The 57,671-nt window shown below is 54.3% G+C and carries 50 protein-coding genes (1 of these 50 running past the window's edge); 9 read left to right on the top strand and 41 right to left on the bottom strand.

The window, feature by feature from the left end; genetic code table 11:
- From EZM41_RS01575 to rimP, 7 genes are all read right to left on the bottom strand, one after another.
- A protein-coding gene (locus EZM41_RS01575; RefSeq protein ID WP_198468715.1) for a DHH family phosphoesterase crosses the window boundary here: on the bottom strand, positions 1 to 956 show its 5' portion. Its footprint begins 46 nt before the window's first position; 956 of the gene's 1,002 nt are visible here — the first part of the coding sequence; its start codon is at positions 954 to 956; its stop codon lies beyond the left edge, outside the window.
- 3 nt (positions 957 to 959) lie between these two features.
- A complete protein-coding gene (rbfA, locus tag EZM41_RS01570) occupies positions 960 to 1,316 on the bottom strand; it encodes a 30S ribosome-binding factor RbfA (protein ID WP_198468713.1) in 357 nt (118 codons plus the stop codon).
- Positions 1,297 to 1,617, bottom strand: a complete 321-nt coding sequence (locus EZM41_RS01565; RefSeq protein WP_198468711.1) for a DUF503 domain-containing protein — start codon at positions 1,615 to 1,617, stop codon at positions 1,297 to 1,299. Before EZM41_RS01565 ends, rbfA begins: the two co-directional genes overlap by 20 nt.
- A gap of 5 nt (positions 1,618 to 1,622) precedes the next feature.
- Entirely contained in the window at positions 1,623 to 3,602 is a 1,980-nt protein-coding gene (infB, locus tag EZM41_RS01560) for a translation initiation factor IF-2 (protein ID WP_198468767.1), read from the bottom strand.
- A 36-nt stretch (positions 3,603 to 3,638) separates the two neighbouring features.
- The gene (gene rnpM, locus EZM41_RS01555) at positions 3,639 to 3,947 is read right to left on the bottom strand and encodes an RNase P modulator RnpM (RefSeq protein ID WP_198468709.1); all 309 of its coding nucleotides are present in this window, start codon (positions 3,945 to 3,947) and stop codon (positions 3,639 to 3,641) included.
- Positions 3,948 to 3,950: 3 nt separating this feature from the next.
- The gene (nusA, locus tag EZM41_RS01550) at positions 3,951 to 5,051 is read right to left on the bottom strand and encodes a transcription termination factor NusA (protein ID WP_198468707.1); all 1,101 of its coding nucleotides are present in this window, start codon (positions 5,049 to 5,051) and stop codon (positions 3,951 to 3,953) included.
- 81 nt (positions 5,052 to 5,132) lie between these two features.
- Positions 5,133 to 5,636 (bottom strand): ribosome maturation factor RimP, encoded by a 504-nt coding sequence (rimP, locus tag EZM41_RS01545; protein ID WP_198468705.1) that lies wholly within the window; start codon positions 5,634 to 5,636, stop codon positions 5,133 to 5,135.
- Positions 5,637 to 5,941: 305 nt separating this feature from the next.
- Between rimP and arsN2 the strand changes: the two genes are divergently transcribed.
- From arsN2 to galE, 4 genes are all read left to right on the top strand, one after another.
- Positions 5,942 to 7,078 (top strand): arsenic resistance N-acetyltransferase ArsN2, encoded by a 1,137-nt coding sequence (arsN2, locus tag EZM41_RS01540; protein ID WP_198468703.1) that lies wholly within the window; start codon positions 5,942 to 5,944, stop codon positions 7,076 to 7,078.
- A 229-nt stretch (positions 7,079 to 7,307) separates the two neighbouring features.
- A complete protein-coding gene (locus tag EZM41_RS01535; protein ID WP_198468701.1) occupies positions 7,308 to 9,011 on the top strand; it encodes an amidohydrolase in 1,704 nt (567 codons plus the stop codon).
- Between the two features lie 80 nt (positions 9,012 to 9,091).
- Positions 9,092 to 9,946 (top strand): diaminopimelate epimerase, encoded by an 855-nt coding sequence (gene dapF / locus EZM41_RS01530; protein ID WP_232618925.1) that lies wholly within the window; start codon positions 9,092 to 9,094, stop codon positions 9,944 to 9,946.
- An 82-nt stretch (positions 9,947 to 10,028) separates the two neighbouring features.
- Positions 10,029 to 11,006: a UDP-glucose 4-epimerase GalE gene (galE, locus tag EZM41_RS01525; protein WP_198468699.1), complete on the top strand. Its 978-nt coding sequence runs from the start codon at positions 10,029 to 10,031 to the stop codon at positions 11,004 to 11,006.
- Here the strand turns inward: galE and EZM41_RS01520 are convergent.
- From EZM41_RS01520 to EZM41_RS01370, 30 genes are all read right to left on the bottom strand, one after another.
- A complete protein-coding gene (locus EZM41_RS01520) occupies positions 10,996 to 12,099 on the bottom strand; it encodes a M24 family metallopeptidase (protein ID WP_198468697.1) in 1,104 nt (367 codons plus the stop codon). The two genes, galE and EZM41_RS01520, sit on opposite strands and share 11 nt — an antisense overlap.
- Positions 12,096 to 13,085 (bottom strand): AIR synthase family protein, encoded by a 990-nt coding sequence (locus EZM41_RS01515; protein WP_198468695.1) that lies wholly within the window; start codon positions 13,083 to 13,085, stop codon positions 12,096 to 12,098. The genes EZM41_RS01520 and EZM41_RS01515 overlap by 4 nt, the downstream gene beginning before the upstream one ends.
- A 3-nt stretch (positions 13,086 to 13,088) precedes the next feature.
- The gene (locus tag EZM41_RS01510; protein WP_198468693.1) at positions 13,089 to 13,640 is read right to left on the bottom strand and encodes an epoxyqueuosine reductase QueH; all 552 of its coding nucleotides are present in this window, start codon (positions 13,638 to 13,640) and stop codon (positions 13,089 to 13,091) included.
- Positions 13,637 to 14,425: a tRNA (adenine-N1)-methyltransferase gene (locus tag EZM41_RS01505; protein WP_342449199.1), complete on the bottom strand. Its 789-nt coding sequence runs from the start codon at positions 14,423 to 14,425 to the stop codon at positions 13,637 to 13,639. The genes EZM41_RS01510 and EZM41_RS01505 overlap by 4 nt, the downstream gene beginning before the upstream one ends.
- 26 nt (positions 14,426 to 14,451) lie before the next feature.
- Positions 14,452 to 16,620, bottom strand: coding sequence for an HD domain-containing phosphohydrolase (locus tag EZM41_RS01500; protein ID WP_198468689.1), 2,169 nt, complete (start codon positions 16,618 to 16,620; stop codon positions 14,452 to 14,454).
- Complete coding sequence (locus EZM41_RS01495) at positions 16,617 to 17,708, bottom strand: ABC transporter substrate-binding protein (protein ID WP_198468688.1); 1,092 nt, start codon at positions 17,706 to 17,708, stop codon at positions 16,617 to 16,619. Before EZM41_RS01495 ends, EZM41_RS01500 begins: the two co-directional genes overlap by 4 nt.
- A gap of 42 nt (positions 17,709 to 17,750) precedes the next feature.
- Complete coding sequence (locus EZM41_RS01490; RefSeq protein ID WP_198468686.1) at positions 17,751 to 19,697, bottom strand: transketolase; 1,947 nt, start codon at positions 19,695 to 19,697, stop codon at positions 17,751 to 17,753.
- A 67-nt stretch (positions 19,698 to 19,764) separates the two neighbouring features.
- A complete protein-coding gene (locus EZM41_RS01485; RefSeq protein ID WP_198468684.1) occupies positions 19,765 to 21,150 on the bottom strand; it encodes a DUF5940 domain-containing protein in 1,386 nt (461 codons plus the stop codon).
- Entirely contained in the window at positions 21,147 to 21,617 is a 471-nt protein-coding gene (gene grdA / locus EZM41_RS01480; RefSeq protein WP_342449198.1) for a glycine/sarcosine/betaine reductase complex selenoprotein A, read from the bottom strand. Before grdA ends, EZM41_RS01485 begins: the two co-directional genes overlap by 4 nt.
- 17 nt (positions 21,618 to 21,634) lie before the next feature.
- On the bottom strand, positions 21,635 to 22,339 hold the full coding sequence (locus EZM41_RS01470) for an ABC transporter ATP-binding protein (protein WP_198468764.1): 705 nt from the start codon (positions 22,337 to 22,339) through the stop codon (positions 21,635 to 21,637).
- Positions 22,339 to 24,222, bottom strand: coding sequence for an ABC transporter permease subunit (locus tag EZM41_RS14265; protein WP_198468679.1), 1,884 nt, complete (start codon positions 24,220 to 24,222; stop codon positions 22,339 to 22,341). The genes EZM41_RS01470 and EZM41_RS14265 overlap by 1 nt, the downstream gene beginning before the upstream one ends.
- 19 nt (positions 24,223 to 24,241) lie before the next feature.
- A complete protein-coding gene (locus EZM41_RS01460; protein ID WP_198468677.1) occupies positions 24,242 to 25,135 on the bottom strand; it encodes an ABC transporter permease subunit in 894 nt (297 codons plus the stop codon).
- Between the two features lie 103 nt (positions 25,136 to 25,238).
- A complete protein-coding gene (locus EZM41_RS01455; RefSeq protein WP_198468675.1) occupies positions 25,239 to 26,372 on the bottom strand; it encodes an ABC transporter substrate-binding protein in 1,134 nt (377 codons plus the stop codon).
- 182 nt (positions 26,373 to 26,554) lie between these two features.
- Positions 26,555 to 27,922 (bottom strand): sodium-dependent transporter, encoded by a 1,368-nt coding sequence (locus EZM41_RS01450; protein WP_198468674.1) that lies wholly within the window; start codon positions 27,920 to 27,922, stop codon positions 26,555 to 26,557.
- A gap of 554 nt (positions 27,923 to 28,476) precedes the next feature.
- On the bottom strand, positions 28,477 to 29,547 hold the full coding sequence (locus EZM41_RS01445) for an AI-2E family transporter (protein WP_232618923.1): 1,071 nt from the start codon (positions 29,545 to 29,547) through the stop codon (positions 28,477 to 28,479).
- Positions 29,548 to 29,784: 237 nt separating this feature from the next.
- Positions 29,785 to 30,774 carry a hydrogenase expression/formation protein HypE gene (gene hypE / locus EZM41_RS01440; RefSeq protein WP_198468672.1) on the bottom strand — a complete coding sequence of 330 codons (990 nt, stop codon included), beginning with the start codon at positions 30,772 to 30,774 and terminating at the stop codon, positions 29,785 to 29,787.
- The gene (gene hypD, locus EZM41_RS01435) at positions 30,762 to 31,862 is read right to left on the bottom strand and encodes a hydrogenase formation protein HypD (RefSeq protein WP_232618921.1); all 1,101 of its coding nucleotides are present in this window, start codon (positions 31,860 to 31,862) and stop codon (positions 30,762 to 30,764) included. The genes hypE and hypD overlap by 13 nt, the downstream gene beginning before the upstream one ends.
- The gene (locus tag EZM41_RS01430) at positions 31,846 to 32,070 is read right to left on the bottom strand and encodes a HypC/HybG/HupF family hydrogenase formation chaperone (RefSeq protein ID WP_269778837.1); all 225 of its coding nucleotides are present in this window, start codon (positions 32,068 to 32,070) and stop codon (positions 31,846 to 31,848) included. Before EZM41_RS01430 ends, hypD begins: the two co-directional genes overlap by 17 nt.
- A 146-nt stretch (positions 32,071 to 32,216) precedes the next feature.
- Positions 32,217 to 32,999 carry a TIGR00282 family metallophosphoesterase gene (locus EZM41_RS01425; RefSeq protein WP_198468668.1) on the bottom strand — a complete coding sequence of 261 codons (783 nt, stop codon included), beginning with the start codon at positions 32,997 to 32,999 and terminating at the stop codon, positions 32,217 to 32,219.
- A gap of 2 nt (positions 33,000 to 33,001) precedes the next feature.
- Positions 33,002 to 34,531 carry a ribonuclease Y gene (rny, locus tag EZM41_RS01420; RefSeq protein ID WP_198468666.1) on the bottom strand — a complete coding sequence of 510 codons (1,530 nt, stop codon included), beginning with the start codon at positions 34,529 to 34,531 and terminating at the stop codon, positions 33,002 to 33,004.
- A 155-nt stretch (positions 34,532 to 34,686) separates the two neighbouring features.
- Complete coding sequence (recG, locus tag EZM41_RS01415) at positions 34,687 to 36,759, bottom strand: ATP-dependent DNA helicase RecG (RefSeq protein ID WP_198468665.1); 2,073 nt, start codon at positions 36,757 to 36,759, stop codon at positions 34,687 to 34,689.
- Positions 36,756 to 37,214: a DivIVA domain-containing protein gene (locus EZM41_RS01410; protein ID WP_198468663.1), complete on the bottom strand. Its 459-nt coding sequence runs from the start codon at positions 37,212 to 37,214 to the stop codon at positions 36,756 to 36,758. Before EZM41_RS01410 ends, recG begins: the two co-directional genes overlap by 4 nt.
- Positions 37,207 to 37,605 (bottom strand): cell division protein SepF, encoded by a 399-nt coding sequence (gene sepF / locus EZM41_RS01405; protein ID WP_198468661.1) that lies wholly within the window; start codon positions 37,603 to 37,605, stop codon positions 37,207 to 37,209. Before sepF ends, EZM41_RS01410 begins: the two co-directional genes overlap by 8 nt.
- A gap of 8 nt (positions 37,606 to 37,613) precedes the next feature.
- Positions 37,614 to 38,327, bottom strand: coding sequence for a YggS family pyridoxal phosphate-dependent enzyme (locus EZM41_RS01400; RefSeq protein ID WP_232618917.1), 714 nt, complete (start codon positions 38,325 to 38,327; stop codon positions 37,614 to 37,616).
- Positions 38,321 to 39,256, bottom strand: coding sequence for a hypothetical protein (locus EZM41_RS01395; protein ID WP_198468659.1), 936 nt, complete (start codon positions 39,254 to 39,256; stop codon positions 38,321 to 38,323). The genes EZM41_RS01400 and EZM41_RS01395 overlap by 7 nt, the downstream gene beginning before the upstream one ends.
- 23 nt (positions 39,257 to 39,279) lie before the next feature.
- Positions 39,280 to 42,597: a ribonucleotide reductase N-terminal alpha domain-containing protein gene (locus EZM41_RS01390; RefSeq protein ID WP_342449197.1), complete on the bottom strand. Its 3,318-nt coding sequence runs from the start codon at positions 42,595 to 42,597 to the stop codon at positions 39,280 to 39,282.
- A 7-nt stretch (positions 42,598 to 42,604) separates the two neighbouring features.
- Entirely contained in the window at positions 42,605 to 43,276 is a 672-nt protein-coding gene (locus tag EZM41_RS01385; RefSeq protein WP_198468655.1) for an HAD family hydrolase, read from the bottom strand.
- Positions 43,277 to 44,278 (bottom strand): 2-hydroxyacid dehydrogenase, encoded by a 1,002-nt coding sequence (locus EZM41_RS01380; protein WP_198468654.1) that lies wholly within the window; start codon positions 44,276 to 44,278, stop codon positions 43,277 to 43,279.
- A gap of 9 nt (positions 44,279 to 44,287) precedes the next feature.
- Positions 44,288 to 45,106 (bottom strand): glutamate racemase, encoded by an 819-nt coding sequence (gene murI, locus EZM41_RS01375; protein ID WP_198468652.1) that lies wholly within the window; start codon positions 45,104 to 45,106, stop codon positions 44,288 to 44,290.
- Positions 45,107 to 45,234: 128 nt separating this feature from the next.
- Positions 45,235 to 46,194, bottom strand: coding sequence for a TAXI family TRAP transporter solute-binding subunit (locus EZM41_RS01370; RefSeq protein ID WP_198468650.1), 960 nt, complete (start codon positions 46,192 to 46,194; stop codon positions 45,235 to 45,237).
- 364 nt (positions 46,195 to 46,558) lie between these two features.
- Here EZM41_RS01370 and EZM41_RS01365 point away from each other — a divergent pair, with 364 nt between their 5' ends.
- The 4 genes from EZM41_RS01365 (at position 46,559) to EZM41_RS01350 (ending at position 52,852) form a co-directional block, all read left to right on the top strand.
- Complete coding sequence (locus tag EZM41_RS01365; protein WP_342449196.1) at positions 46,559 to 48,772, top strand: SLBB domain-containing protein; 2,214 nt, start codon at positions 46,559 to 46,561, stop codon at positions 48,770 to 48,772.
- A 54-nt stretch (positions 48,773 to 48,826) separates the two neighbouring features.
- Positions 48,827 to 50,155 (top strand): GumC family protein, encoded by a 1,329-nt coding sequence (locus tag EZM41_RS01360; RefSeq protein ID WP_198468648.1) that lies wholly within the window; start codon positions 48,827 to 48,829, stop codon positions 50,153 to 50,155.
- 17 nt (positions 50,156 to 50,172) lie between these two features.
- Positions 50,173 to 51,330, top strand: a complete 1,158-nt coding sequence (locus EZM41_RS01355) for an NAD(P)/FAD-dependent oxidoreductase (RefSeq protein ID WP_198468646.1) — start codon at positions 50,173 to 50,175, stop codon at positions 51,328 to 51,330.
- 103 nt (positions 51,331 to 51,433) lie between these two features.
- The gene (locus EZM41_RS01350; protein ID WP_198468644.1) at positions 51,434 to 52,852 is read left to right on the top strand and encodes an HD-GYP domain-containing protein; all 1,419 of its coding nucleotides are present in this window, start codon (positions 51,434 to 51,436) and stop codon (positions 52,850 to 52,852) included.
- Between the two features lie 57 nt (positions 52,853 to 52,909).
- On the opposite strand, the gene EZM41_RS01345 is transcribed toward EZM41_RS01350, so the two are convergent.
- The 4 genes from EZM41_RS01345 to EZM41_RS01330 form a co-directional block, all read right to left on the bottom strand.
- Entirely contained in the window at positions 52,910 to 54,184 is a 1,275-nt protein-coding gene (locus EZM41_RS01345; protein WP_198468642.1) for a TRAP transporter large permease, read from the bottom strand.
- Positions 54,181 to 54,687, bottom strand: a complete 507-nt coding sequence (locus EZM41_RS01340) for a TRAP transporter small permease (RefSeq protein ID WP_198468640.1) — start codon at positions 54,685 to 54,687, stop codon at positions 54,181 to 54,183. The genes EZM41_RS01345 and EZM41_RS01340 overlap by 4 nt, the downstream gene beginning before the upstream one ends.
- A 3-nt stretch (positions 54,688 to 54,690) precedes the next feature.
- Positions 54,691 to 55,728 (bottom strand): TRAP transporter substrate-binding protein, encoded by a 1,038-nt coding sequence (locus tag EZM41_RS01335; RefSeq protein WP_342449195.1) that lies wholly within the window; start codon positions 55,726 to 55,728, stop codon positions 54,691 to 54,693.
- Between the two features lie 196 nt (positions 55,729 to 55,924).
- The gene (locus EZM41_RS01330) at positions 55,925 to 56,431 is read right to left on the bottom strand and encodes a ferritin family protein (RefSeq protein ID WP_198468638.1); all 507 of its coding nucleotides are present in this window, start codon (positions 56,429 to 56,431) and stop codon (positions 55,925 to 55,927) included.
- A gap of 180 nt (positions 56,432 to 56,611) precedes the next feature.
- On the opposite strand from EZM41_RS01330, the gene EZM41_RS01325 reads away from it, so the two are divergent.
- A complete protein-coding gene (locus EZM41_RS01325) occupies positions 56,612 to 57,463 on the top strand; it encodes a VIT1/CCC1 transporter family protein (protein WP_342449194.1) in 852 nt (283 codons plus the stop codon).
- The last annotated feature ends 208 nt before the right edge of the window (positions 57,464 to 57,671 follow it).

The raw sequence follows: 57,671 nt of genomic DNA, 5'->3' as shown, positions 1-57,671 counted from the left end.
TTTATCAAATCGATGGCATCGGAGAGGGAGAGGTGGAGCCTGCAAGCAGCGGCTTGGGGATGCCCCCCGCCTCCGAGGCGCTGCGCCAATTCTCGGACGGAGGTCTTGCCCTTGGCACGAAAACTCACCCTGACGTCGTCGCCCTCCTCCGTCAGAAGCATCCCCACATCGACCCCGTTAACCTTGACGAGCTCATTCGCCAACCCTTCTGTGGAGTAACGGGAGACTCCGAGCTCCTGAAAGTCGTCGTCGCTGAGCCACGTAAAGGCCACACGGCCTCCGGCCATCAGGGCAACCCTGCTGTAGGCTTTGCCCCACAGATGCAGCTCTTCAACGCTGCTCTTGGAATTTATGCGCTCGTCCAGCTCCTGCGGTTTCACTCCGAGCTCGAGCAGCCTTGCGGCCACGCGGTGGGCATTGGGCGTCGTATTGGCATAAGTAAAATGACCGCAATCGGTGACAATGCCGGTGTAGATACCTATGCACGCCTCTATGCACGGCCGCCACTCCCCTGCTTCGGCCAAGTCCCACAATATCTCCGATGTGGCGGAGGCTTCATCGTTTACGTAGACCACATCGCCGAATCTCGTGTTGTCGCCGTGATGGTCTATATTTATAAGGGTAGCCGGCGAAACACCATTTTCTATTCCCTTGACGGAACGAGACGGCGCGCTCGTATCGATTACGATAATTGCGGTATCATCCCTGAGCCACTCCATCGGAAGCTCTTTATAAGCCCTGTATTCGCAAGACATGGAGAGGAACGCATCATAGGGAGGAGAGATCGGGTCGGGCCCTCCCCACGACACGTCCTTGCCCAAGGCCTTGCCCCAACAGACGAGCGCACTTCCCCCGCCCAAGGCATCCCCGTCCGGCCTTTCGTGAACCAGTATGCGCCAGCAGGGAAAAAGCGCTAAGGTACGAGCCAGACGCGCTAAGCCGGACGCCTTTGACATCACTTACCCACCGTTCTCGTCCTTACCCGAGATCCTATCTAACAGAGCTTCCATTCGCCTCGCTCTGTCTTCGCTTTCGTCAAATATAAAACAGAACGCCGGCATGCTCCTCACGTGCATCTCTTTGCTCAAAACACTTCTCATGAGGCCCGACGACTTTTCAAGCGCCAAGGTCACCTTTTCTCTATCGTCGCGATCGAGCGTCGTAAAATAAACCTTCGCGCGACTCATGTCTTTGGAGCACTCAACGCCGAGGATGACCGCCTTCTTGACGTTTTCATCTTTGATGCGACGTTGAATAAAAAGAGAGATCTCCTTGGCAAGCTCTTTGTTTATCCTCTCAATATGAAAACTCGTCATGCGGTTTGATCACCCTCTCCCGCCGCACGATCTCAAAGTCCGCATTGTCCTCAGCCTTTTCCAGAAACCTCTCTACCGACATAAGAAGCGAATCGATATGTTTCAAAGACGAATTGACGACCGAAAAGGCTAATACGGCCCTTTTCCACGAACCATCCGGCCCCAGATCGGCGACCGATACGTTCCAACGCCGATGCGCCTGATCGAGCAAGGAGCGAATAACCTGGCGCCGGTCTTTCAGGCTGTCGGCAGCGGATAAGCATAATTCCACTACGAGGACCCCTATGAAAAAAGAGCTCATTTGGCTCATCTCTTCGCATCTTCAAGCCTGCGTTTTTCTTCAACTACTTCGAAGGCTTCTATTATATCACCTTCTCTGAAATCATGATAATCTGCGAAACCTATGCCGCATTCATATCCGGCGGACACTTCGCGCACGTCGTCTTTGAATCGCTTAAGGCTCGATATGGCACCTTCCCATACAGCAGCGCCACTCCTCAAGACGCGAACCTTGGCGTTCCTTCTAATAACCCCATCCAACACATAACAGCCGGCTACGCTGCCGAGATTGGGAACGCTGAATACGGCCCGTATCTCCGCGTGTCCTGTCACGTTCTCCTTGAGCCTCGGGGCCAACATCCCTTCCAAAGCAGCCTTCACGTCGTCGATAAGGTCGTAGATCACGCGGTATAAGCGCACCTGCACTCCTTCTCTTTCGGCTATCTTCTTGACGTCGCTGCTGAGCTTGACGTCGAAACCCAGTATTACGGCATTCGATGCAGAGGCCAGCATGATATCCGACTCCGAAATGTTGCCCACGCCCTCATGTACAATGCTTATTCCAACTTCTTCGGTAGCCAGATTCAATAGTGAAGCCTTAAGGGCTTCAAGGGAACCCCTCACATCGCACTTCAAGACGATGTTGAGCTGCTGTTTTTCTCCCATTTCGATGCGCTCATAAAACTCTTCGAGGGTCAATCGTCTGGGATGCTCGACTTCGATCTCTCTTTCGATCTTCTTGCGCTCTATTGCGTCCCGAGCTTCTCTTTCGCTGTCTACCTTACGAAATAGCTCCCCGGCCTGGGGCACATCGTTCAAGCCCGTTATCTCCACGGGCATGCTGGGGGTAGCCTCTTTGACGCTCCTTCCCTTATCATCCTGCATGGCCCTTATCCGTCCCCAGGTGCTATCAAAAAGCACGACATCCCCTTGGCGAAGGGTACCTTGTTGCACGATAACCGTAGCCACCGGCCCCTTCCCCTTGTCAAGCCTGGCTTCGACGACTGCTCCCTCGGCGTCGACGGTGGGGTCGGCTTTCAGCTCGGCGAGTTCTGCCACCAAGAGGATCATTTCCAATAGGTGGTCGACGCCTTGGCCTGTCTTGGCCGAGATATCGACCATCACGGTATCTCCGCCCCACTCTTCTGGAATCAAGCCCAGATCCGCCAACTGCCGCCTGATCACCTCGGGCCTTGCGTTCGGTTTGTCAACCTTGTTTACAGCCACGATGATGGGAACCCCCGCCGCATTGGCATGGTTTATAGCCTCGAGGGTCTGAGGCATCACGCCGTCATCGGCAGCTACAACCAGAACCACTATGTCGGTCACCTGCGCCCCGCGTGCCCGCATGGCGGTAAAAGCTTCGTGTCCGGGAGTATCGAGGAATACTATCTTCTGCCCTTGATGTTCCACCACTGAGGCACCGATATGTTGCGTGATGCCCCCGGCTTCGCGAGCAGTGACGTTTGTGTGGCGAATGTAATCCAAGAGCGTCGTCTTGCCGTGATCCACATGCCCCATAACTGTTACAACTGGCGGTCTGGGTTTCAAATTCTCCCCTTTGGGCTTCGGTTTAAACTTAAGCGCAACGGCTGAGACCTTCTCTTCATGTCCTCCGCGCGACAACGAAAACTCTTTCCCGTAAGCCTCGGACAAGGCCTTGAGCACCTTTTCGTCGACGGGAGAATCAGCCGGCACCATGAGCCCCTTTTGCACTAACGTCTTAACCACATCGGCAACCGGCATATTCAAACGTTCCGCCAATTCCCCTACGGTGGCATTTTCCGGTACGATCACTTCCTCAACCTTTGCGGCTCCCTCTTCTGCTATTTTTGCAGAAGGAGCCCGCTCGCTGCGGAACGCCTCCTCCACGAGCTGAGCTGTCTCTGTGTCGATGGAACTCATGTGCGTTTTAACATCGACACCCAGCTCCCTCAAAAAATTTACCAGCTCTTTGTTTGACAAGCCCAACATCTTGGCCAACTCATAAACTCTAATTTTGCTCAGACGACATCCCTCCTCGGCAAACCGCGTAAAAGCTGATTACTCAATGCTTAAATCATCACCATCGCCAGGGTTCTCCCCGCAGAGCGAAAGGAGTTCCTCATAAATTTCCTCAGGAACGCGAGCCTTCAGAGCGCGCGAAAGGGCATCCCTCTTCTTGGCGACCGTCACGCACTCCCTCTTCGCGCATACATACGCACCGCGGCCAGGCATCCTGCCCGTAGGATCAATCACTACCTCACCCTTAGGGCTCCTTACCACCCGCAACAGGCCCTTCTTGGAAAACTCCTCTCTGCAACCCACGCACGTACGCGGTCTTTTCCTCCTCGAACCTGTCGCTTCTTTCATGGATCAATCGTTGCCCTTTTTAATTATATCCGCGAACAGGTCATGCAGCGTAGGCATGCGTTCCGGTTCCAAGACTTTGACGTCTATTTTCCAACCGGTCAACTTCGCTGCAAGCCTTACGTTTTGCCCTCCCTTACCAATAGCAAGGGAATGATGATCCGGCCTCACATAGGCATGAACGGCCTTATCCTGCTCCAGATTCGGTTCCACTTTCACCACTTTGGCTGGCGATAGGGCGTTCTTTATAAACTGCAGAGGATTGTTGCTCCATACGACTATGTCTAACCGCTCTCCAGCCAGTTCTTCGCTTATGGACTTGATCCTTTGCCCCTTGTTCCCCACACAAGCCCCTACAGGATCCACGTTTGGGTCGAGGCTTGCCACGGCCACTTTGGAGCGGGCTCCTGCCTCTCGCACGATGCCCTTTATCTCTACCACGCCTTCCCTTATTTCCGGGATCTCCAACTCCATGAGCCGTTTTACGAGGCCAGGATGGGTCCTGGAAAGGACTATGCGAGGCCCTCGCGTCGTCTGCCTGACGTTCAACAGATAGAACTTCATGCGTGCCCCGGGATGATACTTCTCGCCCGGCATGCGCTCCTCGGGAGGCAACATAGCGTCTGTGCGGTCGTTTATGCGCACCAACACCTGCGAGTCTTCGGACTTAAAAACGATTCCCGTAACGAGATCGCCCACGCGGTCTGCGAACTCGTCGTAGACTATCTGCCTTTCGGCATCCCTGAGGCGCTGAATGATGACCTGACGGGCAGTCTGCGCAGCGATGCGGCCGAACTCCTCCGGCGCGATCTCCACCCAGATCTCGTCGCCGATCTTCGCGTCGTCGTGTCCGAGGCGCCTGGCGGCTTCCAAAGAAATCTCAGGAGCGTTTTCGCTCGGCTGCTCCACAACCTTTCGCAGCTCATACACGAAAACCCCTTCCCCGGCAGGGTCTATCTCTACCTTCATGTCTCTGCTTGAGCCCTTATACTTCTTATATGCCGAGACCAGGGCAGCTTCCAAGCTGGATATGATCAGATCCATGGGAAGCCCTTTCTCTTGTTCTATCTGGCGCACTGCCCTCATGAAATCTCGCCCCAAAAGCATGAACTTTTCCTCCTTAAGCGAACCTTCTTTTTTAAGCGGCCATCGGACACAGCTGACCGATGGCCAAAAGCGCTTTTCCTCTCACTTCTTTCTCTTTGGAACTCCTTCCTCGTAAATCAGGTGAGCTTTGTCGATAAGGTCAAAGGGGATAACGGTTACCCGATCGCCCTCATCCGCAGACAAAAGGATCTCGTCGCAATCCGTAACGCCCGCGAGCAAGCCCGTGAAACTGCGCCTTCCTTCCACGGGTCGGCGAGTTTTGAGCCTTACCTTCTTATTCACAAAACGGCGATAGTCGTCCACGGAAAAGAGCGGCCTTTCGATCCCAGGGGAGCTGACCTCGAGAAAATAGCGCCCAGCGAACGGGCCGCCGTCGTCCTCCTCGTCGAGGATGGCGCTGATCCTCCTGGATACCAGCTCGCAATCCTTTACGTTGATGCCGCCCAAGCTGTCTATGTAGATGCGCAACGTGGGCCTCCCCTGCTCTACCACGATCTCCATGCCCACAAACTCGTATCCCAATTCTTCGGTGCCCCTTTTGGCCAACGAGGCCAAAAGTCCTCTTGTCGCCTCATCCAGCTGCATCAGGCATCACCCTCGCACCGGCTATATACGGCCTTCAAATATCATAGCGCTCCGCTCCCCTAACCGCACAGGTATCCCGAGCGCACCTAACAAAGAAGAGTGGGCGACGCCCACTCTTCTTAACTCTCCACTCATACATTTCCTGCATAGAATTATACCACCCAGTCAATCTCATTGCAACTGGCGCGACCACCGCCGAGCCGTCGGACGCTACGCTACCAAGGACATATGAGCAACCCCATGAACTATGCTAAAATGCGAGCAGAAGCGGATATGACACTCACCTCGAGGGGGTTCATTGCATTATGAAGGAAAAAGCGATAAGTCAGGAGATAAAGCGTCGTTACGACGCCATAGCCTCAAAATCGGATGGCAAGGACAAGTCCTGCTGTGAAGGCTTCTCGTGCGGCCAAGGACTAAACGAGAGCGGTTTAGGATGCGCAAATTTAGCCGGGATAGTGCAACTCTTTCCCGGGGAGGTCCTTTTAGACCTGGGCAGCGGACCAGGTTTAGAGACGATAGCGCTGGCGAGGCGCATAGAACCAGCAATTGCTTTTGGGTTAGACCAATCCCCCGCCATGGTAAAAAAGGCCGAAGAGAACGCGAAGAGGGCAGGAGTGTCGAACGTCCGATTTCTCACAGGCTCTATGGAAGAGATCCCTCTGGAGGATGAGTCGGTGGACGTGGTCGTCTCGAACTGCGCAGTCAACCTGGCCTCGAAAAAGGAATCGGTCGTCGAAGGGGTAGCGAGGGTGCTCCGCCCCGGAGGCAGGCTGGTCATAGCCGACGTCGTGTGGCTTCAAACCCCGCCGGCGGAAGTGAGAAAAGACCCGGAAGCCTGGGCTATGTGCTTCGGCGGTGCATTAGAGGTGCGAGATTACGAACAGCTCCTGAAACGGGCGGGATTCGAGGCGATAGACATAAAGATCCTCTCTCCCTTCAATGCCGGCAGCGTCTCGATAAAACCCTCCAGCGCCTTGATCACGGCCAGAAAACCCAAAAAACCTGACGAGGCCGCAGAAATCCGACAGGCAAAGCCAGAGGATCTCGCCGTTGTATTGCGGATCCTCGAGGCGGCGGACCTCCCCACCGACGGCGTCGCCGATTGGATAGACAATTTCATCGTAGCACAAACGCATACGGGAATAGCTGGCATCGCTGGCATGGAAAGATACGGCGTTTACGCGCTTCTGCGATCGGTGGTCGTGCTCCCCAGGTGGCGCGGATGCGGTTTGGGACGCCGACTGGTCGACACCCTTATGTCAAAGCTTCCTGAGATAAAGCGAGTGTATCTATTGACGACTACGGCCAACGACTTCTTTAGCCGCCTGGGCTTTAAGGAGATCTCGTGGGGCGAGTTGCCCGAGGAATTGCGAGCATCTAAAGAGCTCCAAGGGGCATGCCCAAGATCTGCCACCGCCATGCGTTTGTCCTTGCCTTAGGATATTGCCGCCACAGATAGCACTCAACACATTCAACATACCGTTGACACCTATATGCGAGTGGGTAAAATTGGTTTACCGTAAAAAAACCAATCATGTTTTAGCTGCTCTTCAAGTTCTTCCAAAGAGGCGGTGATGCGCGAGGGGAAAAATACAAACAAGACAAACCGAAAACCCTAACAAGTCGCAATAAGGAAAAGACAAATCGTACGTTTGCAAAAGGAGGAAGATGATGCGTAGCTTAAGGGTGACAGTCGTTTCGTTTTTGGTTTTCTTAAACCTTTTATTCGTCAAGCTGCCTGTCTCCGCTGCCGAAGTGGCCGACAGTGTTTACCGCAATGGGAATTTCTATACCGTAAGCGAACAGATACCCAAGGCAGAAGCCGTAGCCATCAAAGAAGGGAAGTTTATCTTCGTCGGCAGCAATGAGGAAGTAAAGGCTTACATCGGAAGCGACACTAAAGTCGTAGACCTCGAGGGGAAAACCGTCCTTCCCGGGCTCATCGAATCTCACATGCACTACGCTTCCTATGGCGCGCTACAGATGCAAATTCAAGCGCACTGGCGCCCGAAGGAGGAAATTCTCGAAGCCGTCAAAAAGGCCTACCCTTCGGCCAAGGAGAAGGGCGAGTGGATTTTGGGAAGGGGCTGGAACCAGGAGGTTTGGAACCCGCCGCAATTTCCAACCCGAGCAGAGCTCGATGCAATAGCCCCAGACGTGCCGGTCTATTTAGTGCGCACCTGTGGGCACGCCGCCTGGGTCAACAGCAAAGCCCTTGAAGTGGCCGGGATCACCGCCGATACTCCGGATCCAGAGGGCGGTGAAATTTATCGCGACGAAAAAGGCCAACCTACCGGGATCCTCACCGATACGGCAATGAAGTTAGTGAGCCAAAAAATCCCGCCCCTCACAAAAGACCAGCAGAGGAGAGCGCTGCTTGCGGCCCAAGAAAACCTGCTTTCCTACGGCATTACGACCGCCAACGATATGGGAACGAGCCTTGAGACGTTTAATCTGATGAAAGAGCTATACGAAGAAGGCAAGCTCAAGATCCGCATCTATGCCTATGGTGCGTCTGGCAGTTACGGTAAAGCCGATGCCGCGTCGTATGCTCCGTTTTTAGAGATGGGCCCGCAAAAGGAGCTTTACGACGACCGCCTCACGTTGGGCGGGTTAAAGTTCTACGCCGACGGATCCTTAGGCGCTCGCAGCGCATGGCTAAAGGAAGAATATTCAGACCGTCCGGGGCATCTCGGTAACCCCCGCGAAACCGATGAATCGCTTTACGCCATGGTGCTTGCCGCCCGCAAGGCGGGCTTCCAGGCCGCAACCCATGCTATAGGCGACGCCGCCAATCACCAAGTTTTAAATGTTTACGAGAGGGTTCTCAACGAGATTCCCGAGCCGAGGGACCATCGTTTTAGGATCGAACACGCGCAGGTCATTTCGCTTGAAGATATACCGCGCTTTGCTGCGCTCGGCGTCCTGCCGAGCATGCAGACGTGTCACGCCACGTCCGATAAAAACATGGCAGAATCCCGTGTGGGCCCAGAAAGGATCAAGGGCGCTTACGCCTGGCGCAAATTGATAAACGCCGGTTCGATCATTCCGAACGGCACAGACGCGCCGGTTGAACTCGTTAACCCCTATCAAAACCTCTTCGCTGCCGTAACGCGAATGGACACAGAAGGACAACCCCAAGGCGGTTGGTATCCCGAGGAAAAGATGACCCGCGAAGAGGCTCTGAAATCTTATACTATATGGGGGGCCTACGCCGACTTCAAAGAAGCCGCTTTGGGCTCCATAGAAAAGGGCAAACGGGCCGACTTCGTCGTCATAGATAAGGATTACATGAGCTGCCCGGAAATGGAGATAAAAGACATTAACGCGCTCCTTACCGTCGTAGCCGGCGAAGTGCTCTATTCTCGCTAAGGCTTCGCTCTCATTAGCCCTCGGTGTTTTCGCAATCGCCGAGGGCTAATGAATGAAGCCTTTCATGAAGATGAACAAAAATGTTAACTTCTGATATTGTGGTCAAGTGCGCCAAGTTGAACGGCAACGGAAACGACTTTATAGTAATCGACAACCGAAGCTCCCGTTGGACCGCATCGGAGCTTTCGAGGATCAGCCGATCCCTCTGCAGGCGCCGCGAGGCCTTAGGAGCCGACGGAATCCTGGTTATGGAATCTTCCTCGAGGCTTCATTTCGGGATGCGCCTCTTCAACTCCGATGGCTCCGAGGGAGAAATGTGCGGCAACGGCGCCAGGTGCATCGCCAGATATGCCTTCGAAATGGGGATAGCCCCGCGCGAAATAGCCTTTGAAACGCTCGCCGGAGACGTGAAGGCCTGTGTCGACCCTCCGATGGTAGCGCTCATAATGCCCGAGGTGGACTTAAGCCAAGTCATCCTCGACGAAGCGCTCGAAGTGGTGGGCCTAAAGCTGCGCTATTCTTTCGTAGCGGTCGGAGTCCCCCACGTCGTGGTCTTCTTGGACGATCTCTCAAAGAGGACGATGGAGGAATTGACCCGGTTAGGAAGGGAGATACGCTATAGGATGGATCTCTTCCCTCAAGGGACCAACGTAGACTTTGTGGCCCTCGAGGGAGAAGGGCTTTGCTGCATAACCTACGAAAGAGGCGTCGAAGCTATCACTTCCTCATGCGGCACCGGCTCTGTGGCCAGTGCCATAATATCCCACCTTCTCGGCAAAAGCGGCGAAAAAACGGATGTCCGCAATCCAGGAGGTATAAATACAGTTTCTCTCTCCTTTTTAGAGAAAGGCCGCGTGCTCCCGGCGCTCGCCGGCAAGACCACTTTCGTAGCTCAGCTTGAGGTCTTCGAAGAGGCTTTAGCGGACACTCCTTAAGTCGTTGACTTCAACTATCGAATGGGGTGGATTTTTGCGCCGGCCATTGATCATCAATTAAAATGAAAGACGAGGTAGGAAAATGATACTGGTAACCGGAGGCGCGGGTTATATAGGAAGCCACGTAGTGCTGTCTCTGCGCGAAATGGGCCACGAAGTAGTCGTATTGGACGACCTGAGCCGTGGACATGAGGACTTGATCTTTTCGCCCAACTTCGTGCAGTGCGATATCCGCGACCGCGAAGCGGTAGGCAGCGCTTTCGCTCGCTTTCCCATCGAAGCGGTTCTCCATTTCGCCGCCAGAAGCCTTGTGGGCGAATCAATGCGAGAGCCTGAAGTCTATTACGACGTTAACGTAAACGGGACGCTTTCGCTCCTGTCTGTCATGCGGGATCGCGGCGTGAATGCCCTGGTCTTTTCCTCCTCAGCCGCAGTCTATGGAGAGCCGGAGCGAACGCCCATATCGGAAGAAGACGAACTGCGCCCTACCAACGTCTATGGCGAGACCAAACTGTTCATAGAGTCGATGCTGCGCCGTTACCACGAAGCATACGGGCTCAACAGCGTTTCGCTCAGGTACTTCAACGCGGCGGGGGCCGATCCCGAAGGCCGAAGCGGCGAGGATCACGATCCAGAGACTCACCTCATCCCCTTGGTATTGGACGTGGCGTTGGGACGCAGGAAGGAGATCGCGATCTTCGGCACGGACTACCCAACGCCTGACGGCAGCTGCATTCGCGACTACATCCACGTCACGGACCTCGCCTCCGCGCACGTCCTCGCCCTAAAAAGCCTTATCCAGGGCAAGGCTCGTTGTTCCGCCTACAACTTGGGCAACGGCATGGGGTATTCCGTCAAGGATGTTATAGACGTGGCGAGGCGCGTTACGAGTAAACCTATACCGGCGAGCGCTGGCCCCAGGCGGCCCGGCGATCCGGCGGTGTTGGTAGCCTCGTCAGATAGGGCGCAAAAAGATCTCGGCTGGCGAAGGGCTCACCCGGAGCTCGAAGAAATCGTCGCTACTGCCTGGGAATGGCACCGTCGCAGGTTCAGCCGATGAGAAAGAACTCCTTTGGGACTCCTTCCGTTAGACAAATGGAGCCATCGGCCGTTATCAAATAATCGTCTTCCAGGCGCAACCCCCCTCGCCCCTTAACGTAGACCCCCGGCTCGACGGTCACCACGTCGCCTTCTTTGAGGACGTCGTCGGAACTAGGCGAAAGCCGAGGAGCTTCGTGCAACTCGAGCCCTATGCCGTGACCGAGGCCGTGGGTAAAATACGCACCAAAACCGGCCCTCTGTATAACGGCTCGCGCAGCAGCGTCGACATCCCTGGCGGCTACATTCGGCTTCATCACTTCGAGTGCCGCCTTTTGCGCCTCGGAGAGCAAATTATGAACGTCATAGGCCCAGGCATAGCGCCTTTTGGCCGCCACGTTGCGCGTTATGTCGCACACGTAACCCTCATATCTGGCGCCGTAGTCCAATGTGAGCCATTCGCCCGGCATCAGGCGCCTGTCGGTGGGAGCGCCGTGGGGGAGGGCGCTCCGCTCTCCCGAAGCGACGATGAATTCGTGACTTTTCCATCCCCCTTCGGCCCCACTCATGCGGAGGCGAAACTCCAAAAGCGCAGAAAGCTTCACTTCCGCATCGCCCGGCACGAAGGAGTCGAGGGCTTCCTCCAGCGCAGATGCGGCAAAAGCGGCGGCCTTTCTGATATAAGATACCTCAAGTGGGTCCTTGCACCGTCGAAGCGACGGGATAATGAACGAGGAATCGATCCACTTTACATCCATATCCTCGAGCTTCTTGAACAGAGCGTAGCTTATGCGCTCCCCCTCGAAGCCTATGCGGCGCAATCGCCTTGCATCAATGAGATCCTTCAATACTTCCAGGGTTTGCCTTTGACCCTGATCCACCACCTTAAAACGCGACTGCTCCTCGGCTTGAACCGTGTATCGCCCATCGGTGATCAAAATCTCCTCGTCGTGGGTGATGAGGAGGGTAGCACTTGAACCACGAAACCCCGATACGTAGTAGGCCCCCTCCCAATTGGACCCCTCCGTCACGAATAGCACAAAGCCATCCAGGACTTGATCGCGAAGCTGCGCCCGCAAACCTTCGAGGCGCTCGGCCGCATGCCGGTATGTCACGCTCTTTCACCGCCAGGAAGCTCGAGCAGCCGCCACAGCTCCTCCTGTGCCGGCTCTTCCTCCACATATGCCTCATCTGTAACGCAGCCGACGGCGGACACCTCTATCCCCTGCGCCCGCAGGCTCGCTATCGCCTCGTCAGCGCACTCCGGCGGCAAGACCGCAAGGAGCGCCCCGGAAGATATAAGGCGCAACGGATCGAAGCCGAGGAGGGATGCGACCTTAGCCGTTATAGGATGAACCGGCACAGCATCGCTGTCTATTTCGGCGGCGAGGCGAGCGGTGCGCAGCACCTCCTGAAGGGCGCCCTGAAAGCCCCCCTCTGTAGGATCGTGCATGAAGCGCGCCACGTCCCTCAAGAGACGTGATTCAGGAAGGACTGAAAGCCCTTCCTTCCAGCGCAACGCCTCTGCCATCTCTTCGTCGCTCAAGATCTCCTTTAAAAGATCGGGCCTGTCGCTCGCCAATATCGTCATACCCTCGAGGCCAACGTGCTTGGTGACGATGATGACGTCGCGAGGCCTTATCGACTCCGCCCTGAGGACTCTTCTGCCTTGGCCCAACATGGTACCCACGATCACCGGTTTTTCGTACCCCATGCCGAACTCTGTATGTCCACCGACTATGGCCACGCCGATCTCGCGGCACGCTTCATCCATCTCTTTCATGAGAAGCGCGATATCGCCCTCGTCGCCATAGGATGGGAATATCAACGTGGCCAGAAAATATGCCGGCTCTCCCCCTTTGGCAGCGATGTCGTTGGCGTTCACGTGCACTAAAAGCCTGCCGGCCCCGGCCTTAGCCCCTACGATCGGATCGGATGCCGCCAGCAAAAACCTCCCAGCCGGCCAGCCTATGACGGCCGCGTCCTCGCCTACAGAGGGACCGATCATCACCTCTCGCCTCTCAAAACCCCGCAACCCCAACACCAATCTCTCCAAGACCGGAGGCGGCAGCTTGCCGACACGGCCCCTTTTTGCGTTCATGGCCTATCCCTCTTTCTTTGGAATGCTATAGATGCAGCCGCAATACTTTTGCCTGTAAAGTCCAAGGCGACGGCTCTCTTCGACGGAGAGGGCGAAACCTCCCCCTTTCCGCCAGATTCGATCCACCCACTCGATCCCCGCCGCCCGACATAGCGCACGCCCAAGGGCGTTTATCATATCGGGATCTTTGTGGGGGCTTACCGTAAGGCTTGTCGCCATCGCGTCACATCGCCTTATGAGGGCTTCTGCAAGGGCGGATTCGAGCTGCAAGGCAAAACATAGGGCGCACCTCTTCCCACCCTCGGGCTCGCCAGCCAGATGTCGCACCTTGGCCATCCATGTCTCAGGTTCGTAAGGCGCAAAAACAACAGAGCCGCCCATCTCGCGGGCCAACCTCTCTACGGCTTCGCGCCTTTTGCTGTACTCATCCGCCGGGTGGATGTTGGAACCGTAGAAATATCCAACGACGTCCAACCCTTCATCGACGAGAACTCTCCAGGGGACGATGGCATCGGGTGCGCAGCATGCGTGCAGAAGCGCCTTCTCAGGGGTCACTGCGCCTCTTGAGCCTCGACGCGAGCTGCAAAGATCAGATATCCGGTGTGCCCCACCATCATGTCCTCGGGGCGCAACCTCTCAGGGTCTGTTTTCCAATATCTGTGCATTACCTCGATAACCTGGATGTCTGCAAAGCGCTGCTCTTTCAGTGCGGCCAACGCTCGCTGCACCTGATTCGTTGTGGGCAGGATCATGCCGAGTCTGCGGCCAGGCGCCAAAGCTAAAATCGCATGATGGAGATAATTCCACGGGTCTGGCAGGTCGAGAAAGACAGCATCCGCCTCCCGTTCGTCGAAGCCCTCAGCTATATCGCGCACCTTGAATGTCACCCTGTGGGCAACCTTCCAAAGCTTACAATTTTCTTCGGCGAGCTTCGAGAACTCGCCTCTCCTGTCATAGGATATGACCCTTCCCCCGTCTCCCACGAAATGAGCGAGTGTTGCCGTCAGACTACCGGAACCGGTGCCGCACTCCACGACAGTAGCCCCAGGGAAAATGTCCAAATAGAGGAGGATGAAGCCCGTTTCTTTGGGGAATACTATCTGAGTCTTGCGCTTGAGCTTTCTGGTATATTCCCCGAGCATCGGCTTAAGTATATAAAACGAATGGCCGGTATGGGTCATGACGGCCTTGCCGTAATCGGAAGCCAATATGTCATCATGACCGATGACCCCTACGTGAGAACCCAACCTCCTGCCGGGGACCAAAGAGAGCAAGAATCCGTCTTCGAGCTTTGAGGACCAAAGGTATACTATATCGCCGGCTTTAAGCAAAATAACCACCCCACGAGATTGCAACTCTTAAGGCATTATAGCGCATCGTCTTCGGCGTGGAGGTCGTAGATCTCGGCCATCTCTTTATGTAGCGCCCTAAAGATGTCAAGCATTTTGGGGCCGAAGGCGCCGGATCGCAGGCGCTCGTCCCCATCGAGGATTATCCGGCAGGCTCTCTCGTGGTCAAAGGGAGGTTTATAGGCCCTCTTCGACCGCAAGGCGTCGTAGACGTCAGCTATGGCCACAACTTGCGCTTCCCAGGGAATATCTTCGCCCAAAAGACCATAGGGATAGCCGCTTCCATCATAGCGCTCATGGTGATAGAGACAAATCTTTCTGGCAACGGCAAGCCAATCAGAAGGGCCTATGATCTCAGCGCCCCAGATAGTATGCAATTTAATTATTTCAAACTCATCGTCAGAAAGCGGCCCTGGCTTGGATAATATGTCGAGTGGAATCTTAATCTTCCCTATATCGTGGAGTTTGGAAAAATGGCCTATCGTTTCGACCTCTTCAGATGAGCGCCCTAAAGCTCTTGCCAAGAGGCTCGAATACGCGCCCATTCTCTCCAAGTGCTCTGCCGTCTCGTCGTGATAATATGCAGTAGCAACTTGGAGCCTCGACGCCGTATAGTAATACGACTCGCGCAACTCTTCCTGAGCCTCGAAAGAAGCTAAGAGCCCCGATACGGCCAAAGCGATGGGAGAAATCATCTCAACGAGCTCGCTATCCGCGGTGCGGCATTCTTCGAAGCAGACCGTAAGCCCTCCTACGCCTTTTCCGCCATGCATCAACGGTAGGTTCAACTCGCTTCTTACGGCCGGATGAGCCGACGTATAGCGTCCCGCCGCCGCAGCGTCCTCAATCCAAATGGGCCGTGCTTCCTCCAATGCCTGAGCCACCGACGATTCTTTGGCCGGTATTTTATCGATCGTCAATCCATCCGCACCGAAACCGCTCCATGTGAAGACGCGCACCTCTTCGCCTTCGACGCGACTTATGATCACGCCGAAGGCGTCGCAGGCAGAGCGAACCACCCCAGCGATGCTCCGCAGATTCTCCTTGATGTCGACTCCGCCGGTCGCCAAATGCGTCGCTTCGAGCGCCCTTCGCCATGCCTCTTCCCTTCGCCTCAAGAGCTCGTTAGCCTCGGTCAGGGAGGCGTTTACCGCCTTTACTTCCTCACTATATGCGGCGAGCTCCTCCTGTTGGGCCGTCATAACCTCGAGGGCTTCGGCCAAACCCTCGATGAAGTTTTGCAACTCCTCTACTACGGCGCCGGAATGCCTCTCGCTTATACGCACAGATAGCTCCTCCGTCTTTCCGGCAATATCGAGGGGGTCGCTGTTCCTCAAGGCTTGTCCAAAGGCTTTGGCCAGGGCTGCGACTTCGAAGAGCGGAAAGAAGAGACTCCGCCTCAAAAAGCGCCCCAAGAAAAACAAGAGTAGGGCTAAGCCTGAAGCAGCGATGACGAAGGGGAAAGCGAGCCTGGCGAGCCATACGAAGAGCCCGCTAAAAGGGACCACAGAGATCAAGACCAAGCCGTTCCCCACGGTTTTTGCCTTCAACAATAGGCCTTCCCCTCCCGCAGGGCGAAATTGTCTCCAGCTACCGCCTTCCAATATACCCACAGGAACTGCGCCCCTTAGGGCGAGCGCCTCGGTGGCTTTGGCTCGGTGGACCCATAAGACGCGGCCTCTCTGGTCAACGACGGCCAAATGAAATCTGAAGGGGAGATCAAAGCGCTGGAGGTCTCCGAGAAGCTCGGCGGGGTCAACCCCTACGATGAACTCATCGAGCGGCGTCTGGAGCGAACGGACCAAAAGTACGCGCCCATCGAAAGAAACCAGGTCTGTGGCCTGCCACTCATCCGCGAATAGTGACTGGGGCAGATGCAAGACCGCAGGCAGATACCCCCTGTAAACGCGATCAATGAGCCGCCCGTTGGTCGATAGGAGCAGCCGCACCTCAGGGAGCATATGCGAAGGCAACTCCTCATCCTCGTTAAGAAAGGAGACAATGCCTTCCACTCTCGACAGCAGGGCTTCGGAGTTGGAAAGGACGAGCATACCCGTGGCTTCCATCGCCTCCTCCGCCGCGACGCCGAACCGCCTGATAGTGTTATAGAGCGAAAAGGCGAAGGCCAAAGACAGGACGATCAAAGACACACAAAGGGTGATGCGTATCAGGCGCCGCAAGCTCATGGCGATAAGACCTCCAAAAGGCGCCAGCGCCTTTTTGAAACCTCTTGGAGATAGAGGGGAGGATGACCATCGCCGTTTTCGTCCACCACAAAGGGGCCATTTATGCCAACTACGCTGCGAATCTCGCCGAGCTCTTTCGCTATGCTGACTTTGTCGATTTCTCCTCTGCTTATAGCCTCGTCGAGCATGGCTACGGCGTCATAAGCCAACGTAAGAGGGAACGGGTCCAATTCGTCTCCATAAAGCCTCCTGACGTATTGTACGAAAGGATGCGAAGCTTCCAAGGCATCCGGCCTCCAGGAGGCGATCGTGCATACGCCCTCGCCCATCGACCCGGCGATTTCGGCGAAGCGCGCCGTAGCACCCCAGCTTGCTATCCAAATGGGCATGTCGAGGTAAAGATAACGTAACTGTCTCACGACCACGGCCGACGAAAAGTCCGGCAGCACCAAAACAACCGCATCGCTTTCCATTATCTCAGCTAAGGCAGAAAAGAGCATCTCTCTGCTCGCCCCGCCGTCAGCACTCAAGTAGACATACGGCCGCACGCCACCCATGCCGGCTGTTAGTGCATCGAGGAACGACACCACGTATATGGGATTTTGCGCCGAGGCGAAAACGGCGTAGCGCGAAACGGATTTGCACAATATTTCGCCCATTACAAAGGCCTCGTCCGTTCCGCTGTGAGGGCGAAAGAGGTTATCCTTTTCGGCCAGCGCCTGCGAAAGCGCGCCCACCGATATGACGGAAAGTCCGGCTTCGTCCGCGGCTTTCTGAAGGCGCGAGGCATAAGTGGATGTGGAGGCGCCCACAATGACGACGGCACCGGAATTGATGGCTTCTTTTATACCCTCCTCTACGTCGTCAGTCTTTATGACGACGGGGCGGTATTCGGGGACAAAAGACCGTTCGTTAAAGTAATCGAAGGCCCAAAGAAGGGATTGTGTCAGTGAAAGACCTAAAGGGGCGCCGACGCCAGAAGCCGGAAAAAGGACAGCCACAGTCACACTTTTCCACGGCCGAACGACGAAAACAACCCCTGCCGATATCAGCGCTGTCAGAAGCAATACAACCAAGACCTTGCGCATATTTCACTCCTCTTGCTTATGGGTAATTTGCGCTCTTTAACGTCACCCTTGAATCGTGAGCCCCCTAATGGCCTCGACCAGGTGTTCTACGGAAAGCCCCATCGCGGAGAGGACTTCAGGGGCAGCGCCCGAATCGCCGTAGCGATGAACACCCAAGGCTTTAAAGAGCGGAGGGGTTATGCCCATCTCGGCCAAACGAAACGCCACGAGCGACCCCATACCGCTTCTTACATGGTGATCCTCATAGGTGACAATCAGGCCCGTCTTTGCGGCATCTTTTAAGGCCGAATCGTCGAGCTCAAGCGGGCATGATACGCTATACACCTTGACGCTGCAACCGGAGGCGCGCAAGCTCTCCCATGCCTCGATGGCCTTGTGGACCATAGCCCCCATAGCGAGGATCGCCCCATCGGAGCCGTCGCGTAACAGCTCCATGGCGCCGTAGCGGAAGGCATAGTCGCCTGCGAAAAACGGCGACCCGTCCTCTCGCACGACGACGGGAACTTTGCTGCGCCCCATGGCGACGCAGACATTGCCGCCGGCCGAAAGGGCCCAGCGCACGGCCCGATCCGTCTGGTTTGGATCGGCCGGAACGACGAGCCTCCAGCCGAAGGTATTGCGCAGCAGGCCGACGTAGTCTATACATTGGTGCGTAGCGCCGTCTTCGCCCACATCCAGCCCTACATGGGTCAAAAAGAGTTTCAAGTTCGCCCCATTTATGTCGTTCAGCCGCTGTTGGTTGTAAGCCTCGCCCAAGCCGAAGACACCGAAATCGGCAAAGCAGCTCACAACGCCGGCGCATGACGCAGCACCAGATGCCGTTGCAGTGGCGTGCTCTTGGATGCCGGCCTCGATGAACCAGTCGGGGCACCTCTTTGCGAACTCCTCCGTCTTCACCGAGCCGGCGAGATCGCAGTCGAAGACCAAGATGGGCGCATGGCCTTCCTTGTCATAATTTAAGGAGCCGACATCGACCAAGGCGTTGCCGAAGGCAGATCTATTGTCCAGTTTCTCCCCGGCGGCATAGGCGCGTACCTCTCCTGTATCGATCGCAACCGCCGGGGAAGGTATGCGCTTCTTTTTGGGCAAGGGCCCGCGGCGCGCTGCGAGCGCCCTCTCCAACAGCTCGGGAGAGCCACCCAGCTCCTCCATGGCTTTTATATATAAATCTTTGGTGGCGGCCTTCCCATGAAACTCAGGACTGCCCTCCATGAAGGAAACGCCCTTGCCCATGAGCGTATGGCACAGGATGACAGAAGGTCTCCCATCGAAGACAGCGCCGCGAAGCGCCCTGTAGATGGCATCGACATCGTGGCCATCGCACTCATAGACGAGCCAGCCGTCGGCTTTCCACAAAGTTGCTATATCGGCCGGCATGATCTCTTCCACTCGTCCGGATATCTGGATGTGGTTATAATCTATAAGGGCAGTGATCGAGCCCAACTTTTCCTTGTTAGCGATGCGCCTTGCTTCAGCTACCTGTCCCTTCACTTGTTCGCCATCGCCCATGAGGACATAGACGTGGTTTTTGGCCCCCCTGGCCCTCATGGCGAGGGCAAAACCGACGCCGGCGGCCAAGCCCTGGCCTAAGTTGCCAGTCCCCCAATCTACGCCAGGGCACCCCCTCTCCACGTGCCCCTCAAAAGGGCTGCCGGCGCGCCTGAAATTCCCCAACAGCTCTTCGGGGGATAAGAAGCCATAGTATGCCAACGCCGCATATGCCCCGGGTGATGTGTGGCCATGGCTTATTACGATGAAGTCGCGATCCAGCGAGTCGGCATTGTGAGGGCGCAAGCTGGAGACAGCGTAGGTAACCAAATACATCTCCATACTTGAGAGCGACCCTGCTGGGTGCCCGCTGTTGGCTGCTGTGGTCATGGTTAAAACCCACTGCCTCGCCAAGCGCGCAGCTTCGCCGAACTCGGCGATATCACCTTCCGAAAGCCTCTCTTTGGGGAAGCCCTCCAACAACAATAGCTTATTAACCACGATGACGAATCCCTCTTTTCTTATATTATTCAACTTTGACAGTAAGATAAAGGCTCATCTGACCTACTCACGCAGGAAATTCCACGATGAAGGAAACGCCCTCAACCTGATTTGTCAGACGAGATGGGAAAAGGCTTCCCTTGCCAACTACCATTGCGATGCGCGCCTTCCCCTTGCTTGCAGCTTCAGCAAAGTGCCCCAGATAGGAGACGCCGGAGGCGAGCGGTCCGCCACAGGAGATGAAACCATGGGTGCCGTGTCGCTTTACAAAACCCTCCACCTCTCCTCTCTCGATTTCCCCCCTCATCGAAGCCGAAGCCGCGATCATTTTAACACTATCTTCCGCCGGATCGCCAAGCCCGAGCGGGGCGCATATTTCAGGATTGCTCAAACATACGGCGTATTTGTCCACCGACGACGCAGAAAGACCAGCCCTATCGAGCGGGTCAAAGACCAGGTGCGAGACGAGCACCCTCGGCGAAGATCCCACGCCTATAGGAAGCCTGCCGACGGCGTCGAGGCGCAAAATAGGAGACCTCCCGCCCGCCGGCGTTAAGAGGATGGCGACGCCTCCGATGCAATCACACGCCATCGGCAACCCCTTTTTGCGCAGCTCAAAGCTGCTACGGTGTAGTTCGGAGAAGGAGCTACCGGCTATGATAGCCACATTGCGCCGCAGCCCACAGGCAACCTGAGCGGCGCCGGCTATCACACCGGCAGCTGGACCAGCTTCGGAAGCCCTGATATCGCAGCCGCCGGCGTTGCTGCAGCCCAGCACCTCAGCACAAGCCCTGGCAAAGCCGCCGCATCCTCTGGCGACCCCGTCTCCGGCGGCACACATGGAAGATTCGATCGCGTAATCCAAATCATCGGGCGAAAGGCCTGCGGCGGACAGCAGGTGCAGGAGGGCCAATGCGCCGATAGCCTTGCAAGAGAGATTTTCGAGCAAAAGGAGCGGGGAAAGAAAAGGATCGCCGCCATCGCGTACACATCCTACCACCTCGCCACGAGAGCGGATCGGAAGAGCTCCCTTTCGAACCCTTTCTTCTATTTCTGCCGCCTGACACCCATCCCTGAGCTTAGCCAACAGGTTTCCACTCATTAGCGGATGAGCGGCGAGCTTCTCGAAAGAGCGCTGCGCAAACACCTCTTCCAGAGAGACGAAACCGAAGGAATCACATATCTGTAAGAGGGCCAGAAACTCCTCCTGAGGCATAATCTCTCCGAACTTGCCCCACCTACCCGCGTTACAGATGGGGTTTTCGCGCCAGGGACGCGGATGTAGCGCCAATGCCTCGAGATCTATGCCGCCTATGCACGCTTGATTGGGGACATAGGCGCAAACCTGATCGTAATCCCATACCGCGTCTCCTATGGGGCAATTGTCTCCTTTGACGAGGTCCGGCACATGGGCGAGGCAGAAGGCAAACCCCGCCACCTCTACGTCGCTCATGGATCGCGGCGGCCAGATCGCTCTCTGACCCTCCTTACGGCATCTGCCGCGCTCCTTGCGCTTTCGCTCCCCTTTAGTGCCTCGAGCCTCTCTCTCAGGGAAGGTTCAATTCTCTCCATAACCTCCGGTTCCAGGATGTGACAGACGGTGAGTCCCAACGGGACCCCGGCCAAGGGACCGACAAAGGTGGGATCGCCTGCAGTCACGGTCTCCGCATAAGTTTTAGCCGCCTCGGGATCGCGGACGCCCAAAACCACCACGACGTTTTCGGCGCCGCAGGCGGATGCGATCTCTTTTACCTTCGACTGCACCTGCCAGTCCATGGCCAAAAGGCCGCGTCAGAGGAAGCACTCCGTCGCAGAAAAGGCGACCTCTCCTTCACCGGCAAAGCACTCTTCCATAAGAGAGGAAGCAACGCCGTCGCTATCTCCCAAGAGTATGAGCTTCTTGCCGCGCAGGTCTTTCACGGCCTATCCCCCCTTCACTAACCGCCTAAGTAAGCCTTGCGGACATCTTCGTTCTCCAAGAGATTGCTCGCCTTTCCCTGCATCTTTATGACGCCGGTCTCGAGGACATAGGCATAGTCGGCTAACTTTAGAGCTGCCCTCGCATTCTGCTCTATCAGCAAGATGGTGCGCCCCTCATCATGAACGTTCTCCAGGGCCTTAAAGACTTCACGCACGAGGAGCGGCGCAAGGCCGAGCGATGGTTCATCGAGGCATAAAAGCGACGGTCCAGACATGAGGGCTCTGCCAATGGCAAGCATCTGCTGCTCTCCACCTGAAAGGGTCCCGCCCTTTTGGGACAAACGCTCTTCGAGCCTCGGAAAGAGGCTGATGACGTATTCAAAGTCCCTTTGCACGGCAGACGCATCGCTGCGATGGTAAGCGCCCATCATCAGGTTCTCTCTGACGGTGAGGTTCCGAAAGATTTTCCTCCCCTCCGGCACCATAGCCACGCCGGACTGAACAATCTGATGTGTGGGGAGCCTGTTTATGTCCCTTCCTTTCAGCTTTACCGAACCCTGCCGAGGCCTAATCAGACCCGTTATAGCCCGAAGCGTCGTACTCTTCCCGGCCCCATTGGCCCCTATGAGGGTAACGATGGAGCCCTCCGGCACCTCCATGGAAATCCCTTTAAGGGCATGAATGCCCCCGTAGTAGACATGAAGGTTTTCTATCGCGAGCATCATCCCTCTTCCTCCCCCAAGTAAGCCGCGATGACCCGCGGATTGGTCTGTATTTCTTTAGGTGTGCCCTCCGCGATCGATACGCCATAATCCAGGACTCTTATCCGCTCGCATATGCCCATCACCACTTCCATATGATGTTCGATCAGGAAGATAGTCAAGGAAAATCGATCGCGCAACTCTCGTATGAAGGCCATGAGCCTCTTGGTTTCCTCCGGGTTCATGCCTGCAGCAGGCTCGTCCAAGAGCAGCAGCTTCGGATGGGTAGCCAAGGCCCTGGCGATCTCCAGCTGCCTCTGCTGACCGTAAGGCAGCGCCCCTGCCTGTACATCGTAAAGATCCGCCAAGCCGACCAGCCTCAAAAGCGCCATGGCCCGCGATCTCGCTTCCTTTTCCTCAGAGAGATACTTGGGAAGCCCGAGGGCGGCAGTCAATAGGGAGGATTTGATCCCTAAGTGCTCTGAGACCAGGACGTTGTCCAACACGGACAGTTCTCCAAAGAGGCGAATGTTCTGGAAGGTGCGCGCTATCCCCACTTTGGCGATGAGATTCGGACGCCATCCGGTTATATCACTGCCATCAAAGAATATGCGCCCAGAATCCGGAGTATACTGGCCAGTTATCATGTTGAATATGGTCGTCTTGCCAGCCCCGTTCGGGCCTATTAGCCCCACTATCTCGCCTTTTTTGATATCCAAGGAAAAATCGCTCACGGCCACCAAGCCGCCGAAGCGTATTGTGAGATTTTGAAGGCTCATTAACACTCCATCCTCGTGGATCTCCGCTCCAACGGAAGTGACAGTTGACCCCGACGAACCACTCTGTTCGACTGGCGAAATAGCCTCTGCAGCCTTTGACGTTATGCCAATCTTAGAGAGCAGCCAATTCCACGAAAAATCCCATTGGCCAAAAAGACCCCGCCTCCAGAAGATCATGAGCACTATGAGGAGAATGGAAAAGATGACCATCCGCATACCGGCTATGCCAGGCAGGTGGATCGGGCCGATGTTTATCGGGGCCTCCATAACTCGCAGCAGTTCCATCGCCACGGCAAAACCGAAAGCGGTTATCACCGAACCGGTTATACTGCCCAATCCTCCAAGGACTATGATTATTAGGAGGTTAAAAGTCATCATAAAAGTGAAGAGGCTGGGAGAAACCGTAGTGACCAGAGCCCCGAGGAGGCCGCCGGCCACAGCGGCGAAGAAACCGCTCACGAGGAAAGCTTGCATCTTCGTGCGAAAGATGTCCACGCCCATAGCTTCAGCGGCTATTTCATCCTCTCTTATGCCTTTCATTGCCCTTCCATAGCTTGAATTGACCAAGTTCTTTACAAAGAGGGTAGCCACCACGGCGGAACCGAAGCACCAATATATATTGGCATACTCCGGTATCCCCTTTATCCCCAGGGGACCGTTGGTAAAGGGGATGAGGTTGTTGGCCAAGACAAATATGATCTCGCCGAAGCCGAACGTGGCTATGGCCAAATAATCGCCGCGCAACTGGAACGAAGGTATGCCCACTGTTAACGCACCTAAGGCACCTAAGAGGCCACCCACGATGAGCGCCACAATGAAGAATTCCCCGGAGAGGGAAAAGGAGTTGAAGGGCCACATTTGAGGCTCCAAAAACCAGACGAATTTCTTCTGTTCCAGCGGAAGCATTAAAAGTGCCATGGCATACCCGCCTATGGCCATGAAACCGTTTGGCCCCAGCGAAAATTGTCCAGTTATTCCGTTAACCAAATTATATGCCACCGCAGCTACTATATAAACAGCACCAGTGCGCATGACCCTCAACGTAAACTGGTCGAGATTATTATTGGCCCACCACAAAAATACGAAGAGCACTCCCACCGACACGGCCGTGAGCAGGTTTGACAATCGTCTGTTCTCCATGCCGTTACACCTTTTCCTTCAAGGATTCGCCAAGGATGCCCGTGGGCTTGACGAGCAAAAACACCAAAAGGAGCGTGAAGATTATGCCGTCACGGTAACCCGAAAGGCCTGGGAAAAATGCTACGGTCATTATCTCAACCATGCCGATCAACAGTCCTCCCAACATGGCTCCGGTTATGTTGCCTATGCCGCCGACCACCGCAGCGGTGAAGGCCTTCCACCCAGGGTAGATGCCCATTAGAGGGTTTATTTGAGGATATTTGCACGCCCACATTATCCCTCCGGCTGCAGCCAAGGCAGACCCTAAAGCAAAAGTAAAAGAGATTATCCTGTCCACATCCGCCCCCATTAGGCGAGTGGTCTCGATGTCGGTGGATACAGCCCTCATTGCCATGCCGGCCTTGGTCCGATAGACCACATACATCAAAGCCAAAAGAAGGAGTACGCTCAATATGGGCACCCATATCGAGACAGCAGAAACGGCGGCAGGCCCTATCTTTACGACTTTCGCCATGATTTCCGGCCTCGCGAAGGCCTTTGGACGAGCGCCGACGGTTACGAGGCCCAGGTTCTCTATAAAAAACGACACGCCGAGAGCTGTTATTAGAGCAGAAATCCTCGGAGCATTTCTCACCGGGCGGTAGGCTATCCTCTCGACGGACATGCCGACCAGCGCAGTGAGCCCTATGGCCAGAAGGGCAGACAAAAACCATGGAAGGCGAAAAATCGCCACAAAAAAGAATGCGCAATAAGCTCCTACCATAAATATATCGCCATGGGCAAAATTTATCAGCCGAAGTATGCCATACACCATCGTATATCCTATGGCGATAAGCGCATAAAGACTACCCAACGACAGGCCATTCATAAGTTGTTGTATGAGGGCCTCCAAGTTCACTCACGTTCACCTTCTTCCTAAGATAATCAACAAAGGGCAAGGAGTAACCCCCAGCCCTCCTTGCCCCATCTCCAAGCCAAAGCTCCCTTGAAAAAAGATGAGTTTACGGGTATACGATGGAGCTGTACTCCCACCTGCCGTTTTTGACCACTCGGAAGACCACGGGTTTTATGGCGTCGCCATTTTCAATCGTTACCGGCCCGGTTACGACCTCGAGGTTTTCCGTATCCTCTATAGCCTGAGCTACGGCGGTAGGATCGGCGCTGCCGGCCCTTCTAATGGCGTCCATCACTATGAGGTAGCAATCGGCAGCAAGGGCGCCGAAGACGTTGACTTCCTTATCCTGGCCGAACTTCTGCTTGTAAAGCTCAACATACTTCTTGCCTATCTCGGTCACCGCAGCCTTCTCATGCCAGAAGGTGGTGTGCTGGACGCCCTCAACAGCCGAGCCGCCGATCGCAAGGAACTCCTCGGTAGCAATGCCATCGGCACCGAAGACAGGCTGAGTAATGCCGAGGTCTCTCGCCTGGCGTATGGCAAGAGCAGCCTCTGTATAATAATTAGGTATATAAATGACATCAGGGTTCTTGGACTTGATCTCGGTCAGTTGTGCACTGTAGTCTTGGTCGCCTGCCTTGCAATAGGTCACTGATACGACCTTGCCGCCGAGGGCCTCGAATTGCTCCTGGAAGAACTTGCCCAGCGCCACGCAGTAGTCGTTCGATATATCGGAGAGGATCGCAGCAGTCTTAGCTCCCAAATCGCGATAGCAATAGGTCGCAGCAATCCTGGCCTGGAAGGGGTCGATGAAACAAGCTCTAAAGACATATTTTTTGCCCTGCGTGGTCAGCGGATTTGTAGTGGTAGGTCCGATGATGGGAACCTTGTTCTTTTCGCAGACCTCACCAGCAGCGAGCATGTTGCCGCTTATCGTAGTGCCGATGATGGCTACAGCCTTATCGTGTTCGATGAGCCTGGCTGCAGCATTTGCGGCCTCTACCCGATCCGACTTGTTATCCAGAAGCCTGAATACAACAGGCCTGCCGAGGACTTCGGGCTTTACGATATCCTTGATGAGGTTGGCACCCTCCCACGCGGCCTGGCCGTAAGCCGCTACCTGCCCGGTCATCTCCAAGTTGAAACCGATGACTATCGGCTCCTGATCTGCCGCCAGCGCAAATCCTCCACCACACAATAGAAACGCCGCGCAGATGAGTACACCTATCATCCTTTTCATCTCTTCTCAAACCCCCTTTGCGTATTGGTCTCATTTGACAATATTCTAACCTATTTTTTCGCCGTCTCCCACCCCCTCACTCATGTATGTTACCTTACGCATTTCTCTTAAACGAGAGTATATAACGCCCACCGCAAAGAAAGTCAAGCAGTTCAAGGCAACACTCTAATAAGTAAACCGCACTATTTGGAGAAGAAATCTATGTAGCCCATAATCAACAGCACTAATATCACTATGGGCAAAACGTAAGTCATGTAACCGCGAAGCCACATCGGAAACTTCATGCCGGAGCCGGCGTTCGCTTCCTTAATGAAGTTGTCCCAACCCCAGCCATATCTCGCCGTGCAAAATATGACGAACAAGAGCGAGCCTATAGGCAACAGATTGGAGCTCACGATGAAATCCTCCAGGTCCAGGACTACAGTGCCGGGGCCCAAGGGGGCAAAGCCGCTCCATGGACCAAAGCCCAAGGCACAAGGAAGGGCAGCTATGAAGGTTATGATGCTCAACGCCAGGCAAGCCTTCCCCCTGCTCCAACGCCATTCGTCCATGATGAAGGCCACGAGGTGTTCAAAGACTGCGATGACCGTCGTCATGGTGGCAAATATCATGAAGAGAAAGAAGAGTGAACCCCAAAAGCGACCGCCGGCCATAGCGTTAAATATGTTGGGCAGCGACACGAATATCAGGCCCGGCCCTGCGCCCGGATCGACGCCGAAGGCGAAGCAGGTGGGAAATATGATGAAACCAGCTAAGAGCGCCACGGTCGTGTCAATGAGTATGACATAAACGGATTCCCCCGCGAGTGACCGCTCCCTGCCGATATAGCTGCCAAAGATGAGCATGCTGCCTATGCCTAAACTCAGCGTGAAAAATGCCTGGCCCATAGCAGCATACGCCGCCTCCCAGGTGAATTTGCTGAAATCCGGCTTCAGGTAAAAGGCCAAACCCTTCCCAGCGCCGGGTAGAGCGATTGCCCTCACGACAAGAACTATCATCAATAAGAAAAGCCCGGTCATCAAAAACTTCGCTGCCCGCTCCACGCCGGCCCTCAAACCTATAGCACATATGCCATAGCCAAGAGCTATTACAACGATCGTCCAAACGATGAGCTCCGTCGTGTTGCCTAAAAACGCGCCAAAGGTTGCTCCTACCTGATCGGGCGTTAAACCCACAAATCTACCCATCGCTATACGGAAGAAGTAGGCGAAAAACCAACCCGATACCACAGTATAAAACATCATAAGGATTAAGTTCCCCAATACGCCGATATAGCCGTAGATGTGCCATTTCGTCCCCTTCGGTTCCAAAGCGAGCATGGCCCCTGCCAGGTTCCGTCTGCTGGCCCTGCCCATGGCAAACTCCGCCACCATCACGGGGAAACCCAATATGGCGAGAAAGACCAGATACATGATGACAAAAGCAGCCCCTCCATAACGACCTGTGATAAAGGGGAAGCGCCAGACGTTCCCAAGCCCTATGGCGCAACCCGCAGAGACTAAAATAAAACCGAGACGCGTCGCTAAACTTTCCCTCTCTACCACCCTCATCCACCTCCTTGATATAAAAGACACATATCAAATACCATAAGCAGTGATTATATCTTATATCACAGGTGTATGGAATTGCCAATATTTTAACTTCAAACCCACCGGCAATAGAAAAGCATCTTTCTATGCCGCTTTTCGACATTCTCATATCATACTGTGAATGTCAATATAAAGCCGAGAGCTATATGTTCACCTAAAACCGAGCCGCGTGCTCATTTAAATTGAGCCATTTCTCTTAGGTTGCAATCTTTTTCGTTCCTCTGTTGAGCTACCTGTTCCAGGGGTAACAACAGGAAGACCTTGTAATCCAGACACTGCTCTCCGGCTTTTCTCAGACGCGGGTCACTTCGAGCATGAATAATTAACCAACATGAAGAGGCCTCAAAACGCCATTTTCAAATACTTCAGGGCAAATTGTATAGGAGGTAGGCGACGTTCAACGCTCAAGCGCTTAAGTCCAGATGAATTTGAACGGAAGTGGTTTAGTGAACATAAAGAGCAAAAGCAGCCTAAAGACCAAGCTTAAAAGCGTCCAATAAACCATGGCAATTCCGTTATCTTGATTCCATGAAAATTGCTATTGGCCGAAGAATAGGTATATTTTCACAAATAATCTTGATAATGACGGCAATGGGAACGGCCAATACAGCTCCAACTCCGCCCCACAGCCAACCCCAAAAAAGCAATGACAACAGGACCACAATAGGGTTGATATTAAGGGCATCTCCCACGACCTTAGGAGCTAGGAAGTTCCCGATGCTCACTTGTATCAGCAAAAGAGTGATGGACGTCGTAATTGCAGGTTTGAGGTCAGGATAAAACTTCACGATTGCCACCAAAATCGGTGGGATGGAAGCCAGAAACGACCCAATATAGGGAATGAAATTCAATATAAAAGCAAGCACTCCCCAGTTAACGGCAAAATCGACACCTATGACAACCAAAGCTGCCCAAACAGCCAAACCAGTCGAAGCGCTAATAATAACAGTTGTAAACAGATAGCGGCCTATTTGGCGCGATATGTCGTTAATGATCTGTTGGGCTCGCTCTGCTGTCGTCGTAGAAAAGGCACGCTTAAGTTTTTCAGCGAAGGCTGGCGTCCCAAGCAATATGAAAACCAAAAACACGATAATTAGGAAAAAGCTACTCACAAGGGAGATAGTTTTGCCAGGGAGTGCAAAAAGTAACGAGGTCAATCGCCTTCCCAAGTTGAGTTCCACCAAAAAGTCCGTTGGCAAGTCCGTTCTTTGGCCAACCTCTTCTATGATATTTATCAGACGGCTATAGTAGCCCGGAAACGCATTCACAAAGGGCAATAATTGTCTGTAAAGTATGGCAAATACCAATAAACAAATAATAAAAAAGAGCGTAAGAAGCAAAGATACAGCAAGACCTCTGGGTATTCTTTTTTCTTCCAATTTGTGTATCGCCGGTTTAAATATAAACGAGAACAACCACGCTATCACCAAAGGCATGACAACACTTCTCGCGGAACGAAGAACTACTCCTGCCGCCACAACACAAAGAAAGCCTAACAACAATAATAGAGTTTGAAAACTATACCAATTTATAGTATAAGCTTTACTCTTTGGGAGTCTTTGTCTATGATGATCATAATTCATCATGAATACAACCTCCCACTCGCCTTCATATAATTACTCCTATGTGAAATAATCTTTATAATAAGCTTCCTCTTAAACAGCCAGGTTAAACGGCCAGGACTTTGAGTCTAATTTTTTGTCTTTTGTGTTTTTAGCCTCCACTAACCTCTCATTCACCCTCACCCTCACGTCCTACTCTACAGAGTCCCTCATCAAAAAACAAGTTGGCGAGCCTTCTAAACCGAAGATCTGCCCAGTTTATCAGCAGATTCGAGGGAGGAGTTCACCCCCCTGCATATCTACCACGCGCATACCGCCCGCTGAGGTGCGAAGGCCCACAAGGCCAGGGTGAGCCTCTGTCACCTTTCCTATCGCCGCTGCAGATCTCCCGAGAGGGTGAGAACGCATAGTCTCAAGGACCGTCTCCGTCCATTCCGAAGCCACGGCGAAGACCGCTGTCCCCTCGCAGGCAAGATACAGAGGGTCAAAGCCCAGGATATCTGAAACGGCCGACACGTCTCCGTCCGCTGGAATGGCCTCTTCATCGATTTCGATCCCCACGTTGGCCACTTCGGCCCATTCGCAGAGGACCGTCCCAAGTCCCCCTCTCGTGCAATCCCTGGCGGCGTGCACGCCAAGGAGGCGCGTCAATGGCTCTATGAGCGGCCATAGAGGAGCGCAGTCGCTCTCGAGTTCACGCAGCTTGATGTCATATCGCAAAGAAGCTATGACCGCTCCGTGACGGCCTACGGGGCCACTTACTATCACTGTGTCGCCGGGAGAGATCTCTTTGATCCCCCACGGCGATATCGCTTCGTTTTTCCCCATGGCGCAGGTGGCGATATAGAGGCGGTCTGCCTGACCCTTGGGCAGGACCTTCGTGTCGCCGGCTACGAGTTGCACGCCAAGCTCAGCGCACACGGACGCAGCGCTCCTCATGTACGTGAAGAGTTCTTCCTCGTCGAGCCCCTCTTCGGCCAACAGACTCATGGCAAGCCACAGGGGGCGCACGCCGCGCACCGCCAGATCGTTAGCGCTGCCGCAGACTGCGAGCTTGCCTATATCTCCGCCAGGGAAAGACAGTGGCGATACAGTGAAGCCATCTATGGTGACACCCCACCCTCCTGGAAGGAGGGCACAATCTTCGAATTCCAGCATGCCGGACTCGCGAGCGAACGCTGAGGCTATTTTCTTTACGAGATCATTCGTGAGCCTTCCGCCGCTTCCATGTCCCAAGCTCAAGCGCCCCACGGCGATACCCCCTTCGAGCTGTATTTGTAGTATGCGGAACAGCTCCCCTCTGACGACACCATGCACGGTCCCACGGGAAATTGTGGAGTGCAAGACCCTCCGAAGAGAGGACATTCCAGAGGTGCGATCCTGCCGGCCAGCACATCGCCGCACCTACATCCAGCCGGTGGATTCACCTCTTCCAGAGTTATGCCGAAGCGAGAGTAGGCGTCGAAGTCGCTATAATCATCGGCCAAGACGAGGCCGGAAGCTTCCACGACTCCGATTCCTCGCCACCTGACGGACGCCGGGCGGAAGACCTCTCCCAACAACTCTTGGGCCTTCACGTTGCCCTCGTGGCGCACGACTCTGCCATAAAGGCACCTCACCGCGGGACGCCCCCCGCATATTTGGCGCGCGATCTCGACTATGCCGGCCATTATGTCGAGCGGCTCAAATCCGGCCACGGCACAGGCCTTGCCGTACTCTTCCGCCAAAAACGCGTACGGGGCCGTTCCGATTATGGTGCTCACGTGGCCAGGTAGAAGAAAGCCGTCTATGACAAGCGTCGGGTCGGAAGCGAGGAGGCGGAGCACGGGAGGAACGAGCTTATGCAGTGAAAGCACGGAAAGGTTTTTTACATTCTTTCTGCGAGCCTCGCGAAGCAGCACCGCAGTCGCCGGCGCGGTGGTCTCAAACCCTATCCCGGCGAAGACGACCTCTTTGTCTTGCATCGACTCTGCCAAAGCCAAGGCTTGAATGGCAGAACCCACCACCGCCACTTCAGCACCACAAGATCTCGCCTCAGCCAAGGATCCGCAACTCCCTGGTACGCGCACCATGTCGCCATATGTCGCAAGCACGACACCGGGCTTTTTGGCAAGGCTCACCATTGCGTCCACCTCCGCCTGGTCGGTGACGCACACGGGACATCCTGGACCGGAAAGCAAGCGCACATCCTTAGGAAGCATCGTCCTAATCCCAGACCGGAAGATCGATACGGTATGGGTGCCGCACACCTCCATTACCGTAATCGGACCGCACAACCATTTGTTGAGTGCCTCCAAAAGTGATGACATCTTTGCCCTTAGGTCACCGACCTGAGGCAAATTGCATCACCTCTTCCCACAGGGATTCCAGTTCCTCCCCCTCATCCTGGTTATATTTTTCTATCACAAATCCGGCGTGGACCAAGACTACATCGCCCACCTGCAGGCCTTCGATCAGGTCTGTGCGCACCTCCAGCTCCACACCGCCCGTGCTCACGAGCGCGCGATTTTCATCCATTATCTCTACCACTTTATGCGGTACAGCCAAACACAACTTTTATCCCCCCAATCACGCAAAAGAGCGAGACCTCGAGGCCTCGCTCTTTTGTAATTCAGCCACAAACTTCAGCCCTGAAGCGAACAAACTCGGTAAGACGAAGACTGCTTTCCCAGCGTTATGTTGCTTCTCACGCTTCATAGCTTTTCTGACAGCGAATATTGCAAGCGCTCCAGCGATACGGCCCTTCCCGCATCGTCGAGCAGCACAGAGAGAGCGCTCAAAATGAGACGGCTTTCGCAGGCTTCAAACTTGGACGGCATGCCCGTCAAAAACCGAGACAGGACGCTCTCTGGCCTCATACCGATCACGCCGTCGTGCCCTCCGGTCATTCCGACATCCGTAATGTACGCCGTGCCGCCTGGAAGTATGCGCTCATCCGCGGTCTGCACGTGAGTATGTGTGCCTACAACCGCAGAAACCCTGCCATCCAGGTAAAGGCCCAGGGCTTGCTTCTCAGAGGTGGCCTCTGCGTGAAAGTCGACCAGCACAAAAGGGGTGTCTATTTCTTCCAGCAAGGCGTCAGCGCACCTGAAGGGGCAATCGATGGGCGGCATAAAAATCCTCCCTTGGAGGTTCAAAACCGCGAGGCGCTTCCCCTTTTTTTCCAGCGTCAGAGCCCCCCTGCCCGGACAGAGCGGCGGATAGTTGGCCGGCCGGAGGAGAGACATCTCCTCGGCCAGTCTCGGAACGAACTCCTTCTTATCCCATATGTGATTGCCGCTGGTAAGGCAATCGAGGCCCATCCCCATCATCTCGTCCAAGACTTTGGCCGTGAGACCGAAACCACCGGCCCCGTTTTCACCGTTGGCCAAGATGAAGTCGAAGGGGCCCTTCTCCTCTTTTATCTTCGGCAGGAGTTCCTTCACCGACTTCCTTCCCGGCTTTCCCACAATGTCGCCGAGAAATAAGATTTTCATGGTCACTTGGCGTATTCCACGGCGCGCATCTCGCGAATCACCGTGATCTTTATCTGACCGGGATACTTCATCTCATTCTCCACCTTCTTGGCTATCTCGTAACACAATTTGTAAACCGCCCCGTCATCAGCCACCGTAGGGGAGACCATGACGCGCACCTCTCGTCCTGCCTGAATCGCAAAGGCCTTATCGACGCCCTTAAAAGTCTTCGCGATCTGTTCCAGCTTCTCCAGGCGCTTGATGTAGGCATCCAAGTCTTCCTTGCGGGCACCCGGACGAGAAGCGCTCACGGCGTCGGCCGCTGCGATGAGCACAGCGTAGATGCTCTGCGGCTCCACTTCCTCGTGATGAGAGGCGATGGCATTTACTATCTCATCCGATTCGCCATAGCGCTTGGCCAGGTCAGCGCCTATGAGGGCGTGAGATCCCTCTGTATTATGATCTATCGCCTTACCTATATCATGAAGCAAGCCTGCCCTTCTGGCCGTGCTTTCCTCCACTCCCAGTTCGGCCGCCATAAGGCCTGCAACCTTAGCCACCTCTAAGCTGTGCACCAGCGTATTCTGCCCGAAGCTCGCGCGAAAGCGTAATTGCCCAAGAACTTTTACCAGCTCGGGGTGCACACCCTTGACGTTGGCCTCGAGGAGCGCTTCCTCGCCCGCTTCGATGATCGTCTCTTCCACTTCATTGCTGACTTTTTCCACGATCTCTTCTATACGGGCCGGATGAATGCGCCCGTCCATTATCAGGCGCTCCAACGATATGCGCGCCACCTCGCGTCTGACTGGATCAAAACTGCTGAGCGTGACGGCTTCCGGCGTATCGTCCACTATTAAATCCACGCCGGTGAGCATCTCAAATGCCCTGATATTGCGACCTTCGCGACCTATGATCCTTCCCTTCATTTCGTCGGACGGCAAATTCACGACGCTCACCGTGGCTTCTGAAGTATGATCCACAGCGCACCGCTGAATGGCCGTAGCTATGATCTCTCGAGCCCTGCGTGCCGCCTCGCGTCGCACCTTCTCTTCGATTTCTTTGATGCGCAGGCCGATCTCGCTGGCAGCTTCCTCTTCGGCCCTGGCCAAAAGATGCTGCCTGGCTTCTTCGCAGGACATCTGAGCTATCTCTTGAAGGCGAGCCAATTCCTCCTCATGAAGGCGTTCTATTTCTCGCTTTTGTTTTTCTATCGCCGCCAGGCGGTTTCGCATCTCCTCATCTTTGCGGTTCAAGTTTTCGAGCCTCTTGTCGAGGCTCTCCTCTTTTTGCTCAATGCGTCGTTCCGCCCGCTGTAGTTCTGCTCTGCGATCCTTTATCTCGCGCTCAAGGTCTTGGCGTATCTGCAATGCCGCCTCCTTGGCCTCTGTAAGGATCTCCCGCTTTTTACGCTCTGCCTCCTTCTGAGCCTCCTGTAACAATTGCTCGGCCAGCTTCTTCGTTCCCTTGAGCCTCTTTTGTTCAATAATCTTGCATATGACAAAGCCAGCCGCAATGCCTATGCCTGTGCTACCTATAAGCAATACGATTTCCATGACGCAGTCACTCCCTATCCTATTGTCAAGGTTCATTCGAAATGCTATCTGGTAATAATAGTTGCTAATTATCACACGTTGCTCGCAAGAACACAAACCTCGCCTGTCATATATATTTTACAAATAATGACCGACTTTAACAACAATTTTATCACTCATCCCGTAAGGGCCAAGCTCAGGCCTTCTCCGAGACTTGCGAGCAACTTGGCCTTTAGGGAGGGAAATTCCTCGAGGTTCGGGTCCAGCGAGATGAGTTCGTTTGCATCTTCCCTTGCCATCTCCAAAAGCGAGGCATCGCGCAACAGGTCGGCCACTCGAAAGTCGGTGATGCCGTGCTGACGGGTGCCGCATATCTCGCCAGGTCCGCGCAATCGCAAATCGGATTCGGCTATGTCAAAACCGCTCTGCGTGGCGCACAAAACCTTGAGCCGCTCCACTCCCTCCGGCGTAGATGGCTCACCTAACAAAAAGCAGTAACTCTTATGGCTGCCACGGCCGACGCGCCCGCGTAACTGATGCAATTGAGACAGGCCAAACCTATGGGCGTCTTCTATCACCATTGTGGTGGCGTTAGGCACGTCTATGCCCACCTCTATGACAGACGTGGAGACCAATATGTCCAGTTTGCCTCCGACGAAGTCCTCGTAGACCTCGTCTTTGTCGCCGCTTTTCAGCTGGCCGTGCATGAGTCCAACCCTCAGATCGGCGAAGGTTTCTTTTAGGTTTTCATACCGTTCGAGGACGGATGTGACGTTTTGAGACTCGCTTTCCTCTATTACTGGGCAAACCCAATAGATCTGGCGTCCCGCCATTGCTTCAGTGCGGATGAAGTCATAAAGCTTTGCCAATTCCTTGCGGCGCACCCAGCGAGTGGTCACGTCTTTTCGCCCTGGAGGGAACTCGTCCAAGACCGACACCGAGAGATCCCCATAGACGGATATGGCCAGCGTGCGCGGTATTGGCGTGGCCGTCATGACCAATACATGAGGGTGAAGGCCTTTAGAGGTGAGCGTCTGCCTCTGAAGCACACCGAACCGGTGTTGTTCGTCTATTACCACGAGCCCGAGTTTAAAGAAGGTCACATCTTCCTGGATGAGGGCATGTGTTCCGATGACCACATCGACCTCACCCGAGGCTATGCCCTTCAGACGTGCCTCGCGCTCGGGTTGGCTGAATCCGCTCGTGAGCAGAGCGCAGCGGATGCCCATGCGACCCAATGTCTCTTTTACCCTAATATAATGCTGTCTGGCCAGCACCTCCGTCGGAGCCATGAGTGCTGCCTGATAACCGCTATCGACCGCGGAAAGCATGGAGGCTATGGCTATGAGCGTCTTGCCCGATCCCACATCCCCCTGAAGGAGGCGATTCATGGGAACATCCTTTTCTACATCAGAACCGATCTCGCCGAGGACGCGCTCCTGAGCGGAGGTCAAGGAGAATGGAAGGTTTTTCAAAAATGTCCTCTGCAGCGAACCGGACCAGAGGAGCCTCGGCGCTTTGTGATCTCTTTCATACCTCTTCCGTCTCATGGCGAGGCCGAGCTGAAGCAGAAAGAGCTCGTCATATGCGAGGCGGGTCCTGCTTTTCCTCCAGTGATCCTCACTTTCGGGGTAATGGATACCGCTCAATGCCTCCCTCAGCGGCAGGAGGTTTCTTTTGGCCAAAAGGCTCTGCGGTAAAGGGTCTTCTATAGAAGGGAGAAACTGTTCGAGGACTTCCCTCACCTTACGACGAAGCCACCGTTGGTTCAACCCTTCAGTGGAAGGATACACCGGCACTATCTTTCCCATCTCTTCGGGTGAGGCTTCTCCCTCTAAGATCTCAAACTCGGGATTTGCGATCTGAAGCCAACCGTAACGCACTTCCACTTTCCCATAAAACGCCACGCTACATCCGGGCTTGAGGAGTTTTTCAATCCCTTTTCTGTTGAACCATATAGCCTTGGCAAAACTGTTGCCGTCAGTGATTAGCGCAGTAACGATCTCTAAATTCCCTTTTTGTGCCCTTTTTCGCTCTACGCCGACCACCCTGGCCAAAACAGTAGCAAAGCCGCCTGCCATCGTGGAGCGCAGCGGCGTAAGGTGTCTTCTGTCTTCGTAACGTCTCGGGATGAGGAAGAGGAGGTCATCGACCCTGTTTACCCCCAATCGCGACAGCAACGCGGCCCTTTTGGGACCTACGCCTTTAATGTACCGCACGGGAGAAGAGAGGGCGAGAGCAGAGGTCAACTCCCCTCCCCCTCGTAATCGATGAGGTTCTGGTACCGGGTGAGGAGGGCTCGAAATTCAGCGACAAAGTCTTGCTTGGTTCGCTGAAGGCGGGACATCTCTTCTTTTATGACGTTTGAGTGGTCTTCCGCCTCTTTTAGAAGACGTTCGGCTTGGGCGCGCGCTTCGGCCACAATCGCTTCGGCCTGCTTTTCCGCGGCTCTCACTCTCTCATCGGCGCTCTTTTGGGCCATCAGGAGCGCTTCCTGAAGGGAATCCCTCATCCCTTTGTACTCTCGAATCTGTTCTTTGAGGCGTTCGAGCTCTCGCTCGAGCTCCACGCAACGTTCAGCATACGCCTGGAGCGAGTCGGCCACCCTGTCCAGGAACTCATCTACCTCTACGGGATCGTAACCGCGAAGCGCTCGCTTGAACGTCTGGTTTATCACATCCAAGGCCTTCAGCAGTTCAGTCACCGGCCTCCTCCTCTTCTTCCTCTTTTTCCTCCCACACTTCCAACAGGCCTTTCCGAGGCGCGGCCAAAAATATACCAGGCGACAGACGCATAACATGTCCCTTCATGGCGTAAGCCACGCCGCATACGAAATCGAGGGTGCTTTGTCCCAAGGAAGGGTCGGAGTGGCGCAAATCGAGGAAAATAATTTGGCCCCTGTGAAGCGCCTCGGCGAGTTCCTCCTTTTTCTCGGCGCACAGATCACCCTGGCAGATTATCACTTTCGCCTGGGGCGCCGGGCTTTGAAGGAGGCGAGTGCGCCGCTCCTCGATCTGATCGTAATCCGCTTCGTCTACCTCTTCTTCCTCTGGCGACGGGGCAAGCCCCAAGAGATAAAAAAGGCGTCTTATCATGATATTTCTCACCCCTCAAAGGGCCTTTTGAGGTCGAATATGGCGCGTCCTATCCGCACCATAGTGCTTCCCTCTTCCACGGCCATCTCGAAGTCGTCGCTCATACCCATGGAAAGCTCGCTTAAATTCAACTTAAGCGTCTCGTTTATTTTATCCCTCAACTCGCGCAAAAGCTCGAAAGCGCTGCGCACTTGCACCCGATCGTCCGTAAGCGGTCCTATGGTCATCAACCCGAGCAGGCTGAGATTTGAAAGCTCGGCGATAGCTTCCGCGGCATTTACTGCCTCTTCAGGCGGAAATCCGTATTTAGACCCTTCGCGCGAAGCGTTGACCTCGAGGAGGATCGGGAGGATCTTTCCCCTCCGAGCGGCCAGGCACGAAAGCACATACGCAAGGGGAATGCTGTCCACGCTTTGAATGATATCGAAGAGATCGAGCGCCTTTGAGGCCTTGTTCCGCTGCAAGTGCCCGACCATGTGCCACGGAACCGCCATAGACGCCGGCCAAAGGGCGCGCTTTTGCGCAGCCTCCTGAACGCGGTTTTCGCCTATCGCATCCACGCCGGCGCGCACAACTTCGATCATCTCCTCCACGCTTCGACCCTTTGAGACGGCCACGAGGCGAACCTCATGAGGCTTGCGCCCTGCTTTTTGCGCAGCCAAGGCTATGCGTTCGCGCACGGCGTTCACCCGATCTTTCATGTCTGCAACTAAACCTACCAAAGAAGGACTCGCCCCCCCTCTTTCGCCTTGTTGCCCTCCTCGATAACTATCTCTCCGGCCTTCAAGCCTTCCGTAACCACGAAGCGACCCGAGGAGACGGGCATCCCATGAACACTTCTAAAGGTCGTAACGCCGCTCTCGACGACCCAAACCCCTTGTCTTCCATTTCTCATCACGACGGAGCTTTCGGGAACCTCGACCCCGGAGCGCTCCCCCACAAAAACATAGAAGGAAAGTTTTCGGGACGTCAAGACGGATGGCGGGAAATAAGGGGAGAGGGAGAGATAGACTTTATACACTCCCACGAGCTCCTCACTGGCCAAAACCTCCGTTGAAAGCGGCAACCCCTCACGTCTCAGCTTGATGGACAGGCGTCCGGATTCAATGGTTCTCCGCACATCGGGAGTAGCCGCGATAAAGGCCACACAACGCAAGTTTTGCGGCATTGGTACGACCTTGCCTATGGGATCGCCGCGCTTGAGCGCGCGACCATTTTCAAACCAATTAAAAGCTGTCTTAATCTTCGGCGACCCGGAGCCAAGCCATATCTCGGAAAATCGCCACGCCCCCTCCGCACCATCCAACCCTGGCACAAAGTACCCAGCCCTGTGTGAGGCGAGACGAACGCGCTCTCTGCCGGCATCGATAACTGCCACCGTCTCTCCCTTGGAGACACGATGAGCTTCGCGAGGCCTTGAATAAATGATTTTACCCGCATACGGCGTCGCCAATATCTCTTCGTGCCACAAAAGCCACCCCTCAGAAAGAATTTCCTCTGCGTAAACAGTGGGAATCGCTGCCACGACTTTAGGGTTAACCTCTCGATAGTGAAACCACCATGCTATATAGGCAGATAGCGCAACGAGCATAACGAGCACCACTGCAAACAAATAAACCAAACCGAAGCCGCGTCTCTCTCTCATGGACAAACGAAGTGCGTCTTTTATTCACTTCAACTGCAGCGCGAGTAGTCGCAAACAGTGCATCGCTCACACCCTTCAGAATACACTACTGGAGCGCCACAGACAGGGCACATATCGCCGCTGCCCTTGACTTCTACGGATCTCCCCAAAGCCCTCTCGAGACCGCGCGCAATCGCATCCGGAAGGCTCAAAATGAGGTCATTGTCCTCCAAAAAGGGCGTGCCACCGCCTATGCCCTTGAGTTGTCTTATAATGTCATCGACGGGCACGCCACTCCTCAAGGCCAAAGAGATCAACCTGCCCAAAGCCTCTGTATGAGCCTGCGTATCTCTGCCCGACTTGCCGAGCGTAGCGAAGACCTCAAAAGGTTTGCCGTCGAGGAAGTTGACCGTGAGATAGAGTTTGCCGAAGCTCGTCCCGATCTTCGTCGTTTTGCCGGACAAAATCGCTGGCCTTTTCTTCGGCTTCACATATTCTCCGGTTTCAATCGTCTCTTCCGCTGCGGTTTTCTTCTTTTCGGCACGGGCGCCGACGTGGAGTACTTGGTCCTCCTTACACCCATCCCTGAAGATGGTAATACCCCTGCACCCGAGCTCATAAGCCAAAAAATAGGCCTTTTTCACATCGTCTACGGTGGCTTCGCGAGGCATGTTTATCGTCTTGCTCACAGCGTTGTCGGTGAATTCCTGAAAGGCAGCTTGCATCCTCACATGCCATTCAAATTGGATGTCATGAGCCACCACGAAGACCCTCTTGATCTCTTCTGGCAAATCGATTTCTTTCAAAGATCCCTTTTCCATGATGGCCTCGATCACTTTCGTGTCAGCGAGTCCGTTTTTGCGCAAGGCTTCCATCAAAATGTCATTTGTGTAAGTTAAGACGTCTGAACCCCCGAAGGCCTTACGGCGGTGCACCAAAGCGAAGACCGGTTCGATCCCGCTCGAACACTCAGCTATGAGCGAAATGGTGCCGGTGGGAGCGATCGTCGTCACGGTGGCATTCCTCATAGACAAACCTCTTTCTTCCCACCTGCTTCCCTTCCAATTGGGGAAAGGACCTCTCGATGCGGCGAGCTTAGAGCTCTCGTCGTGACCGGCCTTTTGAATGAACGACATCACCTTGCGCGCCAGATCAAGAGCCTCGTCGCTATCGTAGGGAATGCCAAGCTTGAAGAGCAGGTCTGCCCATCCCATTACACCGAGACCTATCTTCCGGTTGCCCAATGTGGCATCTTTTATCTGAGGGATGATAAAATTGTTGATCTCGATGACGTTGTCAAGGAAGCGCACGGCAAGTCTGGTCGTCGCAAGCAGCCTATCCCAATCGATGCTGCCCTTTTCATCTAACATATTTACAAGATTAATAGATCCCAAATTACAACTTTCGTATGGCAGAAGCGGTTGCTCGCCACAGTTGTGGACCACGACGCCGTTGGCATCGAAGGCGTTTGCGCCCGGCACCTGGACGTCATAGACGTCCTCCGTTCCCGCGCTTGAAATGGATTCTACAGTAGCCGTGAAGCGTTCGCTGTTGAGAGTCCTCCTGTAAGAGGACAAACACAAAGAGAGCTTCGTGCTCTTCGCGCTGTCGCAGAAACCGACCCGTTCGGCGAAGAGGCGCACGTTATCCCGGGAGATGACCAGTTCATGCTGCGGCCTGGTTTTATAGGAATCGGCTCCGTTTTTCCCATTGGGAAGGGATGTGATTTTCGAGGACCGCCTGTTTTTATAGATAACGCTAACAATGCCGAAACGGGCGAGCATCCTCTGCACGGCTTCAAGCTGTTCCACATCGCTTTGGGCTAAACGGATGGAGATGCCTTTTTCCTGTGAGCTTTGAATGGAACCGTCGGAGTCAAAGAAGCCCTGGAGGAAACCACGGGCAAACTGCGAGGAAGTCATGGTTTCCAGATGAGGCGTAACGGTCTTTTCGCCGGGCTTCATGCCCAATGAAAATGCGAGTTCCCGCAGCGCCGCGAGACTCACGCGATATTCGTCTCTTCCCGAAACCTTCCACCAGCCCCGGAAATCGCTCCTGTGGGGCATCGCTTCCGCAACCTCAAAAGCCCTCTCCATGATGCCATTTGTTTCGTCACCACAGGCTTTCCCGTAAGACCACACGGAAAGGACCGCTTCGTCCGACTTGAGCGTTCCGTCGCCCACCAGAAGCCCCATCAGGTAGCCTTCTTTTTCTCCGTAGAGGCCTTTCCAGCCGACAAGTTCCCTGTGATCGTGCAACATAATCTCGTCGCCGGGCTTGAGGTAGGAGACGACGGTCCATTCCTTTTGCAGGGTGTGTCGTGTCTTCTTTGTGACCCGTAAAACGGGGTGCTCCGCTGTGGCGCGGAAGGAGTAGCCTTCCTTCGTCCTGATAGACAACAATGGCCTGACTCCCGTCTTAAAGAAACCCGCCTCAGTGGTGTCGAAGGGTTTTCCGTCGACGATGAGGGTGGCCCTTTTGCCGATAAGGTCCTTGACGAGACGAGGGCCTGCATCGGTCATGACAAAGGTATCGGCCGGCACGCAGGGGTTGGTCGCGTCGATGCGGCCGAGGTGGGGCGTGGGATTCGTGGCCTCGAGTTTGTCGAGAAAGATCATGCCCGGATCGCCGCTCATCCACGCTGCCCCAGCTATTTCCTCAAAGAGATCTCTCGCCGAGATTTTAGAGATCTCGCTCCCGGTGCGGGGGTTAATCAACGCCAAGAGGTCTCCCTTTTTTATCGCCTCTATGAAGGTATCGGTGGCACCCACAGAGATGTTGAAGTTGGAAAGGCGACCCTCCTCAGACTTGGCCGAGATGAAGCGCTCGATGTCGGGGTGATTGCAGTTCAGGATGCCCATGTTGGCACCGCGCCTCATTCCGCCTTGTTTTACCACTTCAGTAGTATGGTCAAAAAGCTCCATAAAAGAAACCGGCCCTGACGCAACTCCCATAGTGCTCCTTACCACGTCGCCCGCAGGGCGCAGAGATGAAAAATTAAACCCGGTTCCTCCACCCGATTTGTGTATCAACGCCGTGTATTTGAGGGCGTCAAATATCTCCTCCATGCTGTCCCCCACTGGCAGTACGAAACACGCCGAAAGCTGACCCACACCGGTGCCGGCATTCATCAGAGTCGGAGAGTTGGGGAGGAAATCCAAGCGCGCCATCATCTCATAAAAGCTCGCTTCCCACCGTGCTGGATTCTCACTCCACTTCTCTTCTGCAGAGGCTACCGCCCGAGCGACGCGCCACAGCATCTCTTCGGGCGTCTCGCAAACTCTTCCTTGAGAGTCCTTGCGCAGATAACGGCGCTCCAATATGCGAATGGCATTATCCGTGAACGAAGGGCGCGGCAACTCGCTCAAACCCTCTTCACCCCCGATCCTGTTCCAATACATGCCCGCACGAGTCAAGCTTCAATATGCAAGGGAGCTCGCTCAAGTCGTTTATGACGCGCCAGGCTCCGGCCTTCAATAAGGCTTCGGCGTCGAAGGCGCCGGTGGTCACTCCGATGCCACGAATGTTGGCCCTCCTGGCAGTCTCCATGTCGATCTCGGAGTCCCCTACGAAGGCCACCTCTTCCGAGGTCAATCCCAGGCATCTTAAGCCCTCTTCCAATGCCTCCGGGTGGGGTTTGGGGTTATTCACGCGCTCAAGCCCGATAACTGCGACAAAATAACGGTCAAGCCCTGTGAGCGATACGACCTTGGAAGCAAAACGTCTGTTGGTGACCACTCCCAATTTCAAGCCGGCTGTCATCAGCTCCTCCAAGGTCGCGATGACCCCCGGCAACGGTTTTAAACACTTGGACTCCACATTCACGAACCGCTCCCTATAGATGTTCGCCCATTCAGATTCCATGCGCCCCCAAAGCTCAAACCAGGCCCGCTCGAGGGGAAGGCCTATGGTGCGCAATACCCTCCTCCGCGACACTCGCGGAAGACCCACGACCCTCGCCAACGCGTTCATAGCCCTGGTTATTCCCCAACTGCTGTCGACCAACGTCATGTCGAAATCAAACAGCACTCCCTTAGCAATGCACATTTACCCTGTCTCCGCAGACGAACGCTCTCGATCCCAGCCCCGGATGAGCTTCCCGCAATTCAGGCAAGACTTCAACGGTTCGCCGCGCTCTAAGCGATTGACGTTCTCCGCAATAAAGGCTGGGATCTTCTCTTGGGCGGCATCGTTTGTACCTCCCACATGAGGGGTTAAAGTCACGTTTTGCTTATTCAGGAAAGGATCGTCCGGCGAAACCGGTTCATCCCAAAAGACATCGAGGCCGGCCCCTGCTATCCACCCTTCGTCGAGGGCCTTTTCCAGCGCAGATCGCCGCACCAAGTCTGCCCTAGCCACGTTGATCAAAAAGGAATACCGCTCCATAGAAGACAGCACATCCTCGTCTATGATGCCCTCTGTCTCAGGCGTCAGAGACAGAGCGAGGATCACAAAATGACACCCCTTCACAGCCTCTTTCAGCTGGGTTAAGCGATAGAGGGATTCAAACCCGAACCCTTCGAGCTCGGGTCTCAGTGTGCGGTTCACCCCCACTACGGACATTCCCAGGCCGGACAAGCGCTCGGCTATCGCGAGGCCGACGCCACCGAGGCCGACGACGCAGGCCTTTTTGCCCCATAGCGTCATACCCCTTGGGGCGAAGGCGCGCCGCTTTTTGATGTTTTCGCAGCATCTGTAGTAGCGCTTGGCCAAGAGGAGCATGTGGAGGAGGGCTATTTCGGCTACGCCTTCGGCATTCCCAGTGCCTCTGGATGGAACGTTGCAGACCGGTAAACCCCTGCGGGTGCACGCTTCCACATCAATGGCCTCGGTGCCCACGCCCCACTGGTGAACCAGCTTGAGTTCAGGCGCGCGATCGAGGATCGAGTCATCGACCGGAATCGGCGGCCCCACCACCAGCACCTCGGCCCAGGAAAGCGCACCGTCGTCTTCCTTTACACTGGCCGCGCGGATGTCGTGGCCTTGAAATATCGGACAGAGGACGTCGAGCAACCTTTCAAAAGATCTGTCGGCAAAGAGCACCTTCATGAAACTTCGTTAGCTCCTTTCAAGCTCCGAAACGGGAACGTGCGTGACGTCCACTTCCCCGAGCCCTACGATCTGTTTCGCGAAATTTGCGAACGTCGAGGCATCGCCAGTCGTATAGAAGAGATATGTCGGCGACAGGTTACCTTCGTTGTGGCCGCCCCTTTCATCGAGCAAAGCCTTTGCCTCTTCGGCTGTCGCTATGGCCGGGTCTACCAACGTCACGCCCTCTCCCATGATCTTCTGCAGGTGCTTTGCCACAATAGGATAGTGAGTGCACCCCAACACCAATACGTCTACACCCTTTTCCTTCAATGGAGCGAGATACTCTTGGGCTGCCTCAATGAGCTCCCGCGAATCTTGCTTGCCGCCCTCTATCAAAGGAGTAAACTTGGGGCACGGCGAGCCGTAGACTTCCACATCGTGGCGCAGCTCTTTGATCTTTTTATGATAGGCTTCGCTCTTTATCGTATACGTAGTCCCTATCACGCCGATTTTCCCGTTCTTTGTGGCGCTGACGGCCATCCTGGCACCTGCGCTTATAACGCCGATTATGGGCAGATCGAATTCCTCTTTCAACGCATCCAATGCGGCTGCAGTGGCGGTGTTGCAGGCAATGATGATCATTTTGGCTCCCTTTTTAATAAGAAAGCGGGAGATCTGCTTGGAAAAATCGATAATGACCTCTCTCGGCCTTTCCCCGTAGGGAACCCTACCGTTATCGCCGAAATATACGATATTCTCTTTAGGCAGGACCTTCATAACCTGCCTCGCTACGGTCAAGCCTCCCAAACCTGAATCGAATATGCCGATTGAGCCTCCTTTGTCCATGTCGCAACCTCCTTAAAATGACGAGCTATTCTGCGGTTATCTCGCTCTTATTATAAGTCAGATGTAAAAAAATTGGGGGGAGATTTAACAACCTCCCCCCAACAGTTTAGACGTCGATGGCAGGTTTGTTACTCCTTCCAGATGCCCGCCTCTTTGTAATATTTGATGGCCCCTGGATGGAAGGGGACGGTTATGGCTTCGGTCGCCCTCTCGAGCGTAGTATCGTTGGCCTTATAGTGAGCCTGCCTTATTTCGTTCAGGTTCTCAAAGAGCCCCTTAGTGACATTATAAACGACGTCTTCGGGCAGATCTTCCCTCACCACGAGGATGGCCTGGACGGCCACAGTTTCTACATCTTCAGTCTGCCCCTGATATGTGCCGGCCTTTATCACTTCTTTGGCAAAGAAGGGATATTTCTTCATCAGTTCTTCGCGTTTTTCGCCCTTAATTTCGATAAACTTTATCTTTATGAGCGAGCAGATGTCCTGAATAGCGGAGTTGGGCGCGCCGGTCGTAAACTGGAAGGCATCTATCATCCTATCCTTGAAATGGTCAGCCGTTTCTGCATAAGAGAGAAAAAATGGTTGAATATCTTTGTAGGTAACGCCATAGACCTCAAAAATTTGCCTTGCGTTGGCTTCGTTGCCGCTGCCAGGAGCGCCGACAGAGATCTTGCGCCCCTTGAAGTCCGCTATGGAGTTGATGGGACTATCGGCATAGGTCACCACCTGGATATGTTCAGGGTAAAGGCGAGCTATGGCACGGAAGTTCTTTATAGGCTTCTTGAAGAACTCTGTGCCGTTCCAGGCATAATCTGCTATGTCGTTCTGAACTAACGCCAGGTCCACGTCGCCTGCGGCGAGGAGGTTCATGTTCTCCACAGAGGCGCCTGTGGCCTGAGCGGTGATATTAACCACGCCCGTTTTCTGGCTTATTATCTGCCCTATGGCACCGCCCAAAGGATAGTATGTACCTGCTGTCCCGCCGGTAGCCAGCGTGAGCTGCACCACATCCGCGGCAGAAGCCGCGCTGAACCCCAAAAGCAAGATCGCACTCAAAACTCCCACAACTTTCAAATATTTGCCCATTTCTATCCCTCCTCCCTAAGATATGGTACTGATTTAGCTTTTACATTTTATCCCATGCCACAGATACGGTCAACTCAAAAAGCGGCCAGTCTCGAGCAGCAAGGCGGAGGTGACGAGGGAAAGATGTGACACAAAACCTGAGGCACGACTCCAAAGCCTGTGCCGCTTACATGATTTTGTAACGGCAGCATCGGAATTACGCTTGACTTGCCATTGGCGAATGCGGAATAATAGGTGGCATTAGGATGCGTGTTCTTGTGTTTATGATGCCGTTTGATTATGTTTAATCGTGTCTTCTTTGTCTTAAAGGATAGTGAATTTGAGCACCGACGCAAAGTCTTTATGTGGCGAGGGAGGAATAGGTGTGAAGAAGTCTTTTCAGTTTCGTATGTTAGTCGTCATCATTTTGCTATCTTTTTTAAGTCAAACTGCATTGGCTCAAACAGGACCATCGCAGGCTCCTGGCGGTTCTGGGGCTTCAGGCGCAGGGGCTGCTCCCGAAGCCCCCGCTGGCGGTGCTCCTGGAGAAGGGGCCTACCCTGGCTTTGAAATCCCAGCTGGCCAGGAAGGTGGACCATCTGAAGGGGTTTCGGACGTTGAAATAGGGCCTGAGGATATCTTCCCCACCCAATTGGGCGAGGAAGAGACGCCTCCCGAAATAGCACCTCCGCCTACAGAAGAGGAGGAGGCCAAGACTGGCGCACTCCCGGAGAGAGCTGGTCGCTTAGGCCGGTTTGGCTACGATTTGTTCAGGAGGCCTCCGTCCACGTTCGCCCCGATAGATCAGATACCGGTAGGGCCTGACTACGTCATGGGCCCTGGCGATGAAGTACGCATAACCATTTGGGGGATGGTGGAAGGGCAATGGAGTATCGTCATCGACCGAGATGGAAATTTGCGCTTGCCACGCGCCGGCGTCATCGGCGCCGCTGGCCTTACATTTGCTCAACTTCAAGATGCTATAGAAAAAGCCTACAGTCGTTACTACACAAACTTCGAGATCAACGTCACAATGGGGCGTCTACGCTCTATCACCGTATATGTGGTGGGCGAGGCGCGGCGTCCGGGGACTTACTCTATCTCTTCCCTTTCCACGCTGATCAATGCCTTGGTAGCGTCTGGCGGGCCGTCATATACTGGCACGCTGCGTGATATCCAGGTGAAGAGAGGAGATAAAACCATCACGCATTTCGACCTCTACGACTTTCTCCTCAAGGGAGATAAGACCAAGGATGTACGCCTTATGCCTGAAGATGTCATCTTTATCCCCAGGGTTGGTACAGTGGTGGGGATCTCGGGCAACGTATTACGCCCTGCTTATTATGAGGTCGCTCCCAACACCAGGCTACACGACCTCATCGAATTGGCAGGAGGTCTCACCAGTACCGCTTTCCAAGGGCGGGTGCAAATCGTGAGAGTAGAAAACAAAATGTACCGCACCGCCTTTGAGGGCGATTTGATAAACTTAGAAAGGGAACCGCTTAAAAATTATGTCCTACAAGATGGAGATTTTGTTAGGGTATATACGGTACCGTTGCTACGGCAAGTGGTGCGCGTGTCAGGTGCTGTGGCAAAGCCCGGCGAGTTTGCCATAACGCCCAATGTGACTAGGGTAAGCGATATATTGGGGCGAGCCGGTGGATTGCTCTACATAGCCTCCAATCAGGCGGAATTGACAAGGGTACGCGTCACCCAGGAAGGCCCGATCACCGAGCGGATTCTCATAAATCTAGAAAAGGCGCTTCAGAAAGATCCGTCTCATGACATCGTTCTTCAGGCCAACGACTACCTCTTCGTCAGGACCGTGCCAGAGTGGGCTTTATACCGCACTGTAACCGTGACGGGTGAGGTGAAATATCCCGGCACATACACCGTCCGAAAGGGAGAGACATTGTCTTCCCTTATTGAGCGGGCCGGCGGTTACACAGACAAGGCCTACCTAAAAGGGGCTATTTTCTTAAGAGAAAGTGTAAGACAAGAACAGCAGAAGAGCATCGACGAGATGGTCGATCGCCTTGAAAAGGAGCTTTACAGCGTAAGCACAACCGCTGCAGCCACCTCTTTTACCGCGGAAGAATCCCAGATTGTCGAAAGGGGGACCCAGCAAAAAAGGAGGCTCTTAGATACGCTCCGTAAGACCAAGGCTACGGGGCGCGTGGTCGTGCGCCTTGAGGACCCGCCTGAGCTTTTAAAGCGCACGCCCTTCGACATAGAGCTTGAGGAGGGCGACCGCCTTCACATCCCCAAAAAACCTCAGACCGTGCAGGTCGTTGGCTCGGTGTTGAATGAGACCTCCTTTGTGTTTGAACCTTACCGTTACCACAGTTACTACATCCAGAAGGCGGGCGGTTACGGCGTAAATGCTGACAGAGGGCGCGTGTATCTCCTAAGGGCCGACGGCAGCGCCGTCCGAGTGGGCAACCTGAAAAAGCCGCCGCATTTGGAAGAGGGTGACACGGTGGTAGTGCCTGAAAAAATTCAAGTCACAAGCCGTATGCGCGATACCGCACACATTATAGACATGGTGTACAAGGTCGCCATAAGCGCCGCTGTCGTCGTGGACGCCCTTGACGATTAAAGCAATTATACTACTTGATTATATGTGTAATAGAGGGGATAAGAGGTGAATTGATTGGCTGAAGAACATCATCCCAACTCAACAAATGACGACGCCGCTTCAGGAGGGGCTGGTCACGAGGTCGCTGTGGGAGCGGCCTCCAAGACACGGCCGACGCATACGGCCGACGCATACGCTCCGCCATATGCATATGAATATGAAGAAGATGAAATCGACCTGCTCGACTTGGTTCTGGTGCTGGCTAAACATAAGCGCCTGATACTCTTGCTCACGCTGGGTGTGGCGTTTGTAACCGGCGTCATAAGCCTCATCATGACTCCTATATACAGAGCCGAGACGCGCCTCGTCCCGCCCCTTTCTAAGGCAGGCATTTCTGCCAGCATTGTAAATATTCCTGATTTTGCAAGGGGCGCCATGGGAATGGCACCTACACCTAGCAACATGATGGTAGGGATAATAAATAGCCGGACCATCATGGATACATTGATCGATAAATTTGATCTCCTTTCTTACTACGAGGTCGAAAAACGCCAGGAAGCAAGGGACACACTATCAAACGCCCTTTCGGCCCAAGTGGACTCTAAAACGGGCCTTATAACTGTCTCCGTTGAAGACAAAGATCCCAAGCTTGCCGCAACAATAGCAAACGCCGCCGTGGAGGAACTGCAGCGTCTCATGCAGGACTTAGCCATAACAGTTGCTGCACAGCAGCGCCTGTTTTTAGAGGGACAACTCAAGGAGATTCAACTTTCTTTAATTCAGGCCGAGGAAGACCTAAAAAGATATCAGGAGGAAACCGGTATCCTGAGCGCTCCTGCTCAAGCCTCGAGCCTTATGAGCGCCATAGCAAATCTCCAAGCAGAGATCCGTTCACGGGAGATACGCCTTACAGCCCTTCGAAGTTTTGCTACTACTCAAAACCCAGAGATTCAACGACTTCAAGCAGAGTTAGAAGGACTCAGAAGCCAATTAAAAAAGCTTGAAACTCAAGCAGAAAATAGCAAGGAAAACTTGAGCGCGATATCTCTGAAAGAGCTTCCCCAGGCGAGCATCGAGTACCTGCGAAAGTTACGAGACGTGTCTTTCTATGAAACGCTCAACAGAATGATATTGAATCAGTATGAACAAGCTAAAATGGCTGAAGCTCAAGAGGCGATGGTGGTTCAAGTCGTGGACCCTGCCGTGCCGCCGGAGCTCAAATACAAGCCCAAGCGCAGGCTCATGGTGGCTATAGCCGGGGTATTGGGACTATTCCTCTCGATCTTTTTGGCCTTCTTCCTCGAATTTCTCCACAATGCATCCAACGACCCCGAGCGCGCCGCAAAAATGGCTCAACTTAAAAGTTACCTGCGCTTCCGAAAATCCAGCGCTAAGCCAACTTAGCGAAGGGGGATGGCGCCTTGATCTACGACGTAATCGTTGTAGGCGGTGGGCCGGTCGGCTGTTTTGCGGCTCGGTTCCTCGCTGAGAAGGGTTTTCGCACCCTCGTAGTCGAAGAGCACGAAAAAATTGGCTTGCCAGCTCGCTGCACCGGCCTAATAGGCGATGAAGCTTTCAGGCGTTTCCGTCTGCCGGAGGAGGCCGTGGAGCGCTCGATAACTTCCCTCTGTGTCTTTGGCCCTCTCGGAACGAGCACTCGCTATGCGGCCGACCGCGTATTGGCCCGCGTCGTAAATCGGCCGCACTTCGACGCCCTCTTGGCCGATTCTGCGCGCAGGTGCGGCGCACAAATTAAAACAGGTTCTAAAGTGTCTGCCATTTCCGCTTCCTCTAATGACTGCACAATAACTATGCAAGGGGGGAAGGTTTTTCGCAGTAGGAGCGTGATTATAGCCAGCGGTGGAAGATCAAACCTGACGACAAAGCTGGGCCTTGGGCGCTTAAAACGCTTCATCTGGGGCGCTCAGGCCGATGTTTCCTTTGCCGACGCAGAAGAGGTAGAGGTCTATATAGGTAGGGTCATATCTCCGGGCTCATTCGCCTGGGTTGTGCCGGCATCACCCGGACGCGCCCGCGTGGGACTTCTATCTTACGACCGCCCAAGGGAGCGCTTTTTCTCATTTCTGGAGGACTCTCGCATAAGACCGCGCCTGAGGGGGGCGCCCACGCCCGTTATAGCCTCCATACCGATGGGCTCCTTGCCAAGAACCGTTTCCAACGGGGTCATTGTGGTGGGAGAGGCCGCCGGGCAGGTAAAGACCACCACGGGGGGAGGCGTTTACTTCGGCCTGCTTTGCGCGAGTATAGCGGTAGACGTATTAACCAAAGCCTTGGAAGAGAACGACGTGAGCTCCGAGAGGCTCTCCGCTTACGACGAAAGGTGGCGAGCGTTGCTTTCGAAAGAAATCGAAGCCGGGCTGCGCCTGCGCCAGTTCGCCCGCTATTTGAGCGACGAGGCTATCGCCTCTCTGATGAACCTCGTCTTCAACGATGAGGTTGCGGAGCGGTCGGCGCCGTTTTTCAGCTTCGACTGGCATGCCCAGATCATCTCTCGCCTCGCGAAGGAAATGCCGAAAAGGCTCCTGGCCCGCGGAATAAAAGCCCTATCCGCGTCTTAAAAATCAAAGAACAACTGCTGCCGTTTGGAAGTCGAATCCGGCAAGATAACCGTCGCAACGCTGACATGCAAATAAATCCCCTACGGGTTGGGAGAGATGGCGTTTGAAAGAGAAGGTTCGAGCATACCCTTCGGACACCGCAATTTCCCCGTTGAGACTGGTTTTTCAATTTATTCAGCTACTCGAGAGATTAGTGCCAGCTTTAGACGATCACCATATGAGAGTGGCCGTCCTCTCCTGGGCGGTGGCCACAAACATGGGGCTTGGAAGCCTAGCCGTCAAGGTCCTCGTGCGTGCAAGCCTCGTCCACGATTTGGGCATGTTCCTGTCCAATCCGTGGTGGGATGATGAACCACATGAAGATCACGAAGACGAAGCCGCAATCGACTACTGGGAAAGCATCTCCGCGCTGGAGGGACTGCAGGAGGAGCTGTCACAGCGAGGGGGCATTCCGCGTCATGCAAGAACTGGTTACGACCTGATAAGGCGATTGCCGACTTTAGAGAAACTCGCTCCGCTCATCCTGCTTCATCATCATCCTTACAGGATCTTGAAAGACCTGGATCTGGAAGAGGAGAAAAAAGCTGCTGCGGCCATCATGAACGCCTGTGACCGCTTAGCGGGAGCGTTTCTACTCAAAGAGGACGGCCCATTGTCGAGAAAGCGTATCCTAAAGATGCTCGCTTCCCTCGCCGCGAGCGGCGAGTTGGACCCTAATACCGTCTCCGTGCTCCAGAAGCTCCTCGAAAAGAGGGATCACCTCTGGTCAAGCATGGCATACCCCAACTGGTGGCAAAGAGAGCTCCTTTCCATCGCCGACGAGGTAGTCTTTCTATCGCTGGATGAGTTGTCTCACTTCATGGAGACGTTGTCACAAGTAATAGACGCCAAAAGTCCCTTCACCAAAAAACATACCCTTCACGTAGTACAGACGGCCGTTTTCCTGGGAAAAGAGATGGGGCTTACCGAACGGGAAATAAAAACACTGCGCCTCGCAGCCTTCATGCACGACCTGGGAAAGATCGCCACGCCCAACGCGATACTGCACAAGGCCCATTCTCTAACGCCGGAGGAATGGACATTGATGCGCCAACATGTCTATCTCTCTTATCTGTTATTTAAAGACTTCGACAAATTAAACGACGTCGCCTTCGTAGCTGCCACGCACCACGAGAGATTGGATGGCAGCGGCTACCCTTGGGGGGTGAGCGGCGATCAGCTGACGCTCCTGTCACTCATCCTCCAAGTGGCAGATATATACGCTGCTATGAGGGAAGACCGCCCTTACCGTAAGGGATTTCCCCACGAAAAGGCGACCGAAAGCCTGAAAAAAAGCGCATCAGAGGGGAAAATTTCAGGCACGGCGGTAGAAGCTCTTGTGCGCTCGAAAGCATTGCAGGGTCTTTCGTTCGACCTGGAAACTATCCCTCTCAAAACATACTGTGACGTTTCCCCTGAACAGATGGCCATCTCTGAGCTTGAGCATCCTGCAAACGCCAAAGGCCCCGATAGCGATCCCTGACTCGGATTACCACCTACCGCGTCGAGTCTGTTAACGAAGCCCTGCTGTCCTTCACCCCTAAAAGCCCAGTAGCTTCGGGAGCCACATCGATATCGGTTCTATATACGTTACGACGAGCAGAACCGCGATTTCCGCCCCTATAAATTTCATGGCATTTTTGGATATGACCTCGAGCGACAGCCCTGTTATGCCACAGCTGACGAAGAGACACACGCCTACCGGCGGGGTAGCCATGCCTATAGCCAAGTTTAAAACCATGACGAAACCAAAGTGCAGCGGATCTACGCCCAATCTATGCGCTATGGGCGCAAGTATCGGGGCAAGCAGGATAATAGCTGCTCCCGATTCCATAAACATGCCCACGATGAGAAGAAAAACGTTCACAAGCAAGAGAAACAAGACTGGATTATCTGTTATAGAGAGAAAAACGTTCGCCAGGCGCAGAGGTATCATGTTGGCTGCTATGACCCAAGCAAAGACGTTGGCCGTTGATATGATGAACAATACAGTAGCCGTCGTTATGCCGCTATCGAGCAAGATGCGGGGCAAGTCACGCCACTTTATCTCGCGGAAGACGAACTTGCCGACAAAAAAGGAATAGACCACAGCCACGGCAGCGGCCTCCGTGGGCGTAAAAATCCCTCCCAATATGCCGCCCAAGATTATGAGCGGAGCGAGGAGCGCCCAAAAAGACCCATAAAGGCTCTTGAGCATCCTACCAAAGGAGAAGTGCCCTTCCTTCGGGTAGTTTCTTTTTAGCGATTCCCTGTAAACGATGAGCATCAGGGCGAGGCCGAGCATTACCCCTGGGATGAAGCCGGCGGCAAAAAGGCCCCCTACGGACACCCCGACCGATACGCCGTATATGACCATGATGATGCTGGGCGGAATTATGGGACCTATCGTCGCCGCTGATGCCGTCAGGGCTGCCGAAAAGGGACGATCGTATCCGGCTTTCTCCATGGCGGGTATCATTATGGAACCTATGGCCGACGCATCCGCCACGGATGAGCCGCTTATGCCAGCCATGAACATGTTGGCCACCACGTTGGCGTGGCCCAACCCGCCCCTGATATGGCCCACAAGGCTGTTGGCGAAATTGATCAATCGGATCGTAGTGCCCCCTCTATTCATGAGGTCGCCGGCCAATATGAAAAACGGCACCGCCATGAGAGGAAATGAGTCTATCCCCGTAAACATGCGCTGCGCCACCACCTCTAAGGGAATGCCCATGAAGATGAGCGTTGTAAACCCCGTGGCGCCCAAGACGACGGCAAGCGGTACGCCAAATACGAGCGTCACGACGAAGGAGATTAGAATGACCCACGTCATTGATCTTCACACTCCGTGTTCAAGTCGGCCGCGCGGGAGGCTTCCCCGTCATTCCTCCCGCGCCCGAGCAGCAAGACCTGGAGGAGCATATAAAAGCACCCTATCGGCACCGCTATATAAGGAAATATCATGGGGAGGCCGATGGCTGGCGATATCTGCATCCTCAGGCTCAACGTAAATTTTGCGCCGTAATATATCATGGCACAGAAGAAAGCCGCCATGATATATCTGGCCAAGGTATCCGCTATAATGCGCAGGCGCCGCGGGAGGAGGTCAAGGACCATGGTCACTCCTATATGCCTCCCCCTCCCCATGGCTAACCCCGCTCCCATGAACGTCACCCACACCATCATATAGCGCGCCACTTCTTCCGTCCAAGTGAGCGGAGAGTGTATCACAAAACGAAAAAACACCGCCACAAAGGTGATGACGCTCATGATCCCCATGAGCGAGATCACGCAGATGGTCGCAAACCTGTCCAAAGAACGGAGGAGCCTGTCCAAAACCTACTTCACCCTCGAAGCAAGGTTTTCTTCAGCTTCCTCGACGGCCTTCATGATCTTTTCCACCCACTCCTCTCCCGCTTGCTCCTTAACATAGGGAAGCACTGCGGATTGCGAAAGATCCCTGAAGGCTCGCATTTCTTCAGGTGTGGGGACATAAACCTCCATACCGTTGGCCTTCAAATTCTCAAGCCCCGTCTGAATCTGCCTCTGCGTCAGAGCTCGCTGGGTGATATTGTAGAACTGCGCTCCCTCATACATGATCTGCCTGAGCTCTGGAGAGAGCTTTTTCCACAGGCCGTCATTTATGAAAAGGATCAACGGATTATAGAGGTGGCCGTCGAGCACTACGTGCTTCTGCACCTCATAGAACTTCATGTTATTTATGAGCGTGATAGGACACTCCGCCCCGTCGACGACCCCTTGCTGGAGGGCCATATACAGCTCCCCAAAGGCTATGGGAGTCGGGGACGCCCCCAAGGCTTCGACGAGCTTCATGTGGGCGGGGTTTTCCATAGTGCGCAGCTTCAACCCCTTCATGTCATCGGGGGAATGGATGGCCTTCTTCCCGGTGAAGAAGTGACGATAGCCGTTCTCGCTCACCGCCAGGCTTCGCACACCCGTTTGGACCCTCATGGCTTCCATCAGTTCATCCCCGAAGGGCCCGTCCAAAACTTGCCAAGCCACATACTCGCTGGGGAAGAGATAAGGGATGTCGAAAACCATGATAGGTTTGAAAAGCGTCGGAATCGGACCAGTGGTGATCGTTCCGAGCTCTATCGTCCCCATCTTCAGTCCTTCCAAGATTTCCTTCTCGCTGCCGAGCTGCGAGGCGTGAAAGGCATCGATCTTTATCCTGCCCTGGGATTTCGTTTCGACATAATTTTTGAATACATCGACGGCTATGACCGTCCTGTCCGACGACTCCGCAGGCCCCGCGTTGGCCAGCTTCATCTTGAAGCTCTCAGCCTCTGCCACGCCGACCAACATCATTACTCCTATAAGCATGATGCCCATCATCATACAAATAGCCCTCTTCACCCGACCTCACTCCCTTTAAACATGATGTCGAACTGTCAATCCGCCTTCTCTTCGAAAAACATTATATAGACACAGAACCTGCTTCACAAGATGGGAGCGGTCCCGCCCAAAAGCCTGCCGAAAACGCATTCGCCCTGTTACAAGAACCATTTTATTTGAGGGCGAACGAATAACACTTAACAAGACAATTTTTCTGTTATCCTTCGCCCAACATCCTGGAGATGCTTTCCCTCTCGATCATCTCCCTGAGCTCGCTGTAGCGCTTAAGGATCGTTTTTGCGTGATCGCGTTCCATATCGGCTAAGCCTTCAAACAACTCGACCAACTTGCCGTCGACGCGCTCCGCCAACCTATCATAAAAAGCTGCGGCTGACGTCTCCGAAACGTAGGCGACCGATAAAGCTACGAGATTTTTTTCGCCGCCCCCAAACCAATCCGCCCGTACCTTTAGTGCTGGATCGACGACCACTTCAGGATCAGGCACGAACTTCTGCCCAAAGGACCTCTCGTACAGCTCTTTGAGCTGGTTAGCATGGCCCTCTTCCCACTCAGCCAACTTCTCAAGCTCGGTTTTGAGCAAAGCCTCCTCGGTAGTGACAGGAGAAACAGAATTTGCCCAATTTCTGTAAAACTCCTCGGCCTGGATCTCGGCGTGGATGGCATATGCCAGAGAACCTTTGAGCTCCATGCTTTCGGCGCGCATTCGTCTCCCTCCCTCTTTTTTAACACAAGTCGTTATGCCATATGGCCACGGATTCCTCACAAAGACCATGCGTTGCTTTGCCTCTTATGTGCTGCTAAAAATTATGTTAACATATAAAAACAAAAGCAAAATGTCTCGCGAAGGAATGGCGGTGACGTTAACTTGCAGGATTACACGACAGTGAAAGAAGAAATCCTCGCGCTGCAACGGAATGAGATCACAGAGTATCACGTCTACTCCGCCTTGGCGCGGCGGACGAAGGGCAGAAATGCCGATGTATTGCAAAGGATCGCCGAGGACGAAAGGCGCCATGCCCAACGATGGAGTCTTTATACTGAACAGGATGTGTCGCCCGACAGAGCAAAGGTCTTCCTTTATCTCCTCGCCGCCACCGTCTTCGGCATAACGTTCGCCACCAACCTGATGGAACAGGGAGAGAGGAAGGCCGAGTCGGCTTATGAAAGGCTAGCTAAGTTCATCCCCGAAGCCAAGGAGATACAAAAGGAAGAAGAAGAGCACGAAAGGGAGTTGCTTTCGATCATCGACGAGGAACGTCTCCGCTACATATCGTCGATGGTCCTCGGCCTGAACGACGCACTCGTTGAACTCAGCGGTACGCTCGCTGGTTTAACGTTTGCACTGGCCAAGAGCAATGTAGTAGGTCTGGCTGGACTAATAACGGGCATAGCCGCCTCGCTTTCGATGTCGGCCTCGGAGTACCTCTCCAAGAAATCGGACCCATCGGCTCAACATCCGCTCAAAGCCGCCCTTTACACGGGAATAGCCTATGTGTTCACCGTCTGCTTCTTAATCATGCCCTATTTCCTGCTGGACAACCCGTATATGGCGCTCGTCTGGTGCCTGGGCAACGGCGCCCTGGTGATCTTGATTTTTACGTTCTTCGTCTCTGTAGTGAGAGAAAAAGCCTTTAAGCCCGCTTTCTTAGAGATGATCGGTATAGCTTTCGGCGTAGCTGGCGTTTCGTTCCTCATAGGACTTTTGGCTAAGAAACTCTTAAACGTAGACATCTAAAACACACGATAAGCGATACGTTATGTGTCTAACGTATCGCTTATCGTGTTCTGTAGTCTTTCACGCATCACGATTTTTAACGTTTCTTACGCATCACATATCACGTACTTCTTTTCGGTCAATCCTTCGGCACCAACCCTCTTTGCTCCTGGGCGACTATCCTGTAGGAGGCCAAGGCCTTGTCGAGCTCCCGCAGAACTCGCAGCTG

Origin of the sequence: Acetomicrobium sp. S15 = DSM 107314 (assembly GCF_016125955.1) — a bacterium.
Classification (GTDB): Bacteria; Synergistota; Synergistia; order Synergistales; family Thermosynergistaceae; genus Thermosynergistes; species Thermosynergistes pyruvativorans.
Note: the sequence above shows the minus strand (reverse complement) of the source record. Positions and strands in the feature narration are given on the sequence as shown.

Bases quoted from the DNA above. Each gene is read 5' to 3' on its own strand.
- rbfA (WP_198468713.1), bottom strand. From the start codon at position 1,316: ATGACGAGTTTTCATATTGAGAGGATAAACAAAGAGCTTGCCAAGGAG.
- EZM41_RS01565 (WP_198468711.1), bottom strand. From the start codon at position 1,617: ATGAGCTCTTTTTTCATAGGGGTCCTCGTAGTGGAATTATGCTTATCC.
- rnpM (WP_198468709.1), bottom strand. From the start codon at position 3,947: ATGAAAGAAGCGACAGGTTCGAGGAGGAAAAGACCGCGTACGTGCGTG.
- nusA (WP_198468707.1), bottom strand. From the start codon at position 5,051: ATGCTTTTGGGGCGAGATTTCATGAGGGCAGTGCGCCAGATAGAACAA.
- rimP (WP_198468705.1), bottom strand. From the start codon at position 5,636: ATGCAGCTGGATGAGGCGACAAGAGGACTTTTGGCCTCGTTGGCCAAA.
- arsN2 (WP_198468703.1), top strand. From the start codon at position 5,942: ATGAAGGAAAAAGCGATAAGTCAGGAGATAAAGCGTCGTTACGACGCC.
- EZM41_RS01535 (WP_198468701.1), top strand. From the start codon at position 7,308: ATGATGCGTAGCTTAAGGGTGACAGTCGTTTCGTTTTTGGTTTTCTTA.
- dapF (WP_232618925.1), top strand. From the start codon at position 9,092: ATGTTAACTTCTGATATTGTGGTCAAGTGCGCCAAGTTGAACGGCAAC.
- galE (WP_198468699.1), top strand. From the start codon at position 10,029: ATGATACTGGTAACCGGAGGCGCGGGTTATATAGGAAGCCACGTAGTG.
- EZM41_RS01515 (WP_198468695.1), bottom strand. From the start codon at position 13,085: ATGAACGCAAAAAGGGGCCGTGTCGGCAAGCTGCCGCCTCCGGTCTTG.
- EZM41_RS01500 (WP_198468689.1), bottom strand. From the start codon at position 16,620: ATGAGCTTGCGGCGCCTGATACGCATCACCCTTTGTGTGTCTTTGATC.
- EZM41_RS01495 (WP_198468688.1), bottom strand. From the start codon at position 17,708: ATGCGCAAGGTCTTGGTTGTATTGCTTCTGACAGCGCTGATATCGGCA.
- EZM41_RS01485 (WP_198468684.1), bottom strand. From the start codon at position 21,150: ATGAGCGACGTAGAGGTGGCGGGGTTTGCCTTCTGCCTCGCCCATGTG.
- EZM41_RS01470 (WP_198468764.1), bottom strand. From the start codon at position 22,339: ATGCTCGCGATAGAAAACCTTCATGTCTACTACGGGGGCATTCATGCC.
- EZM41_RS01455 (WP_198468675.1), bottom strand. From the start codon at position 26,372: ATGAAAAGGATGATAGGTGTACTCATCTGCGCGGCGTTTCTATTGTGT.
- EZM41_RS01450 (WP_198468674.1), bottom strand. From the start codon at position 27,922: ATGAGGGTGGTAGAGAGGGAAAGTTTAGCGACGCGTCTCGGTTTTATT.
- EZM41_RS01445 (WP_232618923.1), bottom strand. From the start codon at position 29,547: ATGATGAATTATGATCATCATAGACAAAGACTCCCAAAGAGTAAAGCT.
- EZM41_RS01425 (WP_198468668.1), bottom strand. From the start codon at position 32,999: ATGAAAATCTTATTTCTCGGCGACATTGTGGGAAAGCCGGGAAGGAAG.
- rny (WP_198468666.1), bottom strand. From the start codon at position 34,531: ATGGAAATCGTATTGCTTATAGGTAGCACAGGCATAGGCATTGCGGCT.
- sepF (WP_198468661.1), bottom strand. From the start codon at position 37,605: ATGATAAGACGCCTTTTTTATCTCTTGGGGCTTGCCCCGTCGCCAGAG.
- EZM41_RS01385 (WP_198468655.1), bottom strand. From the start codon at position 43,276: ATGTGCATTGCTAAGGGAGTGCTGTTTGATTTCGACATGACGTTGGTC.
- EZM41_RS01380 (WP_198468654.1), bottom strand. From the start codon at position 44,278: ATGAAGGTGCTCTTTGCCGACAGATCTTTTGAAAGGTTGCTCGACGTC.
- murI (WP_198468652.1), bottom strand. From the start codon at position 45,106: ATGGACAAAGGAGGCTCAATCGGCATATTCGATTCAGGTTTGGGAGGC.
- EZM41_RS01370 (WP_198468650.1), bottom strand. From the start codon at position 46,194: ATGGGCAAATATTTGAAAGTTGTGGGAGTTTTGAGTGCGATCTTGCTT.
- EZM41_RS01345 (WP_198468642.1), bottom strand. From the start codon at position 54,184: ATGACGTGGGTCATTCTAATCTCCTTCGTCGTGACGCTCGTATTTGGC.
- EZM41_RS01330 (WP_198468638.1), bottom strand. From the start codon at position 56,431: ATGCGCGCCGAAAGCATGGAGCTCAAAGGTTCTCTGGCATATGCCATC.